Here is a 57671-nt window from a genome sequence, read left to right as displayed (position 1 = left end):
CCTCGACTGGGCGGGCGTCACGCCATTAGAAAAAGCCTACCAATATGAGCCGCTGGCAAGCCTCGCCAGCGACGACCTAGCCCGTGAGCATATGCTAGGCGTACAAGGTGCACTTTGGAGTGAGCTGATCACCAATCAGGACAGGCTCGATTACATGGTATTTCCAAGGCTTACCGCCATTGCGGAAGCGGCTTGGAGCCACAGTGAGCGCCGTGACTGGCTCGATTATCTGGCCAGACTCAAAGCGCAATTACCGCGTTTAGACAAGCTCGGTATTCAATACCGTTCCCCTTGGGCATCGAACAAGTAGGCCGAATTCGCCCACCTGGCAGCGCCTCCTGCGCTGCCAGCTCTTTGCGCTCGCATCCCATCTGTTTATAATGCCCAGCCATTGTTGTCAGTCTGAGAGTGTTTCCGGCATGCTACGCCAAGAAATTAATACCCTACTCACCCCTATTCATGGTTTTCTGCACTGTCAAACCCCCGACAGTTGGATTGAAGCGGCCATCCAGCCTGACAATCAATCGATTCTTTTGCGCGATCACGCAAACTGCGAATTAAAAGCCAGCCAAACCGCGATGTGGCTGATCCGTAAATATGCGGTTGACGCGGCGAGTGGCGAGCAACTGCTAGCATGGGCCAAACCCTATGAGGACTTTGTCTATCGCGGCGTTCGCGATGGGATCTTCCACGCGCGCAAAAACGGTCTCAGTGCACCTTTAACCCCTAAAGTGGGTTTTGCCCACGGCCAGGCCTTGATTGATAAAATGGTCCGATTAATCAAAGAAGAGTTTCATCATTTTGAGCAAGTGATTGAAATCATGGACGCACGCGGCATTCGTTATCAACCGTTAGAAGCAGGCCGCTACGCCAAAGGATTAATGCGCGCGGCACGTACTCACGAACCGGCAACCTTGGTCGATAAACTGATCATTGGCGCCTACATTGAAGCACGTTCCTGCGAGCGCTTTGCTAAAGTCGCCCCGCACCTCGACGATGAACTGCAAAAGTTCTACATCTCGCTACTGCGCTCGGAAGCACGCCATTATCAAGATTACCTGACGCTTGCAGAAACCATCGCCGGCAAAGACATTCGCGACCGCATCCAAACCATCGGCGAGCGCGAAGCCGAGTTGATCCAAGCGCCCGACAGCCAATTCCGCTTTCATAGCGGCGTTCCTGCCTAACTTCTCTTTACAGGGACAGGCACTTTTAATTTCCATAATTTCTTGCGAGGACAGGCACCGCTACGCATATCCCTAATCGGTTTCCTTTCCAATGATTTCCTGTGGCGACAGACACCTTTACGCATGTCCCTACTGAGTTTCCTTTCCAAGGACTTTCCAAGGACAGGCACTTTTAGTTATCGCCGGAGACAAACATCCTTTGGTGACTGTCCTGGTAGCTTCCCGTTGTTTATTGCTCTATAGCCCGCCTGTCCCCGTTATTTTATTTATTGGGACAGACGCTTTTAGTAACTAACTAATCTCACAGTTACAGTATTTCTTGCACTGTCACGAAAACCCGATCTAGAAAAGATGAAGGCTGTTCATTTATACAGTAATCTCTACTCGTACCTAGATGCTAAGAGGGACCGACGATGACCAAAGCTCGCGCATCGCAAATAAATTTGGCTGCCACACCCTATTATCATTGCGTCTCACGCTGTGTACGCCGCTCGTATTTGTGCGGCTATGATGCTCAGTCGCAAAAAAGTTATGAGCATCGTCGCGCATGGATAGAAACGCGTTTACTCGCATTAGCCAAAGCGTTCTGTATCGATATTTGTGCTTATGCCATTATGAGCAATCACTATCACGTTGTTTTGCATATCAACGCAAACGCGGCTCAGTCTTTGACCAGCATCGAGGTTATTGAGCGCTGGCTAGCCTTTCATCAAGCGCCTGCGCTTATCCAACGTTTTCATCAGGGTGAATCGCTCTCTCACTCAGAGCGAAAAGCGTGTTTTCGCATCATTGAGAGCTGGCGCGAACGTTTAATGTCTGTCAGCTGGTTTATGAAGCTGCTCAATCAATATATTTCGACGCAAGCGAACCGGGAGGATAAATGCTCAGGGCACTTTTGGGAGGGACGCTTTAAAAGCCAAGCTTTATTAGATGAAAAAGCTCTCGCTGCGGCGATGGCCTATGTCGATTTGAACCCAGTGCGAGCAGGTATTACCAAACAGCCTGCGCATGCCAATTACACATCGATTAAAAAGCGCGTTGAATCACTCAAGCAAAATAAAGCGACACCAGCCGGCTTACTTCCCTTCGTTGGCAACCCAAGAAAGTCGATGCCCGACGGTATTCCTTTTCGCCTTATGGATTATTTAGCTCTGGTAGAATGGACGTGCTATCAGGGTCAGAACGCCAATTCACTCCCGAGACCACACCTACTCACACAGCTGAACATCTCGCGTGAAACCTGGTTAAGTACATGCTCTCACTTAGAAGGCGGGAATATCGTAGGTTCACTATCGAGTGTTCAGGGGGTATTGCCGACACTCGGTCTACAGCGCATGACCGGCATCATGCTCTAGAGTCGGTCCGGCTTGTCGTTAAGTGCATCCCAATAACGTAAACACCAAATAAGCTCGCTAAGGCCTCATCCAATCCAATAAGCCAGCATCATTATCAGTACAAACAACACACCCATCGCTTTTAAGAGCGGCTTTAGCCCTTTTGCTCCACCTTCCGGGGATTGATTACAGCATCCCATATTATCTCCTGACCGTTTTTCCAGAAGAATAAGCCTTCCAGTAACAGGAAGGTAAAGAGACATTCAGGTTTGATTTTAGATCTTGTTGGGACAGGCACATTAGTAATGCTGATAATTGTCCCAGATAGCACGGTTCAATCGATACCAGACATATCAGACGTACCGTGTCTGTCCCAACAAAAGACAGTCGTGTTTCAGAGTGATTTTTTGTACGCTTAAACAATTAATTAATCTCAACCTAGGCCAAGAACATGGAACTTCCACCTTCTGCGCAAGCGCTCCTTGAGGCTATCCAGCACAACATGCCCATTGCCGACATCAGCCGAGAACAACACCAGCTAATAAACGGTTCACCAGAGTCGTTTATTGCCGCGCTACCGATTGGTCTATCACTATCAAAGACATTCGACGAACGCCAAGAGGAGCTTTTTGTCGATTACTTTTCACAAATGGCCAATGACCTACGTATTTACTCGCGTAGTAATGACGTCTCTGAAACCATCAATATCGCGAATGAAATCCTCACTAACGCGCTTGAGCTAGACGATGCTCAAATTAACTTGGTGCTTACCAGAGAAATCATCAGATGCATGAAACACCATAAGCTGCATGTCGACGATGCGATCATTATGAAAGTGCGTGAGCGCAGTCAGCAGCCGATCACTGAGCAACAAGAACAATTGGCACAAGACCCTGAAAAGGTTACCGAGCATCTCATCGCCGATCTCAATAAATTCGGCGTAGACACTGGGCTTGCTTTTTGTCAGTTTGTGGGCGGTGAGCTTATCTTTTTCACCGAACAGGAAGTTCAAGGGCTTCTCACGATGATAAGCCATCAACCTTGGTCAATTGATGCGCTTTTGCTTTTGAGCCTCAATGCCGATCCTAAGATCGCCAACACCGCAGCGAGTGTACTCAGTAGCCTTCCAGCAAAAAGATGGGAGTCCCTTGGTCAGCGTCAATACCTAACCCTGATCCAGCGCTTTGGTCACGATAGCGTAAAAAATCACCTACCAGCGTGGCAAAAATCAGCCATGCAATACGGCAAACAAACCGAAAAACATCAGGTGACTGAGCTTTGTCTGTCCTATCCAGACGGCAACCACGCCATACTATTTAATGGGCTACTCATCAACCCAACAACTAAACATGCGCATGTTTTCGGGGGCGTCTTTCGCTTAGGTTTCGGTTTAGTGGATAGCTACTTTGATGCCAATCCCGTCGACACCGTGCAATATAAAAAAATGACCGCAGAAATGGACAGCACAGTTGAAGCTATTCAATGCGACCCTGGTATCTTGCGACACATACTTTGTTGGGCCCTAGACGAACAGCATGAGGCCTTCGAGCCTGACACGCTACATATGCTTGCGCTTTTCCCGTCACAATGGACCGAGCCGCAACCGTTCTCATTAGATAACCTTGCCTCCACGTGCAATTTCCCAGGTGAACATCCGGATGTGATAGCACGAGGACATCTATCCAGCAAACTGTTAGTCAATATCCCATTGATAGAGACATGGACGATCGCTGAATCGATCGACCCAGCCCTGGAGACCATACGCAAAGTCCGGAACCGCTATTATCTCGAACACCCTGAACCCTATATCAAAGCACTCGCGTTGAGTGGGCTGATCACGCATTACAGCAAACAAGAAATCACACCGTTCTCACCGAGCAACCTATTTATATTTGCCGCAGCGTATGCGTTGCAAGCACCTGATCGCATGAGAAAAACCTTTCCGCTTTTCGACCAGCTCACAGAGCTGAGTATACAACAGCAAGCGGAGTATCACCCGATGGCGCACGGCCCGCAGGAAATAGAACGTCCCCAAGGCATCGTACTGCACATTGAGCTCGATAATAGCCGTCCCAAAATATGGCGCCGTTTTACCATTTCAAACGCCTTACCTTTTATCGCGCTACACGATTGCATTCAGGCTATTATGGGTTGGGAACACCAACACCTTGCCATGTTCATCACACCCTTTGGTCATATTGACCTTGACGATGAATCCGATACCCAAGCGGCGTATTTACCCATTGGGGCAGTACTGCGAGAGCCCGGAGACACCATCGCATATGTGTATGATTTTGGCGATGACTGGCGCCACACCATCACCCTTGAGAAACTGAATACCCGCAATTGCACGCAGCCTAAAGTCACGGCAGGTAATGGCGCCTGCCCACCCGAAGACTGCGGCGGTATAGACAGATACAAAGACCTACTCAAACTCTCAAGACGCGCTCCACTCAACGACGATGAGCGAGAGATCCTGGACCTCTTTAACATGCAGGACTGGGACGCAAAACACTTTGATAAGAACGAAGTGAATCAGAGATTAAAAGAAGAAGTACCACCTATTTTCGACTAGGTAGATCGTGGGACAGGGTAGATCGTGGGACAGACACTTTAGATACTTTAGTGTCTGTCCCAATAAGCTCTCGCCAATTAGCGACTAAAGTGCCTGTCCCTCCAATGGTCCCTCCAATGCTCCTCATACCCACTAATACACTGTACTCAGAAATCTTGACTCTGTATCCTAGTGGCTATAAACATCTATCAAGGACAATGACGATGTGGTATCTCATTTATTCGCAAGACGTCGAGAACAGCCTACCGCTACGCAAGCAAGCGCGTGACGCACACCTTGAGCGCTTACACCAACTGGAAAAAGAAAACCGCTTGATGATTGCAGGACCAAACCCTGCCATTGATAGCGACGAGCCGGGCGACGCTGGGTTTACGGGGTCAACCGTTATTGCTTGGTTTGAGTCATTATCAGCCGCCCAAGCCTGGGCTGACAAAGACCCTTATGTGGCCGCTGGCGTCTATGCAGATGTCACCGTTAAACCTTTCAAAAAAGTGCTTCCGCAGGATCCAGCCTAATGCGATATGTAAAAATACTGACGATGGCCTGCCTGGGGCTAGTACTCAGTGCATGTAGCAGCACCCAGCATGATCAGGCCGCAGAGGCAGCAAGCCAACGTGCCGACATGATTGCACAGTTACTGCCGATGGATATTGAAGGCTACTCACTGGTTCGCGCTCGTGCGCAGGACGCCATCATCGAGCTGACGCTTCTAGAGAAGAATGCCAAAAAAGCACCGGGGCAGCTCTTTTCCGGCCTAAAGCGTCGTTATTGCGAGGATAACGATATCCGCAGTATGTTAGACAGTGGTATCAGCTATACCATTTTGGTTCGAGATACCCGTGGTCGACAAATCCTCAATAACGCCATTACTTCACCAAGCTGTGCTAGCTAATTAAGTGCCAAGGCTGCTCCCACTCCACCGGTAAGGTTGGCCACAATTCGCCTTGGCTCGGGGGCAGCACATAGCTGTAGTGCTTGGCTGGCTGATCATCAGCAAAACGACACGTAAATTGCAGCCCATAAGCGTGTAAGTAGCCACGATCGGCAGGCTCACCGCCATAGTAATCATCACCGATGAGCGGTGATCCAATGCTTTTCATCGCTACGCGAATTTGGTGGGTTTTGCCTGTGTAAGGGCGACAGAGAAAAAGCCGTTTCCCCTCACCACCAGCAATAGAGGTAAAACGCGTTCTCGCCGGGTTATCTTTGCTGGCTAACAATTTCCAGCTACCTCGCCGCCCTTTGGCCATATCCCCAACGATCAGTCCCTGCTTCTTACGCGGCTTTTTCGCACTTAATGCCAAATATAATTTTTCTATCTCGCGCGAAGCAAACAGCCCTGAGAGGACAGACGCCGCATGAGAAGAGGTTGCCAGCAGCAGCAAGCCCGATGTCATCTTGTCTAACCGATGCACAAGGTAGACTTTCTCAACCCCAATATGCGACGCCACCGCCGTTAGAAGTGCCGCGTGATCGGCTTCTTTTTGCACGCTAACGCCGTGGTACTTATTGATCACCACAAAGTGTTGGTTTTGGTCGACAATTGAAAACATAACGAGGCGATTTACCGGTTGGCCATTGAGGACAGGCATCATAACGACTTCCCCCTCAGCCCGCTAGAGCAATCATAAAAGTGCCTGTCCCCGGTAGCTACTCGGTAGCTACCCTAGCTTAAAGTGCCTGTCCCCGGTAACTCCTCGTTAGTTACTCGTTAGTTTTGTCCTCGTTAGTTTACTCCGGTAGCTGATACCCGGTAGCTGAGATAGCTGTTAGTTTAAAGTGTCTGTCCCCACAATCTCTCAAGCTCAGCATACAGTAACAGCGACTTGCATTGAGGTTGTTCAACACCCGCGCTATTGCTTGGGCTATTTCTCTATTTAAATACTCCCTAAGGCCGCAAATGCCATTGTGCTAATTGCTCCCACGACCATGACGTAAGGAAATTGCGTGCGGATATGATCAACGTGATCATTGCCTGTTGCCATCGACGCAACAATGCCGGTATCACTGATTGGTGACGTCATATCGCCAAAAATCGCCCCAGATATCGATGCGCCAATCATTAAGTGCGGATCAATGCCTGTCGCTGCACCAATCTGAATACCAATCGGGATCATGATTGCAAACGTGCCCCACGAGGTCCCGGTCGCCAGTGACATAATCGCGGCAATTACAAAGACAAAAGCGGCTGATAATCCTGCAGGCAAAATGCCATTAATCACCTGAGTGATGTACTGTCCCGTATGTAAGTCTGCCGATAAATCCCCCATTAAAAATGCCAGCGACATAATTGCCCCCAGAGGCATCATATTCGCGTATCCGGCCAACAGGTGGCGGAAAAAGGCATCTAACGACAAGACACGCGTGCCGATAAAGAAAGCCATCGCGACCGCAGTCCCTGCCATCACCGCCCAAAAAACAGCGGTCGAGCCCGATCCAGAGGCAATATCGCCATTACCGGTGATAAACAGGCCCACCGGTACCATTAAAATGGTGCTCAGTAACGGCAAAACAAAATAGCTCACTTTGCCTAGCGGCTCATCATCGCGCTGATGATCGCCAGCAATAGGAAAGGCGCCCTCACGCAGTACTTGCCCAGCTGCCGCACGTTGGTCAGCTTTCGCCATTGGCCCCCAACTCGCCCCAGTGAGCACATAAAAAAGCACCGCCAGCAAGGAGAGCCATGCCATTAAGTTGTAAGGGATGGCGTGCAATAGAATGGTGAAGGGCTCGCCTTCAACATAGCCTTTGCTGACTTGTACGCCGATAATTGCCATCATCGCAGCACCCCAACCATTGATCATCACGCTGGAGCAAGTCGCGACGCAGGATGACTGGATCACATAGGCGAGCTTCTCTCGAGAAACGCGATAGTGATCGGCTAAATCACGACTCACCGTCCCCGCTGACATAATGGAAATTGAGCTTTCAATAAAAATCAGCATGGTGGTGACCATCGAGAGCAACTGCACCGCAATCGGATTTTTCACCAATTGAGCACGCTCGGTGAGCGCATGAATCACGGCCCGCGTGCCGCCTGTGACTTGGATAAGACGAATTAACCCACCCACCATAAAACAGAACAAAATGGTGCGCGTGTTCCCCGCGCTGGCAAAAACACCAATATAACTATCCAGTGCCTTCGCCACGCCTGCGAATGGATTGAAATTGGCAATCACGGTATAACCCACCATCGCCCCTGCCAGCAGCGACAGAATCACCTGGCGCGTGACCACAGCAAGCACAATAGTCACCAGTGGCGTCACCACCGTCCAGACCCCATAATCGGTCATGACGCCTCCTGATCGAGTGCGTGCAGAAGATCCTCAATTAAATCACGACTGTCTTCAATGCCGACTGAAAGCCGGAAGGTGGTATCGAAAATCCCCATCGCCTCACGTTCCTCTTCACTCATGGAGCCGTGAGACATGGAGGCTGAATGGTTGATCATACTCTCCACACCACCGAGCGATTCCGCCAAGATGAAGTAGCGTAAGCGGCTTAAAAATCGCTCGCTTTCCACCCGCGTACCTTTTAGCTGAATCGTAACCACTGCTCCCCCTGAACGCATTTGCGTTTGACAAAGTGCATGTTGCGGGTGTGACGGTAAGCCCGGATAGAAAACCGCTTCAATGGCAGGGTGGTTTTCCAGCGCGGTCGCGACGTTTAGCGCATTATCGCATTGGCGCTGCATACGCAGATCGAGCGTTTTTAATCCGCGTAACGCGAGATAGGCATCAAAGGGAGAAGCAATCGCGCCGACCGTGGTTTTGGCAAAATCGATTTTTTTCGCCAATGCTTCATCAGCGGTGACCAGCGCGCCGCCAATCATATCAGAGTGCCCGCCAATATATTTGCTGGTCGACAACATCACAATATCCGCCCCTAAACGCAGCGGTGTTTGGTTCCACGCAGTCGCAAAGGTGTTATCCACACAGGTTAATAACGCATGCTCACGGGCAAACTGGCAAATCGCGGTAATATCGACAAGTTCCAACAACGGGTTGGTTGGGGTTTCAATCCAGATCATCGCCGTGTTCGGCTTGACTGCGGCTGCTACGGCATTGAGATCGTTGAGATCAACATAATCGACACTGAGACCATTATTGGCGGCGCGGAGTTTGTCGAACAAGCGATGCGTCCCCCCATACACACCGCGCATCGCAATAATATGCGCGCCTGCCGGCAGTAGCTCTAAGGCCAAGGCCGTCGCGGCCATCCCTGAGGCCGTTGCGGTCGCATAACAACCTTGCTCGAGCGCCGCCAACGCACTCTCGTAAGCCGATCGGGTTGGATTTGCAACCCGCGAGTAACCAAAGTCGGCCTGATGGCTAAGGTCGGATTGAATGAAACTACTGGCCGTGTAAATCGGCGGGAAAGCCGCGTTATGACCCTTGTCCGTTTGATCACCACCATGGACAGCAAGGGTAGAAAAGTGAGGGGTTTTCATCGATAGGCTCATTGTCAGTATAAAGAATTAGAAAAGTGACGAATATCAGTCATTGTCGCAACTAGAAACTAATATTGCATACAATTCTAATTCGAACAGAAATTTAAACAGAATGATATTCCAATATATTCTATAAAATAACTCAGCGAGCGTTTGGATGATTATTTCATCGTACCTCCGATAAAGAGGTACGATGGAAATGCCATTGAGGACAGGCATCATAACGACTTAAAGTGCCTGTCCTCGGTAGCTACCCGGTAGCTAAACCTGCTTCACACTCTCGCGCACCACTAACGTTGGCTCTAGCTGCACGGTTTGGCTGTCACTTTGAGGGTCATCCAATTTGTAAAGTAGAGTTTCAACGGCCGCTTGGCCGAGACGGTACTTGGGCTGGTGAATAGTGGTTAAGGAAGGAGAGACAAATTTTGCTAGGTGAATATCATCATACCCCATGATAGAAAGATCCTCGGGTACCCGAATACCAAGTGCATTGGCAGCATTGATCGCACCCATCGCCATCATGTCGTTGCCTGCAAAAATCGCGCTCGGTAGGGAGCCGCTCGCGGCGATCGCCTGCAAACCTTGATAGCCGCCTTCACACTCAAAGTCCGCTTCTACCATCCAGTCGGCGTTCTCAGTAAGTCCAGCATCGCGCAGCGCATCTTTAAAGCCTTGAAAACGGCGCTGTGCTTGTTGTTTAAGCAAAGGACCACTGATACAACCAATCTGGCGGTGGCCACAGTCAATCAAGTGCTGGGTCGCTAAATAGCCGCCTTGATAAGAATTGTCTTGAATTTTATCGCAGGCAAAATCAATCGGCCCCCAATCCATCACCACCACAGGAATATCCGGATAACGATCAAAGCCTTCAATATGCTCACCCTCCAAGGTCGAGCACATCAAAATCAAGCCATCGACCCGCTTTTGCAACAGCGTATCAATTGACGCACGCATACGCTCATCATCGCCTTCCGTGTTGCATAAAATCAAACTGTAGCCATTGTGGTAACAGCTGCGCTCGACGCCTTTTACTACTTCGCCAAAAAACGGATTGGTGGAAGTGGTCACCAGCATGCCAAACGTTTTAGTACGATTCACTTTTAGGCTGCGCGCCAGTGCCGACGGAGCGTAATAGTTGAGCTCTTTCGCGGCTTGGTTTACCTTCTCAGCAACTGTCTCACTCACATAACGAGTGTTGTTAATGACATGACTGACCGTCGATGTCGACACGCCCGCCCGTTTGGCAATATCTTTCATGGTCGCCATTTATCGCGCTCCGCTGACTAAGGTGAAATAACGATTAAGCATCTTGATGGGCCAAAAACGCTTCAACTTCTGAACGAGAAGGAATCGAAGTTTGTGCGCCACGCTTTGTCACGGATAATGCCGCCGCGGCATGCGCAAAGCGAATCGCCTGATAAAGTGTCTGTCCCTCTATGAGTCCTGTCACCAATGCCCCATTAAAGGTATCGCCAGCGGCAGTGGTATCAACGGCATCGACACGGAACCCAGGAATAAGCTGGCCCGCTTGTTCGCCTTTTTCACTCAGCCATACGCCTTGTTTACCGAGGGTGATCAGTACAATCCCTACCCCTTTTTCATGGAGCACGTCCGAAGCCGCTTGCGCACTGGCAGTATCAGTTACCGCGATACCGGTCAGGCTTTGGGCTTCCGTTTCATTTGGGGTAATAATATCGACTGCGGCAAGAAGCGCGTCGCTCAGCGGTGCGGCTGGGGCGGGATTAAGCACCACGTGAGTCTTTGCCGCTTTGGCATGAAACGCCGCCTTTTCAATGCCACACATCGGCGTTTCTAACTGCATCAGTAAATAGTCAGCCTCGGCTATCTTGGCAAGATCGGCGGTGATGGTCTCTGCTGTCAAAGCCGCATTGGCTTCTGCGGAGAGCGCAATACTGTTCTCGCCCTGATCTGTCACTTGGATCATCGCAATCCCAGTCGGCGTATCAGGCTGTACCTTTATCGCACTGACATCCATCCCTTCTTGCGCGTATGATTGACGAATATTTTGTCCATATGCGTCATTACCTACACTGGCAATAAAGGCAACATCAGCACCGCAACGCACCGCTGCCACCGCTTGATTCGCCCCTTTGCCGCCAGCTATCACCGCATAGTCTCGACCGTGTAATGTCTCTCCGGGACGAGGAAAACTAGAGACGCGTAAAACATGATCAGCATTGACGCTGCCAAGAACAACCAATCGGCTCATTACTATTCCTTACCGTTTTTAAATCAAAAAAGCACCACCCAGTGCGAACCCGATGGTGCTCACTATACGTTTCCCTGACGGCTTATTCAGCGATCGTTTCTTGGCTGATCACTTTAAGCGGCACAGGAATGTAGCTGTCTACCGACTCGCCTTTTAGCACCTTATCCGCGGTTTCAACACCAAGCTCACCAATCATACCCGGTTGCTGGGCGATGGTTGCTGCCAGATGACCACGTTCAACGGCCGCAATACCATCTTTGGTGCCATCAAAACCGACAATGGTGACATCTTTGCCTGATGCCTGCACCGCACGCAACGCGCCAAATGCCATTTCATCGTTCTGGGCGAATACCGCTTCCACATCTGGGTGTGCGGCAAGCAGGTTTTCCATCACATTCAGACCTTTGGTACGGTCAAAATCCGCAGGCTGACTGGCGAGTAGCTCAACGTCGGTACCCTCGATGGCGTCCATAAAGCCTTCACCACGCTCGCGTGCGGCTGACGTGCCAGCAATACCCTCAAGTTGGATCACTTTGGCACGCTCACCGACTTTGCCGATGATGTATTCCGCCGCCATTTTACTGCCTTGAGCGTTATCAGAAGCAATATGACTCACCACTTCCCCACGACTCGCGCCACGGTCTAGGGTGATAACCGGGATGTCCGAGCGATTTGCAATACGAATGGCGTTCGAGACCGCGTCGGAGTCAGTCGGATTGATCAAAATGGCTTTAACGCCTCGGATGGTTAAATCCTCCACATTCGACAGCTCTTTACTGGCGTCGTTTTGCGAATCAAGCACCAAGAGTTCATAGCCAAGATCTTGCGCTTTCTGCTCCGCCCCCTCTTTCATGGTGACAAAAAATGGGTTGTTTAAAGTTGAGACCACGATTGCCATTCTATCTTCCGCTTGCGCACTGATGCTAAGCGTTGACGACAGTAGCGCAGTGGTAATCAAGGTAGTCAGTTTTTTCATGCGTTCAGTCCTTTTGTGTTTGTAGGGTATTGTTTTTACTTGCTAATTAAACAGAAATAAAAGTGTCTGTCCTGCTAACTTAAAAGTTCCTAGTGCCTAGGATCCTAGGACCTAGGCACTGCTTCCTGCTCTTCCCCGTACTCCGTAAGCGAAGCGCTCCGTATTCCCATTCCCGAATGCCAACTTAAAGTGCCTGTCCCAATAAGCTTGTCCCAATAAGCTCTGTCTCAAACAGCTATTTGTTTTTGTTATCCACCAGCACGGCAAGCAGAATCACCACCGCTTTGGCAATCATTTGGTAGTAAGACGACACGTCCAGCAGGTTAAGGGCGTTATTCAAAAAGCCGATAATCAGCGCACCAATCAATGTGCCCATGATCTTGCCTTTACCGCCCATCAAGCTGGTGCCGCCCAGCACCACCGCGGCAATCGCATCAAGCTCATAGCCAGTACCGGCAGTCGGTTGTCCGGAGGACAGACGCGAGGTGACGATGATCCCTGCCAGCGCCGCGAGCATGCCACACAGGCTATACACGCCCACCTTGATTCGATCGACATTAATGCCCGATAACCGCGCCGCAGATTCATTGCCACCAAGTGCGTAAATATAACGGCCAAAACGGGTGTGATTAAGCAGATACCACGCGCCGATAAACACGATTGCCATCAGCCACACGGGGACGGGAATGCCCAACAGGTAGCCGGTACCAAACCAGGCAAACGCGTCCGCGGTTTCAGTAAAGCCCGTTGAGATGGGGCGACCATCGGTATACACCATGGTCACGCCACGATAGAGAGTCATCGCCACCAGGGTGGCAATAAACGCCTGTACCTTGCCTTTGGCCACCACGACGCCTGTCATGGCACCAATTGCCGCGCCGGCAAACAAAGCGGTTGGCACAGCCACCAGCACCGGTACTTCGACCGCAATCAAACTCGCAGCAAACGCGCCGCACAGCGCCAATACCGAGCCAACACTCAAGTCGATACCCGCGGTTAAAATCACCAATGTCATCCCCACGGCGATAATGGCGTTTACCGAGGTTTGACGCAGGATGTTAAGCAGGTTGTCGACCATGAAAAAGTTGCTGTTTAAAAATGACATCACCACGATCAGCACCAACAGGGCAATGAGTGATTTTTGCTCAATCAACCACGCTTTGCTGAACAGGGGTTTACGTCCATCTTCTGACGGCTGGGACTTATTCATTGCATTCTCACTCATGCTGCATCCTCATTGGCATTTTTGCCTACCGCACAGGCAAGCAGAGTTTCTTGGTTAGCGTCTTTGGCATCAAACTCACCGCATACGCGGCCTTCGTGCATCACTAAAATGCGGTCGCTCATGCCAAGCACTTCGGGCATTTCTGACGACACCAAGATGATGCTCATGCCCTCGGCTTTAAATTGGTTAATTAGCTGATAAATCTCTTTTTTGGCACCGACATCGACCCCCCGAGTCGGCTCATCCAAGATCAGCACTTTCGGTTTGGTCATCAGCCCTTTGGCGATCGCCACTTTCTGCTGATTCCCGCCCGATAAGTTACCAATGATTTGCTCGCGGGTGGGGGTTTTGATGTTAAAAAGCCGGATAAAATCATCTACTGCCATCACTTCATCGCGCGGCTGAATTTTTCCCCAATGGGTGAGCTTATCGAGTGCACTGAGTGACATGTTGTCTTTCACCGATAACCCCAGCACCAAGCCCTCGCCTTTGCGATCTTCAGAGATGTAAGCAATGCCGTTGGCCAGCGCATCTTGCGGACTTACTGGGTTAATCACCTTGCCATCAAGCCGAATCACGCCAGCTTCACGCGGCATGGCGCCATAGATAATTTTCATTAACTCCGTGCGCCCGGCGCCCATCAGGCCCGATACACCCAGGATTTCACTACGATGTAGCTGAAAACTCACCGCTTCCACCCCGTGGCCGCTGACATTTTCCACCTCAAGGCTTATCCCATCAGGAGTGACGTCGCTTCGCGGATATTGTTCGGCGAGTTTGCGGCCCACCATCATTTCAATCAGGCCGTCTTCATCGGTATCACTAACGGGACACTCACCAATAAACTTGCCGTCGCGTAACACGGTGATCCGATCGCAGACCTCAAAAATTTCTTTTAAACGGTGAGAGATATAAACAATGCCGCGGCCTTGCGCTCGCAGCTCGTTGATCACCGCAAACAGCGAGGCGGTTTCGGTGTCGGTCAAGGCATCGGTCGGCTCATCCATAATGATCACCTGCGACTCAAACGACAGCGCTTTGGCAATTTCCACCATTTGCTGCTCACCCAAGCTCAGGCTGCCAAGTGGCGTGGTGCCACGTGCTTTCACATTTAAACGCGCCAACAGCTTATCGGCTTCTTCAGCCATCTTGGTCCAGTCAATCTTGCCAAACCGGTTAGTAAACTCGCGGCCTAAGAAGATGTTTTCGGCAATGGTCAGCTCTGGGATCAAATTGAGCTCTTGGTGAATAATACTGATCCCCGCTTGCTGCGAATCATGTGGGCCTTTAAACGAAACCGGCTCGCCTTGATAGTTCACGTCGCCACTGTCGGCGTGATAAATCCCAGTGAGTACCTTCATCAAAGTGGACTTGCCCGCGCCATTTTCACCGAGTAGCGCCATTACCTCGCCGGGATAGACATTTAAGCTCGCCTCATCGAGGGCGCGCACCCCGGGAAAGGTTTTTACGACTTGGCGGAGTTGTAAGATAGGTTGCGTCATTGTGGTTACTCGCTTAGGCCGACCTAAAAGGTGACACCGGCTTGAAAAATCACATTGGCATAAGGCGTGCACTCTCCGGTGCGCACCACCGCTTTGCTCTGCACCGTGCGTGCTTTAAACGCCTCGTGGCTGATCGTGGTCACGCTGATCGGTTGCTGCCGCGTAGCACCCTCTTGCTCCAATCGCGCAAGCAACGCTTGGTGTAGCGCGGGGCTCACCGTAGCAAGCTCTTCTGCAATCACCACCGACTCAATGCAGGTGTGAGTTAACACCGCCTCGACTGTCTGCATAAAGCTTGGCACCCCTTGGGTTAGCGCCAAATCGATGCGCGACACCGAGTTGGGGATCGGTAACCCCGCATCACACACCGTCAATTCATCGGTGTGTCCGATTTGGGTTACGAGCTGTGCAAGCTCTGGATGGAGCAAACCATGCTTATTCATTCATCACCTTCTCACTCACGATGGACTTAATCAGCGCTCACTGTGCGCTGGCACGTTTTCTTGTGATCAACGTTTTCTCTCAGGAAAACACCATCGAAACGTTTCGATATGAGTAAATAATGCAGATGAAAGAAAAATTTCACCATCTGCAAACATCACAGATGTGAGAAGGATCGACTATTGATATTGGAATCATTAGTAAAGAGAGGGGAAGATCACATTAGGGGGGAGAGACTAGAGAGATCCTAGGGTCCTAGGGCCTAGGATCCTAGGCCCTGCTTTCCGCTCTTCTCCGTATTCTGTAAGCGAAGCGCTCCGTATTCCCATTCACGAATACAGATTACTGAATACAGAAAGAGCAAGAGCGCCGATGCTAGCACGAGGCTGCTTTCCCTTATACTCTAAACGAAGCGAGCTGTATTCCTATGCCCGAATATCGATGACGCAATACAGAGTACAGAAAAAGCAAGTCCCCGATGCGAGCGCGATCTGCTCTATCTAGTCTCTTGTCTCTAGAAGCGAAGCCTCTCGGCTCTCTTCCTTCTCCGGTTGCTCACTTAAACCCGGCACCGCTTGGCAAAACGTGCACTCTTCATTATCCACCGAGGCACCGCCCGCTTCCACATAACGAATCCGGTGACTGCCTTTGTCCCGATTGGCAGATACGGCAAACCGCCGTTGCTCACGCTCAGGTATCGTCTTTTCTGTGTCATGATCGGCCATAATGGTCTCCTTAAAATACCGGGAACCGCTCTGCTGGATGTTAACGGAGTAGCTCTAACTAGACTAACCAAAAGTGCCTGTCCCGATAACCTTTCCTGTCCCGATAACCTTTGTAGATAAAGTTCCTAGGGCCTAGGATCTAGGAACTAGGCCCTGCTTTCCACTCTTCTCAGTATTCTGTAAGCGAAGTGCTCCGTATTCCCATTCACGAATACAGATTACTGAATACAGAGTACAGAAAAGGCTAGAACCTCAATGCGAGTACGAGGCTGCTCGTATCGCATTCTCAAACTAATGCCTACGCAGCTTTAACCATTGTCTAAATAGCCACTGAGATAGATGGTTTTTTTTCGAAGGTCTTTGCCGCTGTTCGTGCATCCAACCAATAGTCTGCTCTGGTGTGAGGTAATAGCCTGTATCGGGGCTAACGTAAAAAGGATAGTAGATTAAGGTTGCTGCCACTAGTTCAGGCAATGTACGTTGCATACCTCGACGTTCATGAGGATAAATGTCTTCAGTTAACCCCCACCCCGAATAAAATGGCTGGCCATAGCAGGTCACAGGCACGCCACGTAGCAAGGCTTCAAATCCAGTCAATGATGTTAAGGTATGCACCTCATCAACATGGTCCAGCAAATAAGCCATATCAACGTTACCAATGACTTCATTGGCAAACTGCTCGGCGGTTTGCTCATCTTGTCCTTGCAACCGCAACCCCGCCTGCACATCTGGATGAGGTTTGTATACGATAAAAGCATGTGGATTATTCTCTCGCACCGCTTGGAGCAGAGAGAGATTACTCTTTAATGCAGGTGATCCAAAGCGAATAGATGCGTCAGATTCAACTTGCCCAGGCACCAATATCACTCGTTGCCCCTGTGGAGGTTGCCAAGCGCTATCGCCAATATTGTATTTACTGAGTTTGAGTTCAACCAAGCGACTCATTATTGCCTTGGCACGCTGTAGATCACATTCAGAAAAACGCGTTTCGATTAAAACGCGCTCTAAACGTGATGGGCGAGAAGCGTCATAGTAAATACCCAAATCATCAACCACCCAAGACACAGGTCGAATCAAATCAGCCCCCAAACCAACCGAGCGAATAAACCCATCTTCCACACGTAAATCTGCCGATTTTGCATTCCCCCAGCGTAAAATCCGTTGAGACGCAGGTAGAGGTTTATAGGCTTTATCAATCAAGGGGATGTGCTTTTTATGTTGGCACACAAACTCTAGTTTTGCACCTTTCAAAAAGTCAACGAGTACAGGCTTTTTCCATCGAGGCATATCAATGGCTGTGATATCACCAACAATACGTTGCGACTGCTGACGCTGAAATGCTAACCAAGCCATTAAATTTTCTACTTGACAGGACCGTTGCCACTCTGGGTGCCAATAGCGGGGGTATGAAATCAATGCAGCATAGACAAGCTGTTCAATGGTCACGGGCTTCCTTCGATCCGGAGCGGGCAAATCATCAATGGTAACGCCCCACCCTGCATAAAAAGGCATACCAAACGTATGAACTACTTTCTCCCATAAAAGAGCTTCGAAGCCCATTTGAGAAGTCACACAAAAGACCGCACTTGCGTTTTCAAGCAGTTTGGGTGGATGAATATCGTCGGCTAATAGCGCGATTCGATCTGAGTGAGCCTTGAATAAATCAGCAGCCGCTTGCCCCGTTAAGTAGCCAGATTTTTTACCTGCAAATACATCCGGGTGAGTTTTTATCACAACCTGATGATTCGGATACAAGGTTAGCGCGCTATCCAACATTCTGCGAAAGCAGCTCTCATCGGCGAGACCATCGCGCACAGAGGCATCTCCCTTGGTCTGGTCAACAACCAATACGAACGGCTTATCAATAGCAGGAATCGTTTTCTCAATACTATGGTTATACTTGGATACTCGGAGTGTCTGCCATTGTTTTAATAGCTCTTGCGCCCTTCGCTTCTGCGCTTCAGATAATGGCTGTGTTATCAACTGCTCTAACCGAGAAGGTCGCGCAGCATCATAATAGATGCCCACATCATCTATCACGATAGAAAGCGGCGGTGATTGATGCCCCAGCAGTAGCGATCGTAAAAATCCATCTTCTAAGCGAACAACAGGCAGCTGTCTGCGCTCAGCAAAACGCTTTGCTTTTAAAGACGAAGGTTTATTCCCCCATGCGACAACCGCTGCACGAGAAGAGAGGTTTAGAGAAACATAGCGCCTCATGGGCGACAAGTATCGAATAGGCTGCCCAATGAGTTCCGATAGATGCGCAATGCTTGATAACGCTGGAGAAATGGTTAAAAACTGAGAAAAGTTCATTCTTTATCTACCACATTCCTAGCAAGTAGCGATTTGTAATAATTTTGATCCTTTAATAACATGGCAATCGCGTTGTACCAACGCTCATGATCCATCGGAACTACCAGCCCATTTACCTGGTCAATGACTTGGTCTCGATAAGCTGGATGCTCGGCATAAACGCCCACTGCGCCCGCTTGGGTAATATCGTAAAACTTCGTACATGATCGTGCGGCATTGAATTGGCTATCTAGCAAGGGAGCTAAACCGATATGACGCCCGCCCCTTGCCAATAAAGCGCGATAATTCGGCCAAGACATCGGATGTAACACATGCACTCGTGGCAGGTGTCGAAATAAAAGATTGGTTTCACCGTCACCAATAATTTCAATACTTAAATGAGGGAAATCACACAATAGCCGTTCAAATAGCGGCTTTAACCATAAAAACTCCTGCTTATGGCTTGCCGATCCGTGGTAAAAAATAGTCTGAGTAATGGTTTGAGCCTGCCATGTACTTGGTGGACACACCACTGGCTGCCAACTCGCATATTTTTTCGCTAGATAGTGATTCGCAACCCATAACTGCGCACCGATATCACGTAAAAAACGCTGATGTTTCAAGGCATAATTCCAGAGCTTCCAACGATAGCGAATCGTTAATCCGGATGTCGCTTGCCAATCCAGTAAATCGTCATCGATAAACAACACAATTGACGCTATTTTTTGACGATTATTTTTAATCCACGTCCGCCATGTTTTATTCATATAGCGAACAAATAGAAGATTCAATTTTTCATCTGGCTCGCTCTCATCAGTTTCGTGACTAGTGAGACATTGATTAGGGGGCTCAGCTAATAAAACACATTGCCAATCTGCATGCATCGCCGACAGCTTAGGTCTTACAAAAAAATCAAATGAAGGATTTTCACGCTCTTGAATCACTACCCACTGGGAGGATGACGAATCTGTCGACATCATAGTTGGCTCCAATCGATGAGCTCTTGAGGAAACGGGTTGAGAGCAAAATTTGCCAATCTTGCATCTAACCGAGGGTGATAGAAAGGATCCTGATAGCCTTTTATCGACCAACGCTGGTGCATGAACTCAACTTCTTGGGCTGCACGCCGCTTTTTCTCCGGCGTGCTATCTTTACCACGACTCAAAGACTCATGATGATACAATCGAGCAAATGGCGTATACATAACACGCAAGCCACTTTCACGCGCACGCAAACACAGGTCCACATCATTAAACGCCACCGTCAATTGCTCGTTCAGCCCACCTAAAGACTGATAAAGCGATTTCCGCATCGCTAAACACGCCGCCGTGACTGCACTGACTTCTTGAACCAAGGTACCCTCGCAGCGCTTTTCCACCATGTCTAGCGAATGAAACGCTAAGCGATGCGTCGCCACTTGCTGCGGTCCAACCACACAGCCAGCATGCTGGATAAGCCCATTCGAAAACAGAAGCTGAGCACCCACAACACCAACAGCAGGCAAAGTCAGACAACCCACCATTGCCTCAATCCAGTTTTTCTCGATAACCTGCGTATCATTATTGAGCAAAATAACAACTTCACCACGTGCATGTTCAACAGCAAAATTATTAATCGCTGAAAAATTAAATGCTTCATCGTAATGCACTACATTCACTTTCGGGTGTTTTACGATATCCTGCAGCCAAGTTAGCGTCTCAGGTTCTTGGCTTTGATTATCGACCAGTAATATTTCGTACTCAGCGTATTCGGTTAATGCCAATACACTATCGACACATTGCTGAGTAATAGCCACATTGTCCCGAAACGGGATAATCATCGATACCACGGGCTGCCAGACACTGGTATAGTTAAGTTTCGCAACACAGTGATCCGATGCGATACGTTCAGCACTTATTCCACAGCGATACAAATGATCGGTCAGTACAGTATTGAGTTCAGAGAGTTGATGCGTATAAGTTTGGAGCCATAAAGGTAAGCGTACATGATGAAAGGCATCAACCAGATGGTTTTCTGACAACGCTAACAATAGCGTGTAAGGAATATAGGCGCGATTCATCAACTTTTTTTCTGACCACAATGCTTTAAATCGCGCTAACACGGAGCGATCAACAAATAATACATCACCGCAATAATGCGCCGCACGCTGCCGTTCAAGACACCAATCTGGCTTCAAGTCAATGTGACTTGGCACAGATTCGACGGGCGATGTCACCCCACCATGAATATGATCCGAATAAATCAATTTAAGGCGATTCTGATTAATACTGGCTTGATAGAAACAAGCAACCGCATAAGGCAATAACCTTGCCCCGACCGGTACAATTAAACACCATGTCCAACGCGGCTCATCGCACAGCACATCAATGGTCGCAACTCGCGCGCTGATATGTCCAGGTGTTGCAAAAGGAATTCGCGAATCAATCCATATCTCAGCATCTTGGCCCTTACAAGATTCTAACGTCGCCACAAAGCCTTCTTGCGTCATATCATCTGACGCAAAAATCCACACCACAACCTGATTTCTAATCTTATCGCTCAGCTTTGCTTTCAACGCAGAAACTTGACTGGCGGTTTGCACGTAATGTTCACGCCACCAATTTGTTAGTGGCACCGCTGGTGATCGAGCTTTGCATAACTGTAAGCGCTGATACGTCGCAGGCAAACCCAAACGACGCCACCAACTAAGCACTTGTCGAACCCACCCTGTTCTATCAGGCACATCATGGCGACGAAGTGATAATAATAAGGAAAGAGTTTGATAGGCTAAAGACCAAATAGACCGTGCCGACCTCACCATTCTATGATTGAGTACCACTCTAGATCGACTGCTCAAATCACAATCGCGGATACGAATTGCACGTGCGCCCGTAGGTAAATCGATCCACTGCTTTACAACACCTTGCAAACTGGCACCCACCGGTACGTACTGTTTCTGGCCACTACTATCGATAAATTCAACAACAAGCCCTTGGTATTGCCAAGGGTATTCAATACAAAGCGCTAACCAATAGTGTCTTGATTGCGCTAAAGGGCCTTTAAGTAGTAGGTCGCTCTCATCGTCATCAGAAGTGTCTCCCTTCTGCGTCAGTTGCGGCTCTTTCTCCATATTATTCATTCAGTATCCATCGAGCACGTGTATGATAATTTTCACTGACTATCAAAAATCTGTATATTACCGCCTAATATCTTTTGTTTGAATACTGTGCCCATGACTTCTACATCAATTCGCTCAAATTCTGAGGCGCCATCATCTTGTGCTCGATATTTAAACGCTTATCGACCCAAGAAGTTTGTGGCGCTAAACCTTGCTTTAGGTGATCATGGATCCGTGAACGCCAAGATAAAAAAGCGCTATTGGGAAATTCGTCAAAGCACAAAAAAAGCAATTAATCTACAGCACCACACGCCCAAGGTTGGTTGGTATCAGTTGACGATCACTTACCACACCGATTCGGACTCACAGATTGGTAACACCGTCCTTGTAGAGCTTGGGCCTGATCACGCCCCGATTCCGCTAGGATGTGAAACACCGGGGAAGCTAGAGTTAGTTTTTCATAGTCCAACCCCCCTTCATTATCTGACTCTGGTATGGCCAGCACTCCAAGCACATATCCAGGCGACGATTAATATCAAACGTGTCTCGCAACCGCGAGCGATGATGCACATGCTCAGAACGATTTCGCGACGCGATCGGCAGAATGGTGGCAACTGGCAACAGATTTATCGTATTACAAGAGCAAGACAAAAGCGGGCAGGCTGGTCATTTGCGCGAGAACGTTTGATTCAAACCTATCATCCAATGTTCATTGGCAAAACGCTTTTCCAGGCGCCCTATACGTTTTGGCAACAGCACTTTCAGCCCAGCTTACCTGAGCCCCAAAGCGTAAAAGATATCGCGATCGTCATGTGGATGGATATTGCAGATAGTCTTTCGGTGAACGAAAAGTCAGCAATCACTTTCAGTATTCAAAGCCTTTTAGAGCAAACGCATCAGCAATGGCAGCTTAACTTGCTCACCCAGACACCTCCAGCTTGGCTAACTGATCACCTGGATGCTCTCAATGATGAGCGTATTCAAATCATATCTTCCCATTGCGCGCCCTACTCAACGAAAGCGTGGCATGGCTTTGTGACGCCGGGGGATCAGTGGGCCCCAAACGCATTGACGTTTTTTGCGCAATGCATCGAGCAAAACCCAAATGCCCGTTTAGTTTACAGCGATCATGATCAAATAACGGACAAGCAACAACGCGACGCGCCGGCCTTCAAACCCCAATGGAGCCCTGACCTTCTGAAAAGTTACAACTATATAGGGCGCGCCGTATTATTTAGCGGCAATATAACGACATCAGCTTATATAAACATGCCTCAACATGTGCGTTGTCTCAACGCTGGGATAAGCGCACCTGCTACTGAAAAATCTTGTATTCATATTCCACACATACTTTTCCACCAGCACAGCCCCCATCAAGAAGACATTTCGTTTAACGAGCGACAGCAGGTTCTGCAGGCGCTCAAACAGCTGACTCAACACCATACCCATGGTATTAAGCGCGTCACATTCGATAAAATGCATCAGGTATATCACTGCCATTATCGATTACCGACGCCCTATCCGCGCGTCTCGATTGTCATTCCCACCCGGAATGGATTGGCGATTACACGTCAATGTGTTGAAAGCATTTTACGTCTGACCAGTTATCCTCATTACCAGATTATCATTGTGAATAATCAAAGTGACTGCCCCGACACCTTGGCATGGTTTCAGCGAATTGGTCAGCAAAGTAATATAGAGATATTAGAATACAATCAGCCATTTAACTTCTCAGCGATTAACAACTTTGCCGTCTCACACAGTGACGGCGATCTCGTGTGTTTACTCAACAACGATACGGAAGTGATTCATTCCAACTGGCTTACCGAAATGGTGCGTCAAGCGAGTCGTCCCGAAATTGGCTGTGTGGGCGCTAAGCTGTTGTTTTTTGATGATACCATCCAACACGCAGGGGTTATTTTAGGAATATGGGGGCTCGCAGGCCACGCACACAAACATTACTCTGTGTACAGTCGTGGCTACCAAAGGCGCTTAGCGTGCAGTCAGAACTACTCAGCGGTTACCGCAGCTTGTCTGTTGGTCAAGCGAGCCATTTATGATGCTGTCGGCGGTCTGGATGAAAAGCTCACCGTTGCGTTTAACGACGTTGACTTTTGCCTCAAGGTGCAACAAGCAGGCTACACCAACCTATGGACCCCCCGCGCGACCTTGTACCATTACGAGTCTAAAAGCCGCGGAAAAGAAGATACACCGGCGAAGAAAGCGCGAGAACAACAAGAGATCACACTCATGAAACAACGCTGGCAAACTGTGATTCAAAATGATCCTCACTACAGCCGACATCTTACGCGTCATCGAGAGGATTTTACTTTGCGCCTAGAAGAAGACCACTTTGAGGAAGAAACTGAAACGTAACTGAATCATTTTTTAAAACGCTGCCATATCGAGGTTTTTTGCGGCTGCTCCATGGCCGCAATTTGCGGTTGAGTTAACCACTGGCCCTCCAACACAGTCATTGATTGCCCGTTGACGCGAAAACCAAACGTAAACGGCTTATTGAATACCGGCACCTCAAATTGAAAACCACAGCGCCGAAGAGGATGATTTTCGGCGCTCACGCCAAGTTTTTGCTCCACCACATTTGGGCGTTCAACCGTTAGTTCAAAGCTATGCCGTTGCTCACCGTCATCGACCCACACGGTCGCTCGGTAAATCGGTTCGTAAAGCAGCCAACCATGAAATTTAAGCATGACATCGCTGGCAGTATCATTCACTAAACCAGGCCTTGGCCCATCCAAATGCCACGCTAAGACGCTTGATACATCGATCTTATGTCGCACCACGTGCAACTGTTGACTAGACTTCATAACTCTCTCAACTACTCAAATACGCTACAACTAACCCCTATCAACGGGGCTCAAAGATAAGTGGGGACTAGCACCGTTCACTCTCGATTGACTTGACCCTACCATCTTGCCGAACCAGTTGTTCGCAAATTAACAACCAGTTTTCGACACCTTCACTGTCGGGCAATGCCTGCTTGACCCACTGTTGGCTATCTTGAGCCCGCCGTCGCAGCGCTTGTCTATCCGCGCAAAGTGCTGCTAAGTGCTCAGTGACTGAAGTATAATCTAAATACTCAGCCCAAATAATCGGCGAGCCTGCAGCCCAGTCCACCATGCCCCCCTGTGCATACGCAATCACTACTCGACCCATACTTAGCGCCTCTAACACCGTTCTCCCAAACGACTCATAAAAATGAGAAAGGCTTAATACAACATCTAATGTGGCAAGTGCATCATCTGGATTATCGATATAACCGGCAAAGTGAAGATTACCGGGTACATTACTCGCTTGCATGGTCACAATATCGTCTGTCTGAGGACCATAAAGATAAAAATCGATGGGAAGCTGCTGCAACATCGCCTGTTCGGCTATTCGCAACATATCCCAGATACCTTTCTTAGCAATATTGCTGCTCAACATCCCCACGTGTAAACGCGAACCGTTGGGAATACTCACGATATTCCCCGTTGGGGCACGCCAAGGGTTTTGCCACACGATCGGCTTACGCACGTCTGTCAACCACTGCGCCACCGCCTGTGAGTTAGCGATCCACGTATCCACCAAGGGATCAAAATGGTATAACCAAGCACCTGGTGATGTTCCCAATGCAGCGCATAAACTGGGATCATGCTCGGGTAATTCTCGGACGTGGACTGCCGTATGTATATGCCGTCGTTTGGCTGCCAATAAAGGCACCTCCATCACTAACGTATTGACGTACACGGCCTTAGCGTGCGCGTACTCAAGCCAATCAACCCAAATATTGACTGACTCCTCAAGCACAGAGCGTTCTTGATGCCACCAAGGGGTAGGAATAAAAGTGACGCGATGACAGAACGGGAGAATTTGCTCAACATAATCGTCAGTGGCCGAAGGCAAAACCACTTCAATCCGATAGCCTTGGCGTTGCCAATCTTTGTGTGTCGCCACTTGTTGCAGAATTTGGACAAAACTACGCTCAGCACCAAATTGATAGTTCGACACCTGATGCCCCACATATACCACAGCAGGATGCTCAGTTTTACGACCGCTTTTTGACGGAGCCACATCCAACTGTCCTTGAATAGACAGGGGGATAGGCGGCGTGTTTGGATCGTGAGTTAATCGGTGCCAAAGCGGATTGACTGCATTCGCATCTGGATGCAAATACAAATAAGCAGAACTTGAAAAATGCGCACAAGGATCGCGACCTTCTTGCCAACCATGAGTAAGATAATGCGCCACCGCATCGCTATTCGCTGCCGCGACATCCGGATAACGCTGTCGATACCACTCTTCATCCACCCACTGACGTTCACGTATATAACGGACAAAGTTATCCTGCTGTAATACCGATGACCCTTTACATAAACGCGGTGGCACCGCAAAGGGACGCGTCTTCATTTTAGCGGGAAGCGGTAACTGGGATTGCATAGTGTGATGCCACGCTAAGGCACTTTGATGATACTCTTTTCGCACCCCATAGAACTGGGTACGCAAGTGAGTTGCGCTTTGTTGTGTTAAGCTCTCGGACAGTACCATTCCCAGAGAGAGCGGCACGCCTGGCATCACTTCCACAATGGCATCAGAGCCATAGATATGCTGCAAGCGATAGTAGTACTCAGTATCCGCATTAACTGCAACATTGTCCCAAAAACCAAGCGCATTAAGCACCTCACGTTTTATTAACAACGACGAGACATTTCGGTACACCCAGCCTTGCTCCATCCGCCAGCGTTGAAACTGCAACTTCTCGTCACAACGAATCCAATGCGATACCGATGCAACAGCGTGACGATTTGATAACAACGCTTGCATTTGGCGCTCAATCTTTTGAGGGTGGGACCAATCATCGGCATCATGTACGGTGAGCCAATCGCCTTTCGCGCACTGCATGCCAAGATTACGCGCTGCATACGCACCCTGATTTTCAGACTGTTGCACCAAGCGAATTCTTGAATCGCGGGCCTGCCATTGCTTCACCACATCGACGCTATTGTCATGTGACGCATCATCAACGACTACTAGCTCTAGAAAAGGCCATGTCTGTGCACATAAGCTTGCTAATGCGCGACCAATAGTCTGTGCCGCGTTATAACAAGGAATCACGACAGATACTCGATAACGCCAAGGCAACAATCGCCGCCAACCGAGTGTTACCCGCGAAGGTTGCGTTATCATCGCCGGACGCGGTACGTCAGACAACGAGGATGCCGATAAGCCGCTAGGTGCAGGCGCACTCGACAACCCTGCATTTACCCAACATCGTTGTAAGGCTTCCCAACTCTGGTTAGCACCTTGAGCCATTCCGAGCGCGAGTTGACGCTCCAATCCGTCCGGCCACGCCATATCAGATAGCAATGCCAATAGCTGATTTTCCTGTTTTCGGTGATACAGTGCAGAAAAACACAGCAGCCAAGGCGCTTGCTCAGGCACCAACAAGCGCGCTGTCACATCGCACAGTATGGGTTTTATATAATCAGCAACTAACGCGTACTCGCCCTCACTGGCATAAAAACGCGCTAAAACAAATCCCGCCAAGCTCCGATGAATATCCGCGTGATCAACTTCCGGCTGAGTAAACAAGGATGTTAACGTCGCTAATGCCTGCTCACGCTGTAAAGGTTGATGCCAAAGCACCGCCTCCCATTCAAACGCGGGTAACGCACAAGGCATACGATTCTCGTTCCTGCCATGGTGCGAAAAGTGCCACCAAGGATCGACCCCCGCGTCAGCAACATCCGGGTACTGGCGTAAATACCACTCGGCATCAAATAGGGCTTTTAATTGTTCCGCGACCACATGATATCCTTAAAAAAATCGGTCTGAATGGCTGCCCGCTACTTTAGCATACCCCTCTCAACACGGGCATATCACAGCACACGCATGCCATCATTTAACATTGCGCAAAAAAAGAACCATGCCACCCAGCATGGTTCTTCACGCTTTATCATTCTGCGCTGTCGCGCAATCAGTGTGAAATCATAAAATCATCAAAGTAGGCACACTCGGTGGTGAAGTTACCCGCCTCATCTTTGGGTGCCCAGGTTTCATCACTCCCGCCATGGAAGGTACTAAATAGCAAATGCTGGATATAACTGTCTGTTCCATCGCTGGCGCGTAATCGTAAATTATCAACCACCATACGTTGCTCGTCATCAATCCAAACTTCTACCACACCATTAGATGCTGAAGCGGGTTGGTTCACCTGTACCACTAACTGCAAGTGGTAATACTGACCGGGGGTAAAGGTAAAGTTGGGGACTCGCCAAGAGTCGCCATAGGTCCCTGGAATATCTTGATGATAGATATAGGTGGATAAGGTGCCGGTAGCACCAAAGCTCAGACGCACACTCCAACCTTCATCAGTCATTTCTCGTCCGCCAGTAATGGCACGTAATGGTCCTAAACCGTGGAGTTTTCCACCTCGTACAAACTGAAAATCTTCACAAAACTCGACATTAAAACTCAATGTATAACGAGAAGCGGGCGGCAGGTCTTGTTTATCTAACACACGACGACTCCCACGCTCATATCCTTCATAGTGCACTTGAATGCCGGTTGAATTATTCGCGCCCCGTGTGTCAGTACGTTCAACCAACTCTTTATCAAACAAGTCCATGGCAAATTCAGACAAACTGCCATCAAACGTTTCTTTAAAAACGGGCACACCAAAACGCTGATAACACTCAGCCAACGACTCAGCGGCCACTAGATCAAATTCAGGGCCACACCGTAGCGCCGTCACCTCATCATCACTCAAGCGGCTTTCAACCCACAAACCACTGTCGAAGCGTTTAAGCTCTAATTGCTCACTATCACTGACAATATCGCGTCTTGAGCGCGTCCAAGTATCGGCACCGTACCCCTCAGGGAAAGACAAAGCAGGCTCAATAAAGTCTAATCGCGACAAATCCACCACGATGGGAGCATCGCTACCATGCATCCGCTGCCAAACTTCATCAACAATCACATTCTCACCTGGCGAAAATGTATGCTCACTCGCATACGAGCGATTCGATGACACATCGGCTTCTACATCAACCTCAAGCGTCGCTAACGTACTGGCATCACTGGTTGGCAACGGACAACGCCCTTGTGCCTCATCAAAATCCGTCGTCGCTCTGCCTTTGATGCGGTAGTGGCTCGCTTGCCAGTTTGCACCGTATTCAACCGACACCGTGCACGTCGAACCGCCATTCGCTTGGATAGCTACACGCCGCCGCACCTCACCAACGAGTTCTACACCCCGCTGATAGATAGATACGGACTTGGTAATCGCATCAAACGTGCCAGACACCTCTGATACCCGATGCATCTGTTTATTTTCCGCAACACCAAAGTCATGACGTAACCATTTTCCACCGATTTGGCCATCACCCTGTGTAACGGTGGGCAAATATAAACGCGTAACCTCTGATAATTCAGGATATTGCTGTTCAAGTTGCGCTTTTTCGGCATACGCTTGCTGAAGCCCAATAGCAAATTGCTGAGCAATATTGTGCGTACGACTATCCCCTCTCTCGATAAAGTCGTTATAAAGCTGTTCGGTCGAGAGACTGTAAGTGTCGCGAATGTCTGACTCCGCCTCGTCGAGCAAGCTCACCAATTGCTCGCGAGTATCAGAGTCCGTGCGCATTGAGTCACAATCGAGTTCAGTGCCTTGAGTACGTTGCCACGCTGCAATGGCTTGCTGCCATATCAAGGTGGTGAAAGGCGACACGACCAGGTCGTTTGCTTGCTGCTCACCAAGGCGTTGCTCGCGGATCACTTGGGGCGTTGCAACAAGCTGATAAGCACGTGTAACTTCGCCATAGTCTGAGTCGAAGGCACCGACAGGGACATTCACCACAACAGGCACAAACTGCCAACATGCTTCCAGCGCGGCTTGATCAACCGAAAAACGCCCCTGCGCTTCCGTCAAGACACTGGGTTCGCTATCGTCGAGAGTATGATTAAAGTTGTAGTCGAGGAAAACGGTCGCACCTTCAAGGTATCCATCGATCGCCATACCCACAATCGCAGACGTTACCGGGTTTGAGGAGCCCGGTCCGGAGGGGGTGTCCTCTGAGGAGGAATCGCTCGAGCCATTACAGGCGAGTAAAAAAAAACTAAAGCTACACACTTGCAATAACCGAAAGAATTCTTTCATAACTGCTGCCTCTTTCAGTGTACTTATAAAAGTATTAGTACACAGAAATGAAGGCAGCAATTATTATTGATATTTTTATTTATTAAAAAAGAACGCGGCGGCTACAGGTAATTATCCTTATTTATCAATCAAAAAACCAAACTATCCAAAATATCTGACATATGTGTATTGGTATTTTTATCACAAAATAAAAATATCATAAGTGTTTGTTTTAAAATACATATCTAACTTTTCATCCAGAGAATAGATCCATAAGCCATTGATTATTGATTTCTTTATCACCAAAAAATATCTCATTGACCTCAGATAATATTGGTCGCTGATCTATCGGATTATCGAGTGCCACTTCACCACTAATCCATACAGAATGAACAGCAACTTGTTCATTTCCCACCACAAAACGGCATTGGTCAAAGACTAATACTTTGGTCAAAGGCTAATACTTTAGTATGAGTAAACAAGCAAAAAGCAAGGGTTCTAACGGAGAACAAACCTCGGAAAAACGGCGTTTAATCGGACCCTCGACTGCATTGATAGAGACGACTAAGGTTTAGGCGCCGGCTCAGAAAAAAACGCCAAGCGATGCTTGGCGCGTACCATCAAGTACTGATTTTAAACAACGACTTAACTCTGCGTCAGACAACGTTTTAGCCAACGCTTCGCGCGCTGTTGGTAACTATCTGACATTGCTTGTTCTCCACGTGACACTGTTAATTGAATCGTGGCAATAGGCACACAGTGACTATCTGCCTGCAACGACAACAGCACGGGCTCATCACTCTTTTCGTCTAACTGGTATCTCACACTAAAACCACACGGCGATTGCTGCCAATAAGGCGACGGATAGTTTTGATCCGGAAACAAGGTCGCCAACACATCCTTTCGCTCACGGGAAAAGTTAAACGCTTCACGCTTGGTGCCCTGACTCACCACTAACTGCAATTCACGATCCGTTTCATCAAGCCAGCCGGCCCATCCAGAAAACCGAACTGTGTTATCTTCAACAATCAGCTGATTATTCACGGGCGAGTCTAAGTGAAAACACAAGCGATCACGCCACTTTTCTGGGAGCTGGCGAGTGACACGCACACATTTAGCTTGCTCACTCAGTGAGGTTTTTGCTAAGTACTTTGCATACGCAGCAGCTCGTTCTGGCGTCCGTGATGGCACGCCTAATGTGTGAGCCTGTGGCCATTGTAGTTCTACCGGAAAATAGCCACTGTCAAAAAACGCCTGAGCAATATCGGCACGAGATGACTCTGGGACAAAGGAGTCCAATGCAAAGTCGGCAAAACCAGCCTGCTCTTTCCATATGGAGACAAGCTCTTGGTGCAGGCCTTGCTCAAATATTTTCTTCGTCACTTTATCAATCGTTGCCGAGGTGTAAAGCTCGTCAACAATCGCTTGTATCTCGGGGCTGCACGCGATTTTTTGCTGTTTAATTCGGTAGTAGCATTGATCGCCCGACAGGGTGACCATGTCGGTTTGCTCAAATAAACGCCGTGCGATAGTGCTTTTACCTGTACCGGGTTTATCCATCAGCAAATACGCATAAGGGCGACATTTTCGTACATGCACCACGTAACGCTGTAATGGATCGCCAGCTTGTTTAACGCTGTGGCCGACTACTTTCCACGCATAGTCTTTGAGCATACTGCCAAGCTTAATCCGTGTAGGAAATAAGCGCTCATCAATTGCACGTTTTACCGGCAAAAATGCATCTTTACTCCCGGGCGCAATGCTAATTTCAAGCACGAGCACGCCCTGGGGATCAAGCTGTTGCATAATTTGATGAATCAATGCCTCTTGATCATCCGCATAATGCAATGCAGATAACAAGGTGATGACATCAAAAGGCCCTTCTGGCAAGGTTTGCCACGATTGACACAGAAATTGACCCTCGGGAAACCGCAATGCAGCTCGTCCAATCGCTTCTTGTGATTGGTCTATCCCTGTAACACGGTTCGCGCCTTCAAACAGCGCGTAACCACAAAAAAAACCTTCATTACACCCGACATCTAAAAATCGCTTTTGGTGTAAATCAGGTAATCGAAGCGCGGCTAGTTTGTCTAATGATTTAGACCCTCCCTTAACACCGGGAAAGGTTTGATACTGCATAGAATTAACACTATGTTGGGGCAACATCCGTTGCACGTTAATGGAACTCTGCAAAAACGCAGTTCGGTCGCGGCACGCATGAGGCAAGACGCCGAAGCGGCTAGGCCCCATGCTCGTTGATTACTCGGCTTCTGCTTCCGGTTCGCCTTGTGCGACCTTAACGGTAGGTTGTTGCGAAATCGGGGTATTATGATCTTTTTTATACACCTGCTCAAAGCAGTAGTTAGTTGCATCAATGTAACCTTCCACGCTACCGCAGTCAAAACGCTCACCTTTAAATTTGTAAGCAAGCACACAACCTGCTTGGGCTTGTTTTAGAAGCGCATCGGTGATTTGAATTTCGCCACCTTTGCCCGGTTCGGTTTGCTTAATCAACTCAAAAATATCTGGCGTTAATATGTAGCGGCCAATAATTGCTAGGTTACTTGGCGCCGTTCCCGGCTCTGGCTTTTCAACCATATCGTCGACACGGAACAAGTCATCTTTAATGGCCTGGCCGGAAATCACACCATATTTATGAGCTTGATCTTCCGGCACTTCTTGCACGGCTACAATGGTACAACGGAACTGATTGTACAAAGCAACCATTTGTGCCAACACGCCTTTTTGCTCATTCACACATAAATCATCCGCCAGCAAAACCGCAAACGGCTCGTCCCCCACTAACGGGCGACCGGTTAAAATAGCATGACCAAGGCCTTTCATTTCACGCTGACGAATATAAGTGAAGTTTGCCGAGTCAATTAATTCACGGATATCATCCAATAGAACTTCTTTGCTCGTGCCTTGAATTTGATGTTCCAACTCATAATTTTTATCAAAGTGATCCATCAACGCCTGTTTGCCACGGCCAGTAACCACACACATGTCACTCATTCCCGCTTGAATCGCTTCATCGACGCCATATTCAATGAGGGGTTTATTGACGACAGGCATCATTTCTTTAGGCATGGATTTCGTCGCCGGTAAAAAACGGGTTCCATAACCGGCGGCAGGAAATAAACATTTCTTAATCATAGTCATTACTTACAGTTAAAAATGAATGGAGGTTTATAAAGCCTCCACGGCTTCCGCAATATGCTTTGCCCACTGAGTGGCTTGCTGATCAGTTTTCGCCTCAACCATCACTCGAATCAATGGCTCAGTGCCTGATTTGCGCAAAAGAACACGGCCTTTAGGTTGATCTGTATGAGTTGCTAAGGCATTTTCCGCATCTGCCACACACTGCTGAACCTGAGCGCTATCTAGCGGTTGTGAGTTAGGCGCATAGCGAATATTTAATAATGTTTGAGGTAGCATCGGCATTTCGGCGGCAAGTGCATCCAGTGGCTGATTTAAAGCCTGTAATGCCGTTAGCACCTGTAAAGCGGCAATAATTGCATCCCCCGTCGTGACTTTATCTCGACAAATGATATGGCCTGAGCTTTCACCGCCTAACATCCAATCTCGGGCGACTAGGTCAGCCATGACAAAGCGATCGCCGACTTTGCTACGCACAAAAGGCACGCCCAACTCAGCCATCGCTAATTCGAGTGCCATGTTCGACATTTGCGTGCCAACCACTCCCCCTTTTAGCGTGCCTTGTGTAAGCTGTTGTTTAGCAATAATAAACAAGATTTGGTCGCCGTCGACCGCAGCGCCATATTGGTCGACCAACATCAAACGGTCGCCATCGCCATCAAGGGCGATACCTAGATCAGCGCTATGTTCAAGTACGGTTTCTTGAAGCAGTGCTAAATCCGTTGCACCACATTTTAAGTTGATATTGACGCCGTTTGGTTGACAACCAACTGCGATAACCTCCGCACCCAGCTCCCGTAACACATTTGGCGCGATGTGATACGCCGCGCCGCGGGCACAATCGACAACAATCTTCATGCCTTCTAGGGTTAACTGTGTCGGGAACATGCCTTTGCAAAATTCAATATATCGCCCTGCTGAATCATGCATACGTGACGCTTTGCCCAGCTGATCTGATACAACACATTCAATGGGCTTCGCCAGCTCAGCTTCTATGGCAAGCTCCACATCATCAGGCAGTTTTTCGCCCTCTGAGGAGAAAAACTTGATGCCATTATCAGAAAACGGATTATGAGACGCACTGATCACGCCGCCCGCTTCTGCTCGGAAGGTTTTCGTCAAATACGCCACCGCAGGCGTTGGCAATGGCCCAGTAATCACAGAGTTGATACCTGTAGCGAAAAGGCCGCTTCTAATGCAGATTCAAGCATATAACCCGAAATCCGTGTATCTTTACCGATGATGACTTTTTTCGTCCTCATGCGGGCTAGTACCCGCCCTGCGGCCCAACCTAGCTTTAATGCAAAGTCTGGTGTGATCGGCGACGTGCCAACTTTACCGCGAATACCATCCGTACCAAAATATTGTCTAGCCATGTTTTACTTGTTTCCTATACCAACTGTTAACGACGCGCGGATTTAGCCACATGCGCCACCATAGGTTTACCGCCTACGGGGTGCAGTACTTTTGGCAAGCTCGAGACCATGCGGCTACCTTTTCCCGCAGCTAATATTACCGCACTGACGTTCATAGGTTTTTCCTTACTATTGTTTTTTAAGTTGCGAAGCAGAGACCGAAATAGATTCAGTAAAAAAGCTTATCTTCTCAATGGAGTTTTTTAAATAACATTGAACCCGGTAATCACCGGGCTCTGACGGAGAAAAGTAGGTGTGAGGCTGCGATGTGTAAAATTGCTTTTCAAGCACTCCCCCACCTTTTTTATGCAAATACCAAGCAAATTGTGTACTCTCTGGAAAGTCACCTTCTAGCGATACAGCTAATCGCTTATCCTTTGTATATAAGAAATTGACATTCGCACATTGCAACGCTAAAAACGCTTGCTCCGCTACAGGCGTGAGTGGTGTCATTTTCCGCGCTTGAACCACGGTTTGATATATTTGCTTCATCGTTTGGTGCGCTTGTTTCGCAGACAAAAAAGAACGAACGAGCTGGCGCCCGAACCGCCCTAACTGACGTCGGTATTTCGCCGATTGCATCAATCTATCAATATCAGCTTCTATGCGGCCAGATTGATAGCCTTGTTCACGCTGACCAACCCCACCAAAGTTGCTATATAACGCTGCTTGCCATCGTTGCTCGTCTACCAATCCAATATAGCCTTTGCTGCCGAGGGCAATAGCGGGTATGGCGCAACTTAGTGCCTCAATCGCGCAGCGCCCGGGCGCAATCACCGCATGGCTGGCGCAGTAGGCTTTTTGCAAGTCTTTGCCCTGCAGCCAACCGCTGAACTCAACCGTATTTTCGCCTTGTAGCTCTGCCAATTGTGCTAAAAATGTCTCGGCTTCTGTACCTTGGCCGACAATCTGCCAATGTATTTTCCCCGGATAATTTTGGGCTGCATAGTCAACCGCTTTTAGAAACAGATCAAGAATAAATTGTTTATCCCTATCTAGGCGGCTCACCAGAGCAATGACTACCTTACCTTTATGAGCGTTAGACGACTGCGTCGCGATGTATTTAAACTGTGTAACATCAGGCACATTGGGTACAACAAAGAACTTCTCTGCCGGTAAATCACTTCGCTCAGTGAATAAGTACTGTTTAATCCCCTCCGATACACATACCACAGCGTCTAACTGGGCTATTGTGTTCGGTAGCTGATCTAAATATTGGCCATGTATGGTCTCAATAACAGGCACGGCTAAACACTGGCCTACCACGACAGCAAGCTGACGAGATGAAAAAGGATGGGCATGAACAATATCAAACGGCGCTTGTTGATGCGCCGCTTTAATCTGCTCAAACACACGCCTAAAGTCCGTTATCGCGAAGTCAGTACTAAACACGCCAACACCCATCTCGGCCATTTGATCGGCAAAGGGGCCCGATTTACAGATCAAACTAACACTATGACCTTCCGTTAATAAGCGCTGTGCAGTGAAGCGCACATTTTCATGAAGACCACCTTGGGGAGCATTAAAAAACACAGAGATCAAAAAATTCATTTGTCTACTGTTCCTTGTGCGATACCTGAATTCAGATAATAAGTGCAACACTCATGGTTAAACTGGCGAGAGGAAGTCAACTGCTGATAGTGGTACGCTTCTCATCGCCAAAATCAAAACGTGATTACCATGAGTTACCAGCAGTTGACCGAAGGACAACGATACCAGATTTCTGTCCTTTTGGCCCGTGGCTGTTCACAAACAGTCATTGCCGAAACCCTTTGTAAGTCAAAATCAACAATATCGAGAGAGCTAAGTAGGAACCGATTGCCAGACGGCCGTTACGAGCCCGCTCAAGCTTAGCAGCTAGCGACAAGTCGATGTATATATGCCGCCAAAATGCGCACCCCTTCGATGACAATCGACTTTGTTAAACTCTGCCTGAACGTTGATTGGAGCTCAGAGCAGATTAGTTATATGAGCACGCGGTTGGGCATGCCTGTCAGCCATGAATGGATTTACCAATATGTGGCAACGGATAAAGCGTCTGGCGGCAAACTGTATAAGTCATTGCGCCAAGGGCACAAACGCTATCGCAAGGGCAAAACAAGCAAGCGCTATGTGTTACCAGACCCCGTCTCTATCGATGAGCGGCCAGCCATTGTTGATACTCGTGAGCGTTTTGGTGACTGGGAAATCGATACTGTTTTGGGCAAACACGGCACAGGCGCGCTTATCACTATTGCGGAACGAACCAGGCGCTTTTACTTGGTAAAACAGGTGAGCAGCAAAAGCGCTGATGCTGTCCGTGATGCTACCTACCATTGAGCTACTTCGACCGTACGCCGCGCATGTGCACTCAATCACAGCAGATAATGGTTCAGAATTTGTCGGACACAAGGCAATAGCCGAGGCATTAGAGACAGACATTTACTTTACTCACCCTTATTCATCCTGGGAGCGAGGTTTAAACGAAAACAGTAACGGGCTGCTCAGGCAGTATATTTCCAAGGGCACTGACCTGCGTGAAATCACTGAAGAAGAGGTGATGCAAGCAGTGGCCCGTTTGAATGCTCGACCAAGAAAATGTCTTGGTTTTAGGCAGCCTAGCGTTATCTTTAACAAGTTATGTCAGGCTGCAGATGAGAGTGTTGCACTTCGCGGTTGAATCCGCGCCATACATAGTATATACACAAAAGACAGTAGTACTATTATAAAGCTATATTAGCCGTTCGAACTCTCAAAACAATACTCTCCAAGAACCCACCATTTTTAAAATGAAAAGATAATTCAAAAACCACCAATCAAAACCATCTGGAAGAATTAAGAAACTTATATTTAAGGCATGCGAAACTTTTTCTTTATAAAATACCACTCTTTAAAGCGTTTTATCTTTTCATCGTCACCTTTACACCAATAGAAACCAGAATATTTTTCAAAATTATCAATATTCACCTCAGAGATGAGCTTCGATGGTGCTCCAGCAACTACCGAAAATGGTTCTACATTAGTCAAAACAACAGAATTAGCACCGATAATTGCACCATCCCCAATTTTAACTCCTCCAATAACTTTGGCCCCTGTAGACAAATATACGTCATTACCAATAACAGGAACACCATTTCTATCCCCACCTACAGTTACCGACGATCCAAAATTACAACGCTGCCCTATTTTTGCGTCAGCATGAATAATGACTCCTATCCCTCCGTAAGCAAAAACAGGATTTTTACCAATCTCAGCTGTATAAGGCACCTCTGAATTATGCAGCAAGTAGTTTAATCTTTTTAGTTTATTCGCGGTAACAAGATCATCATTCAAATAACTTTCCCGAGATTTTTCATAAACTAAATAGGCTTTGGGGACAAAGTCATCCAAGAGATCACCAAATACATCTAGCCACTTTTCGAGCATATCTTACTCCTACAAAAAGCCATGCTATCAAAGAAATACATCAAGAACCCAAACTTACCAAAAATTATCCTAAAGAAATTGATGTATTAAGGGCCAATTTTTTGCTTACTCCAGAAACCACTACAACAGTTGTTTCTATCAACTTCATAAAACGATCGGAATAATTGATGCTTTCCAGGTCAACTTTCATCCCCTCCCCACCTGAGTCACAGTGCACTACAATAGTCTTTCCCGAGTGCGTTAAAACAACATCTAAATTATTTTCACCAAGACTAACCTCAACATCAGGGTGTAAGACAAGCTGAAAACGCCATTCCTGATCCAATGTTGAATTAAAACTGTCGTAAATATAAATCACATTATCTTTAAAAAACAATGACCTATGAACATCACATTCTTTGGAAAGAAAGTGAGATGCTGAGCACTTAACCCCTAATGGTCCTAAATTTTCACATGATGAAAAGCCAGACATATCCCGAGGGCTGTCAAAGTTCTTAAAAAGAACTTGCTCTTGCGACTTTACATATAAGCCACTGTGAGATCTACTTGATATAATATTCCGCCTTAATTTATCTGTAGTGTCATAGTTATAAAGACCTGAATCAACAACAAAGTCACTTCCAGCATACCAAAGAGTTATACTCAAGTCATCAACATGTCGGTGTGAAAACTTTCTTCCACCAGCACGAAATGTAAAATGAATGTTATCATCAGAGAGTAAAAATAAACCTGCTTCAGGATAATACCCAACTCCCCTTGAAAGCTCTGGCTCTACATTCGGGAAAAAAGTGCCAGGCTTGGACTCACTATCCCCAATTAATGGGATTGTACCATCTGGACGAAGAAAGAGAGCACCAACAGCCTTGGCTTTTTCAAGAGTCTCTTCCCACCCATCTAAATCAAATTCTTTTGCATATTCCTTTAAGAACGAAAAAATTGATAGGAATAGCGAATAATTGACGAAGTGATAGGTGGGGCTATTTTCAGTACAGCAACCTTGAGTGTCGAATGTATCATTGAGCATCATGCCAAGTCGCCTGAGCGCGACCTCCAAGTAAGCATCCGACAGCTTTGGGTCAATGTAGCGTATCAGAACGGAGTATTGAGCCAAGGATAAATCCATCATCACGCCATGATTGTTTTTGACATAATGCTCATCATGGGACAACCACTGAGCGTGCCTTTCAGCGTGATACAAAAGGTCGAGCTGCGATAATGGTGCTTCTTCAACATCAATAAGGAGGTGAATGAATGCACAAAGAACAAATAGCCGGTTAGATACCGCATGTTCGTCTCTCCATGCAATATCGAATAAGCCTTGGCCAGAGTCATACTGACTAAGGTACGCTTTAATTAGCTCAACTGACTTTTTGAAATATTCATGCTCACTCTTACCTTCCGACTCAGCAAGGCATGCGTGTGGGGTCACAAGAGAGTTGACCCATAGTTTTTTTGAATTTGCGGCGCCACCAAGCTCTGTACTCCAGGCATTAACATCTCCGATATTGACATAGCCAATATTGGGCATAAAAATATCGTTTACTAAAGCGCGTTCGGCAACTTCTCTAGTGTCCATTTTTGGCCAAGGCCAGCGTGACTTTTCAAGCGGCGTTGAGGAAAAAACCTTCATAAAAGCTCCAGAAAAATTTCGTTAAAATCTTTTGCAAATTTTGATATATCGTAATTTTCTTTTAAAAACTGCGCACCTAGACTAGAGGTTTCAGGCAAATCGAGTCGCTGATTTTGAAACTTAACCACTTTTCTCACTAAATCATCTTGACTTTTTACGATGCAGCCTTGAGGCCAAATATACTCAGCACCTGGCCAATGCTTAACTAGAGAAACTCCACCACCAGAAAATCCATCGGCTATAGCAAGGTGAAAGCTTTCTGGACCAGGAAAGTCCAAATCAGGGTCGCTGACCGAAAGAACGTAGCCTACTTTTTGTCGCGCCAACTCTTTCTTTATATCTACATGGCCTACGAAATCTACAGAACCCTGCAGCCCATGTTCTTCTATGTAGGCTTGACAGTCAGTGAAGTAGGCCATTTCAACTGGATTCTTTGCTACCCATGCAAGGTCCTCAGCCCGCTTCCCGAAGACTTTCAAATTAAATCGACTATCGTACTTTTTCAGTTCATTCAGTATTTCTAGCGCTTTTTTGTAGCCCTTGCGTGAAGGAAGAATACCGATAATACCAAGCGTGAAAAGTCGATTAGAGTGCCAGGTAGTATCGTAGTCATCCACACGCACATAGTTGTGCATCAAACGTGCTTTATGGCGAGGAATGTTGGGATATTTTTCTAGAAGTCGTTCAAAGAAGTAGGTTGATACTGCAACAACAGCATCAACTTTATCAACATCCATATTAGCACCGTGGTCACGTGCCAGCTCCATACGGTGCATTCTTAATACCAGACGTTGATGAGGTTTTTTATGTTTCGCATACCACTCCGCATTACCGAGCAGCCACTCACACCAAATATACTCCGCCCATTCTAGGCATTCACGACTTTGCGCTTCATCATGGATCGCATGCCCCTTCCACTCATCAAATCGGATATCGAAATTCTGACTTAGCTCAGGGGTAGCATCTTTAATAAATTTAAGGTCATGGCCAGCAATAAGCAATCTAGGCTTCGCCAGATTCAAGAATGTTGAAAATGAGCCAGATTTCACTGAAGCCAAAATATCGCTTATACGCTTAGAATAGTTGAACTTCTTAAGCACTGGCCAGTGGTGATTTACAAACCTTGAAAACGCACTGAATGTAGCCTCATCGACGTCGCCCCGATTTTTGAAAATTAGGTTTTCGATTGCCACTCTCAAGCCCACGCTCAGACGGGACGCGATATAGTTAATCCCTAACGGTTCAAGCAGCCACTGTGTTGTCGACCATACTTCAAGGTGATCCGTCAGCTCACGCCGCCCATAGCGCTGAGTACTGGCAGGCGTCATCGAAGGAATCTTGAAATAGACATACGTTGGCGAAGCAAGGTACTCGATCACTTCGGCATGTGCTAGAACGTTTGCGAGGAAGACCGTATCCTCACCCATTCGCAGATGCTCGGCCCAACGAATATCATGCGTTCTAAGAAGCTCAGCGTTGATCAAGCTTGTAGGCACGGTGCTCTGCTTCTGGATGATGAGCTCAGCTCTTTGCGTCTTGGACAGTGCCCCGTGCCATGCATCGATTTGATTCATGCGCTTCCGTTGCTTTCCGTCCTCTGCCAAAAGCTCCGAACGGATCACACAGGCCTGCGTCTGCTCAGCTAGCTGAGTCAGTTCGGTTAAAGCATTCGGCAGAATTTCATCGTCGCAGTCCAGGAAATAAATATACTTGCCACTCGCCTTCTCTATGCCTTTGTTACGGGGCCGGGAGGGAGAGCCACTGTTCTTTTCGAGCTGAATAAAGTGCCAGTGCTCGACATCATCACAAGCCTTCTTGATGAGCTCATCCGTACCATCGTTTGAACAGTCGTCAATGAACAGCACTTCATACTTCTTAGGGTCAAAATTCAGCCGCTCTAGCGACGCCATGCAGCGTCCAACTTTATCGATGGCGTTAAAGCAAGGAATAACAAATGAAACTAGCATGATATCACACCCAGTATACGGTAGAAAGTGAATTATTCGTTTGGCGCTGCATCCAATCTATAAACTGGCTTGCACTCCCCATCACAATGGCATTGGCAGTCGCTGGTGCAGTCTTATGCCGTTGACCAGGTTGCTCTGCTAGCGCCACGAGATGTTCTGTCATGTACTGTAAGTGCAGTGCTCCTTTATTTATCTGTCCGGCATCGGCACTTTGACCAGGGCGCAGCGCTACAAAATGAGAGGTTTCCAATGGCCGGTAGCGATCAGGTATTGCATATTTTTCAGCGTGCAGCATCGAGGTGACCGAAACGCCAAAGCGATTAAATTCCTGGTAGAACTTGGCGACGTCGAGAGGGTCCATGCTGATATCGGCCACTAGAAGCAACCGTGAATCTAAGAACTGCATGCCATACTGCTGGTACCATGAAATCGCTGATAGGGCTTCTTGCCTTTCTTTAACGACATAGGTGAAAGTCAGTGTCGTATCGTTTTCTACGAATGGCAGCCCAACCGCTTGCAAGATATTGCGCCAACGCTGCTTGTAAGTATGCTTTTCCAGCACCTCATGCAAGGCCGTGTGGCGTATGCTGTCGACCTCATCCTGAGTAAGAGACTTCAGCCGCTCCGGGTCGCGGTCGGGAAACACAACTAGGTCTCCAAACATTTGGTCGACACCTTTGGAGTAGTTTGACACAACCAGCGTATTGCTCGACATAAGTTCAAACACTCGCCTGGCAAACATGGTCGATGAAGCTGTCACCGTATTAAAGTTTAGTCCATAGACACTCGACTTATAAACCTCAGGCATTTCATGATGCGGCTTGGCAGGAAGTAGGTATGGATTATATTTTTCGGGCCAAATATGCAGAGGGTCAGAATCGCCATGGTAGCGGTTGTAAATATCCAGCTTAAACCCACCATCAACCAACCGATCCAAAATATTTTTCATTTCTTTGCAGCGCTCAGTATGATTTTCATACCAGCTACCCGCAAAGACGACATGGTCTGTCCGCTTGCCATTTTCTATCGGGTTAAACAACCTTGGGTTCGTGCCAAAAGGCAACGCAAAGGCATTTTTCACGCCGTAGTTATTCTTATAGCTTTCAACACACTCTTCAGCAGTCGTGAACACATAGTCAAAGAGCGATGCGGTCTTTACAAAATCATGAACCCTGTCGTTGTGGTGAGTGGGATCTTCCTTGTTCCAGAAAACGGTAGGAATGCCTGCTTTTTTACAGTATTCAAGGATCGACAGCAGCGTCTTCCTGTTTTCATTAGGAAAGTTAACGCTTGCGTAGACTTTCCCACGCCAAGGCCGCTTGACCGGATCAGGGCCAGCCCATGCCGACTCGCAGAAAAACACGTCTGGCTGATGATCCTGGAACACATCCATCCAGTTATCAGGCTCAACCGGCAACGCTTGAAACTCACCTGAAAAGCTGTTGCTTGTAAACTCATCAGCAATAATTGCCACTTTGTAATCAGAAGCATGTTTCGGCTTCTTAACTTTCTGAGGCGCTGCCACATCTTTATCGGCAAACTTTGTGGCTTTCACTTCTAATTGATCGACCCTGATCTTTGTTTTCTCAGTAGCCTGAAACAGGGTTAAGCCAATCTTGGCATAAGCAACGCTCTTAGCTGTATCGATAAATGTCAGCTGTGCCTTCTTTCCTTTGGTGTCCTGAAGGTACACAAAGCTCCCCCCAAACACCTCTGACTTCGGCAACCCGACTTCATCAGGCGAGATTTTCTTATCTTCTTTATCAAATAGCTCTACAAGTAGGACACCCGCCTTGTCACTACCATTTTCGATTTTGACGTTACTAAGAACCCGGATGACATTATCACCATTTAGGTCAAAGCGATGCCAAGTGACCCCTCTCGTCAAAACAATAGGCGTACTTTCTTTAACTGACTTTTTAGGCGGTGCTGGAACAGGTTTAGGTGCAGATACCGGCTTGGGCGGCTGTGCGGGTGCTCGGTTGGCAACGGGCTCACTCTTTCCGCCCTGCAGCCCTTCCTTTACTTTAAGCGCCCTTAGCATTGGCTCAGTATGTGCCGAGAACAAAAGCTCGCTACGGGGCTTGGGAGCCTGCAACTTCAGTGCCTCCTGCAGACTAGCTACCAAGCTTTCGATATTACCTGATTTAAAGCTGATTACACTTTCATACTTAACTGCGTATTCGGCGAGCGGGGCGACATCTGATACAACCAGCCGCTTACCGTAGGCCAAGGCTTCGATCGCTTTCATCGGTGGCACGAGTTGGCTCACAGTGAGCGATTTGCGTGGGATCACTACCGCATCTAATAATGCGTAATAGTCTGGCACCATGTCATGCGGCACGCGGCCCATTTGAATCAGCCAAGACTTCTCATTGTGTGATTTTTCAGCCGTTGTACTCGGCGTTACAGCTTGATCATCCCCGACTAAGAGCAACTTAATGCTTTCGCCTTGGTCGACAAGTTGCTGACACGCGGCAATTAAGGTTTCTAACCCCTCATAAGCACCCATACTGCCGACATAGCCAATGACTTTATCATGCGTTTTAATCCCGAGTGCTGCTTTCAGGGCAGCACTTGGTTCGCGCAGGGTAGGAAGTGTATTAACGCCATTGGGCACAATCGAGAGGTTTTCCGCTGCAACACCGCGAGCAATCAGCTCATCGACCATAGGTTGATTAAGGGTAAAAACCTTGGCGGCTTGCTTAGCAACAAACGTATTTCGTTCACCCTCTTTTTTGCCTAGTTCACTGCTGGCATAACCGGGCTCGCGCGCGTCTTTTGAAAGCTCCCAAAAGCCACGCACCTCATTGTAAAACGGCAAGCCAAGTTGCATGGCGGCTACCCATGCAGGCAAGCCAATGCGGTAGTCGCTAGCTGCCAATACCGATGCAGGGCGATAAATTTGAAAAAGCTCGACAAAACGCTCCACACTGGCCTTAAGATGGGCTTGCTCATTGTCTGGCGCCGCATTGAGCCAAGGGCTATGGAAATAGCGTACACCGTCTACTGTGACTTGGTAATCACAATCAACGCTGTCGTTTAATTCCCAAGGACGGCCTGGGCGGACAAAGCAAAATGTTTCGATTTCATTTTGGTTCAGTGTTTCTGCCACGGTCTGTGTTCGAATGGCGTAGCCATTGCTGGCATAGCTTTGCCCGTGACTTACCATGTAAGCGAGGCGCTGTTTAATCGGATAATAAGGCGTTTTTTTTTGGCTCGCCAGTTCAATGGCGCGCTGAATCAAGTTATCCATTTTTTTCTCTTTTATCACAAAAAAGGCAGACGCTGGTCTGCCTTGATAAAATGGGTTTGCTGTTTGTCTTAAGCGGTGGCGACAGGCTCTGCATTTGCCTGCACTTGCAGTGTGGCGGTTGGTAGCGCATTGGTTAGTCCAACGGCATCAATCACTCGCGGCTGCCCGAGCAAGAATTCTGCTTGAGCCATGAACGGATGATGCTTAACTAACACTGCATGGATATCAGCTTTTTCAGCTTGATCTAGGCCAACCAGCTCAACATTATCGAGCTGTAGCGATTTAGGCAGTGAAATGATGTTAGGCTCAATCACTTGCACTTTACAACCAAGCTGCGCCACCTGTTGGACAATGCCCATGGCAGGACTTTCACGCAGATCGTCAATATCTGGCTTAAACGCAATCCCCATGCAAGCAACCACAAAGTCAGAGCGGCTTTTTTCTGGGTGCTGCTGATGGAGTTCATCAAGTTGTGCCTTAATTTTACTAAGCACCCAGTCCGGTTTACCATCATTGACGTGGCGAGCGGTACCGATAAGCTTTGCCTCTTCTGGGCACGAGTCCACAATAAACCAAGGATCAACGGCTATGCAGTGGCCGCCTACGCCTGCGCCGGGTTGCAGAATATTCACGCGAGGATGGCGGTTCGCTAATTGAATTAATTCCCAAACGTTAATGTCGAGCTTATCGCTAATGATCGACAGTTCATTGGCAAACGCAATGTTCACATCGCGGAAGGCATTCTCAGTTAATTTCGCCATTTCGGCGGTGCGTGCAGTCGTCGTCACACACTCACCTTCGACAATAATGTTATACAAGTTAACCGCCGCTTCAGAGCACTTAGCCGTCATGCCGCCAATGACGCGGTCATTTTCTACCAACTCACGAACCACTTGGCCAGGAAGTACACGTTCTGGGCAATGGGCAATACGGATATCTGACGCTTCACCGTGTGTTTGCGGGAACGAAAGATCAGGGCGTGCCTCAGCAAGCCACTGCGCCATTTTCTCAGTCGCGCCCGCTGGGCTCGTTGACTCCAACACCACCAGATTACCTTTTTCTAAAACCGGCGCAATTGCTTTACTCGCGGCTTCGATATAACTGAGATCGGCTTGGTGCGAGCCATGAATAGGATCGGATAAAAATGGCGTTGGAACGGCAATTAAAAAGGCATCAGCCGGCTTTGGTGAGGTTGTTGCTTGCAGGTAACCCGCTTTCACTGCACCTTGGATCACCACATCCAGTTCTGGTTCCACAATGTGAATTTCACCGCGATTAATGGTATCTACTGCATGTTGGTTGACATCCACACCGATAACGTTTGTTTTGCGCGAAGCAAAAACACCGGCGGTGGGTAAACCAATGTAACCTAGCCCGATTACTGAAATTGTTTCAAAGTTCATTTTTAACCTTATTATTAATGGTTGTTCCAAGCATTTAAAAAGTCGGCAATGCGCGCACATGCCTGTCCGTCGCCGTATGGATTATGCGCCCGACTCATTTCGCGGTAAGCACTTTCATTACTTAGCAAACGCGACAGTTGTTCGGTAATGACGTTAACGTCTGTGCCCACGAGTTTGACAGTGCCTGCAGCAACCGCTTCTGGTCGCTCTGTGGTATCGCGCATGACTAACACTGGCTTACCGAGAGATGGCGCCTCTTCTTGGATGCCCCCAGAGTCGGTAAGGATGATATCCGCTTGATTCATCAAATAAACAAACGGCAAGTACTCTTGCGGCTCAATCAAGTGAATATTGTCGTGGTGCGCTAGTAAGCGTTTTACTGGCTCTTGTACATTTGGATTTAAATGTACCGGATAAACAATTTGCACTTCTGGATGCGCTTCCGCAGTTTGCGATAATGCTTGACAAATCCGCTCAAACCCGCCGCCGAAACTTTCACGTCGGTGCCCGGTTACCAGGATCATTTTTTTCATTGGGTCGAGAAAAGCAAACTGCTGTGCTAACTGGGCCGATAACTCTGGCTCTTTCTCAAATTTATTCACCACTTGCAATAGCGCATCAATCACAGTATTGCCGGTAACTGTAATTTGATTATCTGCGATACCTTCATTTAATAAATTATCTTGTGAGCTATTGGTTGGTGCGAAGTGAAGATTAGCGATTGCTCCGGTAAGCTTTCTATTCCCTTCTTCTGGCCAAGGGGAATAAATATTTCCAGTACGCAGACCGGCTTCTACGTGTCCAACCGGGATTTGTTGATAATAAGCGGCCAGCGACGCGGAAAAGGTGGTAGCGGTATCTCCATGCACCAAAACAATATCCGGCTTAAACTCACTAAGTATCGGCTTTAATCCAGAAAGGATCCCGCTGGTAACATCGGTAAGGTCCTGACCTGGCTTCATTAAGTTCAAATCATAATCTGGTTTTAGCTGGAACAAGTCTAACACTTGATCTAACATTTCTCTGTGTTGAGCCGTTACACACACCCTCGCATCGAAACGTTCGTCATCATTTAATCCAAGGGCTAAAGGGGCCATCTTTATTGCTTCAGGCCGCGTACCAAATACCGTTAATACTTTCACTCTTATTCCTTATTTATTAATCATTAATTTTTACACTAAACATCCTTGCCAAATTGGCAGCCTAACCATGGCTTATCATGGTTGATACTCTAATAATTGTGCCGACGGTTGACGTCCTTCTACCTGGCCGTTTTCAATAAAGTGAACCAATGGATTCACACCACTTTCTGCGACATCGGGATACGTCTTTAAATACCATTCAGTATTAAATTGAGGGCTGGGGTTTCGTCCCTCCTGCGCACCAAACCGCAAGTAATGTTCGATCGGGTCTAAGTCAGATTGTGATGCAACATCAGGGTTCTGTTGCAAATACCATTCTTTATCAAATAAATCTGTCAATTCAATAAGACGTGCTTGCTCAGCTAGTGCCTCGGCCCGCTTTCTTTTGGGGCTATGACGTAAATTGCGTACCGGCTCCGTCACTTTCCACAACGGCGATGAGTGATAACGATTAATTTGTTTTTCTAGTGATTGCTTTTCGGCAACCGCTTTGGCCAAATCCAGCTTCAATAAGCGATGGCGTTTGGTGATATTGGTGACCTTTACGTTATGCGCCTTGACCTGTTGCTGCAGCTTTTGCTCTTGGTCAAATGCATTTTCCAAACGCGCTTGCACCTTACTTAACTCACACGCAAGATTATCCATCTCTACGGCTTGAGCGTCTTTTTCTGCGTTAACTTTTGCGATCGTTTTCTCATAGTTGTTTTTCTGCTGTTCAGTATCCTGCAGCGCTTGAGCAAGCTGTTTTTCGAGGCGCGCTATTTGTTCTTTGTGTTGGCGATGCTGCTGACTTATTTGTTTTTGTGACGCCGTCAGTTGGTTTTCTAGATCCGTTTTCTCTGCTAACACTGTCTGTCGTGCTTTTACCTCGGTCAGTAGCGCCTTCCTTTGTTGCTGCTGATCTTGATAAACGCGCTCAAGGCTTGCTTGGACTCGCTGCAATTCATTCTCTAATTGAAGCGTCGCGGCCTCTTTCTCTTCTAGCTTCCGCGACCATGTCTGATCGGAGGCTTTATTTGCTTTTTCAGCTTCGGCAAGTTGCTTTTGTAACGATTCAAGTTGTCCAGTTAACTTAGTCTGCTTTGTATTGCTCTCTTCAAGGGTATACTGCAACTGCGAAACATCTTGTTCACGCTTTTCCATTTGTTTATTCGCATACCGCAATTGTTCGACGGCTTGTTGGCTTTGCTGGGCCAAGCTCGTCATATCGAACGGCAGAGTGGGATAGTTATCACTCATCGGCAAAGTAACACTAAATAAGAGTTGTTCCAGTTGAGCAAACTCAGGGTGCTGCGAGATATAATAAGCCGCGAATATGTCGTATTCATCTTGTTGTGTACGCGGCGCCATACTCATTGCTTCGGGCCATTCGATGCCAAGAGACGTTAGCCAGCCTTGCCAGGCCTCAACATAAAACGTGGCATGGGTATGGCTAATGAGGTTCACCTTGTGCTGATGATTGGGTAACCATGCAAGCAGCGCTTTAGTGAAGCGCCTCCACTCTGCCAGTGTTTCCTCAATTGCCTTATCGTCTGCGCCATTACGCAGCGCATCGGCCAGGGTCGACTTTGCATCCCAAACATGCAGGATCACCTCATCAAACGACACTAGGTCCTGTTCGATATCCGCTAATGTACACGAGTTGGCAATAATCAGCGCCTTGCCGCCGCTAGGGTGATCACTGGTACTACTTTGCACAATTGGAAACGGACTCGTTTGCTGACTGAGCCACGCCTGCCATTGGGCACTCTTTATGGTGCTAGCAATGACTTTCATTTTTCTCTCCATTTCACCTAACCACTGGTTCAAAATTACGATTTATTCATCGATATGTTCAGCGCTTGCTTCTTTGACCGCTTCGTTAACACGCTTGGTCTTTAGCATGTTCTGCGTAGCGCTAGATAATGGGGCCGTATGCAAGCCAATCAGACGCATGATGTTTTTATTAATTTTTTTAACATCGTAGCGGTGTAGCGCCAATTGGTGACTCATGGCACCATGCTGGATAATCCATTCGGGATGGTCGATATACATTTTCATCGCATTAAATAACGCGTGTGGGTCGTGCGGCGGAATTAATAAGCCACTTTTATGGTGCACAACCGTTTCTTTACACCCTGGGCTACAGGTGGTGATCACTGCCCGCCCCATTGCCATTGCCTCTTGGGTGCTTCTAGGTACCCCCTCTCGGTAATAAGACGGCAAAACAAACACCGATGATTTTTTAAGCGGGATCCGCACATCGTCTACTTTACCGGTATAGTGAATAACACCGTCATGGACTTTTTGCTTTAACAGCGCAGGCGATACGGCATCACGGCCTTGATCGGGCGCACCAACCACCCAACACTCGGCACGATAGCCTGCTTCTTTTAACGCTTGCGCGGCTTGCAGGTAGTACCAAATACCTTTCTCGTTAAGTAAACGGCCAATAAATACAAAACGCACCGGTGCGGTGACCGACGGTTGAAATTGGTAATGACGTAGGTTTAAACCAATGCCGTTGATTAAATGCACTTGGCCGGTGTTAATATTGTTTTTATCAATTAGATCGCACTTGTCGTCTGGGTTCAGCAGAAAAAGGTGATGGCTAAATCGCAGTGCACAGCGATAGAGAAACACCTGTATTTTTTGCAAGATTTTTTGCTTTTTACTGAATCCAGTTGGCGGTAATGTAAAGGGCCGCCCCAGCCCTTCAATTTTTGTTACACGCAAAGGCACACCGGCTAATTTTGCCGCGACGGTGCCGTAAATAACCGGTTTGGCGAAATAGCAAAACGAGACGTCAATATGATTTTGCTTAAACAGTTTATACAGTTGATGAATCGTTTTTATGTCTTGGTACGGGTTAATGCCCAAACGGCTTAAAGAGTAGCGAATGGGTGTGGCACCCAGCTCTAAAATACGTAGCTGTTGAGTAAAGGTTATTTCGCTAACAAAGGCATACACAGTATGGCCCGCGGCTACCATGTCTTTGATTAGTTCGCCACGAAACCCGACTAAACTCTCCGCCAGTGTTCCTACAATAGCAATGGTTTTCTTTGTCATTTCACCCCTGCGAGTTGGCGAACCGTTTTCGCGACCAACGCGGTTATTTTATGGTGAAAGCGTTGACCTGATTGTTTTTGGTTTGCCAATACATTAACGGCATCGAAAGCGGTGGTGTAATACCCAGAATGTGGATTTATGTATAAGGGATACCAAATGTACGCCGCATAAATCAGTTCATCGATCGTGCGTTGTACGCCACGGCGCGCCACCAAACACTGATCGTCTGTTAAGCCCCACCCCGCATAAAAGGGGATGCCGTGACAAACCACTCGCTTGTCTCGAATAAGTGCTTCAAATCCCGCTAAGGAGCACATCACATGCACGGCATCCACATGCGGATAAAGGTGCTCAATGCCCACATACGCCTCGATTTGATCACACCACTGTTGCGCCTTTTTTTCGTTTTCACCCGCTTTGCGCGCGCCGGCAATCACATCCGGATGCGGCTTGTAAATAATGTAGGCATCGGGATGTTGCTGGCGAACCTTCTTTAGCAGCGCGATATTAGTGCACACATGGGGCGAACCATGTTGTAGTGACGCATCCGATTCCACCTGGCCCACCACCAAGCAAATGGGTTTGTCGGTCACAGGTCGACACCATGTTGTTTGACCGGTGTTATATTTAGTGAGCGATTGCGCCACTAATTGCTGCTTGAGGGCGTGCCCTTGTCGACGCTCCTGTTCGGTGAACGTGTGCGTCGTAAGGTAATGCTCGAGATCAGAGGGCTGCGTGGCATCAAAGTAGATGCCTTTTTTATCGACAATCCATGATATGGGTTTAGCAAATAACGCCCCCAGCCCTACCGAGCGAATAAAGCCATCTTCAACACGCAGCATCGGGCGCTCTGCATCAAGGCGCTCTCGGCTCCCCCAAATCAGCTGGGTTTCATGGCGTTCTATACCAGACGTTACCGTATCATGGTGCAGAAAACGCAACCGGCTACCTTGAAAAAATGCCCGGAAACAAGGACGCCAGTAAGGGTTCACATCGAAGGCAACCAAGTGTCTTGGCGTTCGCTGTCGGCCCTTCATTTGTGACACCAACCAAGAAACCGCGGCCAATGGTGTGATGATTTGCCCAGTTTCAGGGTGATAGATCTCGGTTTCTGGATGCAGCCACGTCGCCAATAATAACGGCTGTATTTGCGCGGCTGACCAATGTTTCACATACCTGTGTGTGCTTGCCGGATGATTCAGGGTTGCAAGCAATGTTTGCGCACTTCCTGCCAAAGCAACAAAAGGCACACCATACATGGCACTTTCAACCATTAGTTCACCCCGAGCACTCAGTACGCATTTCGCGTTGGCTACCCAGTGAATGGGGCGATTCTCAGTATCCAGTTGCTGCCACAAAAACTGGGGGTGGTTTTGCCGTGCTTTCGCAAAACTTTGGACTATATGCCTCGGTAGGCGGCGCTGTATACGCAATTGCTGATCAACCAATACATACCAGACGTAGGCATTATGCTGTCGCGCATATTGTGCCGCTTTATCGACCGAGTCTTGGTTGAAGTCTTGTGCGGTAATCACCATTAGCACATAAGAGCGTGGCTCGCTTTTAGGTTGATCTGCATAGGCATGATCAAGACCCAGCACGCTAAGCTGGTGTTGCTTGACACCCTCCAACCACTGTTGATGGATATGAGTCCATTCCTGGTCCTGCACCGCCTTGATGTTGTTTAGCGCCAGACGAAACAATGAGTACTGAGACTTCACACTAGTGTGACCCAAACGCTGCTTAAAGGGTGCAGCGGGCAGCGGCCAGTTTAATTGCTCCTTATCAACACTCTCCATGATCGGCCATTAGTCTCGGTGATCACGGATAATGCTGCGACCAAGATGGACAACCGCAAAAAAGAAAACGCTCATCAAACTCCATACTACCCAGTTGTGAAAACGACGAGGCTCCGTGGAATATTCTGGCAAACTCGGGTATTGCAGCACGGACACTTGCTTGAGTTTGCGCGCCGTTTCAACGCGTGTGGTCTCAAGTGCGGTGAGTGCATTCGAATACAATTCAAGCGCAAATTTGGCTTGCATTTCTAAGGTTTTGTATTCCGCCGTTACACGGTTAAGGGCATTATCCTTGTTTTGCGTCAACAACCGCTTTTCTTGCTTAACTTGTGACTCTAGCGCATTGATCTCACTTTTTAACCGTTGCATTTCTGGGGAGCGCGCGGTTTGGAAACTACTCAGCGCTTGCCGCTTTGATTGTGTGACGGCCAGTTGCCCCTTTAACTCTGCTATGATTTTTAAGGTTTCTTCGACCGTTGCTTTTGGGGAAATCAGGTTGTGCTGGTTTTGGTAAGCGAGTAACTTTTCACGTGCTTGATGTAAACGCTCCGACATGGTGTTTACTTGTTTTTCAATAAAGTTTAGCTGCTCTTGCGCGAGGCGACGCCCCATCGCATTCATATGCTTTTCACCTTCCTTCAATAAGGTTTCGGCAATTTGCTGCGCCATCTCGGGGGTGTACGCTTCGACACGAATACGCAATACGTTGGTGTAGTCATCAAACTCAATCTTTATACGTTTGCGCAAGTATTGATGAAAAAGCTCTAGCGGTACATCAGCGTTAGATAAACGGGCAATAAAGTCAATGTCTTCTTGTGCGTAATGGTTGCGAAGATCGAGATCTTTTTGCAACTTAGTCGTCATATCAACCGATTCTAGATGCTCTTTCAACAACAACAAATCACCTGCGCCGGATGTGCCCGAAAGCAGTGATGACACGCTCAGTCCTGTGGGAATGATTTCAGGACTTTTTAAAACCACATTGGCTTGCGAAACATAGCGATCAGTGGCTAAAACACCGTAATAAATACCTGCAGCAAGAATAATGCCTAGGCACAAAAACCACTGTAAATGCTTACGAAAAACTACTTTCATTTTTTAATACTCTTATGATAATCGTGTATCGCATCTTCTAGATCGTCATACCAAATTGCTTTGCCCTTATGTATCCATAGCCCTGCTTGGCAAAGATCTCTTAAGATACCTTCGCTATGCGATACCATAATAATACTGGCTTGCCCAATGCGGTCTTTAAAAGCTTTGGTGGCTTTGTCACGAAAGCTTTTATCACCCACCGCGGTTGCTTCATCTGACAAGTAAACATCAAACTCAAACGCAAGCGATAAGCCGAAGGATAAGCGACTCCTCATCCCGCTTGAGTAGGTGCGAATGGGCTTATCAAACGCGGCACCAATTTCGGAAAAGTCTTGAACAAATTGAATAATGCGTTCAATTTTGCTTTCATCACCGTGAATACGCGCGACAAACTTCACATTCTGCCGCCCGGTCATATTGCGTTGAAAGCCGCCACTTAAGCCTATTGGCCATGACACGCTGCACTTTCGCTCGATGGTGCCTTGGTCGGGCATATCCATACCGGAAAGTAATCGCAACAAAGTGGATTTACCCGCGCCGTTTTTTCCTACCACACCCACGCTCACGCCCTGGGGAATAGTAAAGTTCACATCTTTTAATACCCAATTGCTACCAAACGGACCGTGGTAGCGCTTGGACATGTTTTTAACTTCTATCATGCTGACATTAATCTTGATTTAAACCGCACATGCAGCATGAGTCCCAATAGGCTCGCCACCAGCGCGCATTGCACGGGGTAGAGCAAGCTGACGCCACTGAGCATGTAATAACCATGGAAATACGCGTGGCGCAGTAATTCCAATACATGTACCAGCGGGTTATACATCAGTACATCACGTATTGAATATGGAAAAGCTTTGAGAGGAAAAATGGCGCCAGACAACATATATAGCGAATACATTAGCAACTTTACGATTTTTTCAATTTCTTCGGTAATGGTGGCCACCACCGACAGCACTAGGCCAAAGCTCAGTCCTAGCCACCACGCCAATACCCACATGGCTATCACGACCAGTGGTTCATCGGGGCCGCGATAGCCACCGAAAAACATCAATGACACAATAATTAGCGTTAAAACGACGCTGCGAATGGTGAATTCAAGAAAGGCACGCACGATCACAGGATCAATCGGATGCACTTGACGATAGGCAAATAGCGAACTATTCGCTCGTATCGCCCCCATGGTGCGCATCATGGCATCGCGAAAAACCATAAAGCTGATAATGCCGATGATTAGCCAGGGGATAAATTCCGCTCCTTGAATATATTTCACCCGCCCCATCAGTTGCCGCACCCCAATGAAGACCATGAGGTGTAGGATGGGCTCGAGCAAAATCCAGCTCCATCCGAACCGATCGGCGCTCATGCGTGCCATAGCTTCGCGCATAAAAAGGGCATGCCAAACGTGTTTACAGACTTTTAATGGGTGCCGTGGTTGATAGCTCATTACAAGTCCATGATCACTTTGGCGGATACTGCAACTTGATAAAGGATTTGAGTCAGTGTCGATGCCAACTGTAAGTTTTTGGTGCCTGCTTTTGGTAAGACCAGAATTTGATCGCCCGCTTTAACGGGGGCGTCTTTGGCTGAGATAACCTCACCATTTTGACGCACGATTAAAATGTTGTCGTCGTTAGCATGCTGACTAAAGCCGCCTGACGCTTCAATGTAGTCAAGCGCCGTTTTACCCGGTGTGAAAACGATAGATTGCGGTACAAACACTTCACCGGTGATCAGCACGGTGCTGCTGCGCTCTGGTAAGTGAATCACATCCCCGTCTTGTAAACGAATATCGGTCAATTTGCCTTGGTTGGTCACCACCATGGTGCCTTCGGGTTCGACTTGCGAGGCTTTTTGCACAAACTGACTAATTAGTTCGGCCTCTCGCACACGGATTGCCGATTCCTCTGCGGTTGAAGACGATGCACCTAAGTAAGTAGCTTCAAGACGTCTTAGACTTTCATCAAGGGCTTTTTTCTGACGCTCGGCAACACTCACGCGCGTCAGTGAAATCTGTTGGTAGTTGGTCTCTTGAGGGTCAACAGGCACACTGGTCAAGAGTTCGGCGAGTGTCGTGTTTTTAGGCAACACAAAATTTGACTGCCCCGTAAACGCGCCTTCCAGTTTGACGACAATTTGTTGATCTTTACTATCGCCAACAAACACGAGTTCATCGCCATCTGCAATCTCTGCCGTTGTAAAATCTTGCAAAGAAAGATAGTGCGCAATCCATTCTTTGTTGCGCGTGCCGCGCTGTAGTACGTGAGTGACAGCGGGATCCAACTGTGTTAGTGCCAGGATCTCTTCACCCAGCGTCTTTGCACCTTTCAGTTCAAAACGGAACGTGCGGCCAATGTCGCCTTTTACGACGACAGTCGGCTTTCGCTTTGTGACTAATAATGTATCGCCTTGCTGCAATTGTGGGTGAGCCAACTCCCCTTTTAGCATGTACTGGTACAGATCTAATTGGCTGATTACCTTGCCATCGCGTAATAGTGAGACTTCACGATAGCTACCAAGCTGATCATCAATGCCACCCGCTTGGTCAAGGAACATTAGCGCTGAGTCGCTAGGTACCCCTGCATAACGCCCTGGGTTTTCAACAAAACCCGCCACAAAAACCGAAATAGGCTGTACGCCTTGTAGGTTGGTGTAAACCCGTACTTTATCGGAGTAGGTTTTGCGAATCGCTCCCGACACAACGGCGTTCAAGCGGCTATTTGGCGTGCCTTTTACATTTACAGGGCCAATAGAGGGGATAAAAATATTGCCTTGTGCATCAACCGGTAACGTGCGCTCCATTTCAAACGCGCCCCAAGTTTTAATGGTAATTTGGTCGCCCGGCAAAATACGGTAGTTAGGATTGAGCCCATCAGACCGCAAACCACGAAATCCCCCTTGGAACAGCGAGTACCCAAAGGGCTGTATGTCGTCGTCTTTTTGAGTCGTTTGTTGGTTTTGCACCGGACCATAGTTGGATGACTGCCAATTGGCTTTTACCGTATCATCAGCCGAACTGGTTGATACAGAGGTGCTTTGTGCTTGCTTTGCAGCAGCCATTAACTCACTGCGTGATGCGCTTTGCGCTACTGTACTCACTGATAAAGTAAGTAGAAGAGTAATTATAAGTCTTTTCATTCGTGCTAAATCTCTGAAAGTGGGAGCGGAGCCATGGCCTAACAGGCCTTAACGTCATTGCGATTTTAACGACGGCGCTAATTGCGAAAAGCTCGAACGACTCCCCATCCTTTTGGATACTCACAGAGGTTGTATTGAGGAGGTTGCGTTGACTGGGTCGACGACGAGACGCTGAGTAATGCAAAGCATGTCGTTCCCGTGGCTGAGAAATAACGCTGTTGCACAACCACTGTTTGCTCGCCTGCTTCAAGCGGTAACGTTAAGGTCTCTCCGCTACTCGTGTGGCTGCCAACGTCGATCTCTTTGTCTTGAATATACTGAATAGCGTGATTAGGTTGACCCGGAATAACACTGTGGCGATTAGCCTCAGACACCGGGTAAGAAGAGCAACCCGCGAGTAAAAAGAGCCCACAAGGTAAAACATGTTTTAACAGAACATTCATAGCTAAAACCTTTCTTATCAACACTTTGTAATGTATTGATATTCTTTATCATTTGTATTCGTGTTGTGATTAAAGCACTGAGGTTAAAAGTTAGTCTGCTTTTCCCAACAACCCTTAAAATGCATAAAAATGCAACTTGGAATAAGTAAAATAGACACGCTACCGCCCGTTGATGTTAGCGCTTGATCACACTGCGCAGACAAAAATCAGCTTATTCACACGGTTAAACGCACAACATTTACACAACAATCTTGTAACTTTATCGTAATGGTCTACTTTGTTGGTGCTAATGTTGAATTTTGCAGGCTGGTATACTACGCAAACTGAATAGATCATCAATATTGATTCAAGGCTTTTGTCGTCATAACTCAGTCGATTGCTGTTTTTTTGGACAAAGCATGAGTTTTGCATGAAAAATACTTAAACGATGCAAAAAAGTAAGACAACGGAAAAACAGGCAGATACGAAATTACTGTGATATAAGTAGAAAAATTGGTTACAGAATGGTGTGTTGATTATTTGGGAGGGAGATCCTAGGGCCTAGGATCCTAGGTCCTAGGTCCTAGGGAAGATGATGGGGAATACGGAATACGGAAT

41 protein-coding genes and 3 pseudogenes (1 of these 44 running past the window's edge) are annotated in these 57671 nt (G+C 47.8%); 8 read left to right on the top strand and 36 right to left on the bottom strand.

All coding sequences use genetic code 11. The features are described from left to right. From BGL48_RS08150 to gspS2, 6 genes are all read left to right on the top strand, one after another. Positions 1 to 310: the end of a beta-N-acetylhexosaminidase gene (locus tag BGL48_RS08150; protein ID WP_069362201.1), read on the top strand. The gene continues 1655 nt to the left of window position 1, outside the view; 310 of the gene's 1965 nt are visible here — the last part of the coding sequence; its start codon lies beyond the left edge, outside the window; its stop codon occupies positions 308 to 310. A 109-nt stretch (positions 311 to 419) separates the two neighbouring features. Further along, positions 420 to 1187 (top strand): tRNA isopentenyl-2-thiomethyl-A-37 hydroxylase MiaE, encoded by a 768-nt coding sequence (miaE, locus tag BGL48_RS08145; RefSeq protein ID WP_069362200.1) that lies wholly within the window; start codon positions 420 to 422, stop codon positions 1185 to 1187. Positions 1188 to 1600: 413 nt separating this feature from the next. After that, positions 1601 to 2542, top strand: a complete 942-nt coding sequence (locus BGL48_RS08140; protein ID WP_069362199.1) for a transposase — start codon at positions 1601 to 1603, stop codon at positions 2540 to 2542. Between the two features lie 430 nt (positions 2543 to 2972). Then, a complete protein-coding gene (locus BGL48_RS08135) occupies positions 2973 to 5096 on the top strand; it encodes a plasmid pRiA4b ORF-3 family protein (protein WP_069362198.1) in 2124 nt (707 codons plus the stop codon). A gap of 203 nt (positions 5097 to 5299) precedes the next feature. Then, positions 5300 to 5611: a YciI family protein gene (locus tag BGL48_RS08130; protein ID WP_069362197.1), complete on the top strand. Its 312-nt coding sequence runs from the start codon at positions 5300 to 5302 to the stop codon at positions 5609 to 5611. Next, positions 5611 to 5988, top strand: coding sequence for a type II secretion system pilot lipoprotein GspS-beta (gene gspS2 / locus BGL48_RS08125; protein ID WP_069362196.1), 378 nt, complete (start codon positions 5611 to 5613; stop codon positions 5986 to 5988). The genes BGL48_RS08130 and gspS2 overlap by 1 nt, the downstream gene beginning before the upstream one ends. Here the strand turns inward: gspS2 and BGL48_RS08120 are convergent. The 13 genes from BGL48_RS08120 to BGL48_RS08060 all read right to left on the bottom strand — a co-directional run bounded on the left by BGL48_RS08120 (position 5981) and on the right by BGL48_RS08060 (position 22058). After that, on the bottom strand, positions 5981 to 6649 hold the full coding sequence (locus tag BGL48_RS08120) for a TIGR01621 family pseudouridine synthase (protein WP_069362258.1): 669 nt from the start codon (positions 6647 to 6649) through the stop codon (positions 5981 to 5983). The two genes, gspS2 and BGL48_RS08120, sit on opposite strands and share 8 nt — an antisense overlap. Positions 6650 to 6973: 324 nt before the next feature. Further along, positions 6974 to 8389, bottom strand: a complete 1416-nt coding sequence (locus BGL48_RS08115; protein WP_069362195.1) for a Na+/H+ antiporter NhaC family protein — start codon at positions 8387 to 8389, stop codon at positions 6974 to 6976. Next, positions 8386 to 9546, bottom strand: a complete 1161-nt coding sequence (locus BGL48_RS08110; protein ID WP_069362194.1) for a trans-sulfuration enzyme family protein — start codon at positions 9544 to 9546, stop codon at positions 8386 to 8388. Before BGL48_RS08110 ends, BGL48_RS08115 begins: the two co-directional genes overlap by 4 nt. Before the next feature lie 261 nt (positions 9547 to 9807). Further along, positions 9808 to 10812: a substrate-binding domain-containing protein gene (locus tag BGL48_RS08105; protein ID WP_069362193.1), complete on the bottom strand. Its 1005-nt coding sequence runs from the start codon at positions 10810 to 10812 to the stop codon at positions 9808 to 9810. A gap of 34 nt (positions 10813 to 10846) precedes the next feature. After that, entirely contained in the window at positions 10847 to 11776 is a 930-nt protein-coding gene (gene rbsK, locus BGL48_RS08100) for a ribokinase (RefSeq protein WP_069362192.1), read from the bottom strand. An 82-nt stretch (positions 11777 to 11858) separates the two neighbouring features. Beyond that, positions 11859 to 12752 (bottom strand): ribose ABC transporter substrate-binding protein RbsB, encoded by an 894-nt coding sequence (gene rbsB / locus BGL48_RS08095; RefSeq protein WP_069362191.1) that lies wholly within the window; start codon positions 12750 to 12752, stop codon positions 11859 to 11861. 235 nt (positions 12753 to 12987) lie between these two features. Beyond that, entirely contained in the window at positions 12988 to 13977 is a 990-nt protein-coding gene (rbsC, locus tag BGL48_RS08090; RefSeq protein WP_069362190.1) for a ribose ABC transporter permease, read from the bottom strand. Further along, on the bottom strand, positions 13974 to 15479 hold the full coding sequence (rbsA, locus tag BGL48_RS08085; protein WP_069362189.1) for a ribose ABC transporter ATP-binding protein RbsA: 1506 nt from the start codon (positions 15477 to 15479) through the stop codon (positions 13974 to 13976). Before rbsA ends, rbsC begins: the two co-directional genes overlap by 4 nt. Before the next feature lie 23 nt (positions 15480 to 15502). Continuing rightward, entirely contained in the window at positions 15503 to 15922 is a 420-nt protein-coding gene (gene rbsD, locus BGL48_RS08080; RefSeq protein WP_069362188.1) for a D-ribose pyranase, read from the bottom strand. A gap of 498 nt (positions 15923 to 16420) precedes the next feature. Beyond that, positions 16421 to 16645, bottom strand: a complete 225-nt coding sequence (locus BGL48_RS08075; protein ID WP_069362187.1) for a hypothetical protein — start codon at positions 16643 to 16645, stop codon at positions 16421 to 16423. A 291-nt stretch (positions 16646 to 16936) separates the two neighbouring features. Then, positions 16937 to 18961, bottom strand: coding sequence for a capsular polysaccharide biosynthesis protein (locus tag BGL48_RS08070; protein ID WP_069362186.1), 2025 nt, complete (start codon positions 18959 to 18961; stop codon positions 16937 to 16939). After that, positions 18958 to 19920, bottom strand: a complete 963-nt coding sequence (locus BGL48_RS08065; protein WP_069362185.1) for a glycosyltransferase family 1 protein — start codon at positions 19918 to 19920, stop codon at positions 18958 to 18960. The genes BGL48_RS08070 and BGL48_RS08065 overlap by 4 nt, the downstream gene beginning before the upstream one ends. Then, a complete protein-coding gene (locus BGL48_RS08060; protein WP_069362184.1) occupies positions 19917 to 22058 on the bottom strand; it encodes a glycosyltransferase family 2 protein in 2142 nt (713 codons plus the stop codon). The genes BGL48_RS08065 and BGL48_RS08060 overlap by 4 nt, the downstream gene beginning before the upstream one ends. 213 nt (positions 22059 to 22271) lie before the next feature. Here BGL48_RS08060 and BGL48_RS08055 point away from each other — a divergent pair, with 213 nt between their 5' ends. Then, positions 22272 to 24413, top strand: coding sequence for a glycosyltransferase family 2 protein (locus BGL48_RS08055; protein ID WP_176719648.1), 2142 nt, complete (start codon positions 22272 to 22274; stop codon positions 24411 to 24413). Between the two features lie 5 nt (positions 24414 to 24418). Here the strand turns inward: BGL48_RS08055 and BGL48_RS08050 are convergent, their stop codons facing one another. The 9 genes and pseudogenes from BGL48_RS08050 to BGL48_RS08020 all read right to left on the bottom strand — a co-directional run bounded on the left by BGL48_RS08050 (position 24419) and on the right by BGL48_RS08020 (position 36299). Next, positions 24419 to 24865, bottom strand: a complete 447-nt coding sequence (locus BGL48_RS08050; protein WP_069362182.1) for a hypothetical protein — start codon at positions 24863 to 24865, stop codon at positions 24419 to 24421. A gap of 67 nt (positions 24866 to 24932) precedes the next feature. After that, positions 24933 to 27845, bottom strand: coding sequence for a glycosyltransferase (locus BGL48_RS08045; RefSeq protein ID WP_069362181.1), 2913 nt, complete (start codon positions 27843 to 27845; stop codon positions 24933 to 24935). A 169-nt stretch (positions 27846 to 28014) separates the two neighbouring features. After that, a complete protein-coding gene (locus tag BGL48_RS08040) occupies positions 28015 to 30195 on the bottom strand; it encodes a polysaccharide lyase (protein ID WP_069362180.1) in 2181 nt (726 codons plus the stop codon). 232 nt (positions 30196 to 30427) lie between these two features. Next, positions 30428 to 30628 (bottom strand): hypothetical protein, encoded by a 201-nt coding sequence (locus BGL48_RS16130; protein WP_141698076.1) that lies wholly within the window; start codon positions 30626 to 30628, stop codon positions 30428 to 30430. 191 nt (positions 30629 to 30819) lie between these two features. Further along, complete coding sequence (locus BGL48_RS08035) at positions 30820 to 32313, bottom strand: methyltransferase domain-containing protein (protein WP_069362179.1); 1494 nt, start codon at positions 32311 to 32313, stop codon at positions 30820 to 30822. A 120-nt stretch (positions 32314 to 32433) separates the two neighbouring features. Beyond that, a complete protein-coding gene (galU, locus tag BGL48_RS08030) occupies positions 32434 to 33330 on the bottom strand; it encodes a UTP--glucose-1-phosphate uridylyltransferase GalU (RefSeq protein WP_069362178.1) in 897 nt (298 codons plus the stop codon). Positions 33331 to 33363: 33 nt separating this feature from the next. Beyond that, positions 33364 to 34709, bottom strand: a pseudogene (gene glmM, locus BGL48_RS08025) (phosphoglucosamine mutase). 32 nt (positions 34710 to 34741) lie between these two features. Further along, positions 34742 to 34864: pseudogene (locus BGL48_RS15990) on the bottom strand (NTP transferase domain-containing protein); the annotation flags it as partial. 13 nt (positions 34865 to 34877) lie between these two features. Next, complete coding sequence (locus BGL48_RS08020) at positions 34878 to 36299, bottom strand: glycosyltransferase family 4 protein (RefSeq protein WP_069362177.1); 1422 nt, start codon at positions 36297 to 36299, stop codon at positions 34878 to 34880. Positions 36300 to 36428: 129 nt separating this feature from the next. Between BGL48_RS08020 and BGL48_RS08015 the strand changes: the two are divergent. Next, a pseudogene (locus tag BGL48_RS08015) lies at positions 36429 to 37407 on the top strand (IS30 family transposase). 170 nt (positions 37408 to 37577) lie between these two features. Here BGL48_RS08015 and BGL48_RS08010 read toward each other — a convergent pair. The 14 genes from BGL48_RS08010 to BGL48_RS16125 form a co-directional block, all read right to left on the bottom strand. After that, a complete protein-coding gene (locus BGL48_RS08010) occupies positions 37578 to 38153 on the bottom strand; it encodes a serine acetyltransferase (protein ID WP_069362176.1) in 576 nt (191 codons plus the stop codon). Positions 38154 to 38217: 64 nt separating this feature from the next. After that, positions 38218 to 39783, bottom strand: coding sequence for a heparinase II/III domain-containing protein (locus BGL48_RS08005; RefSeq protein WP_069362175.1), 1566 nt, complete (start codon positions 39781 to 39783; stop codon positions 38218 to 38220). After that, complete coding sequence (locus BGL48_RS08000; RefSeq protein WP_069362174.1) at positions 39780 to 41750, bottom strand: glycosyltransferase; 1971 nt, start codon at positions 41748 to 41750, stop codon at positions 39780 to 39782. The genes BGL48_RS08005 and BGL48_RS08000 overlap by 4 nt, the downstream gene beginning before the upstream one ends. A 4-nt stretch (positions 41751 to 41754) precedes the next feature. Continuing rightward, entirely contained in the window at positions 41755 to 45024 is a 3270-nt protein-coding gene (locus BGL48_RS07995) for a glycosyltransferase (RefSeq protein WP_141698075.1), read from the bottom strand. A gap of 50 nt (positions 45025 to 45074) precedes the next feature. Then, positions 45075 to 46409: a UDP-N-acetyl-D-mannosamine dehydrogenase gene (gene wecC / locus BGL48_RS07990; protein ID WP_069362172.1), complete on the bottom strand. Its 1335-nt coding sequence runs from the start codon at positions 46407 to 46409 to the stop codon at positions 45075 to 45077. A gap of 14 nt (positions 46410 to 46423) precedes the next feature. Beyond that, the gene (gene wecB / locus BGL48_RS07985) at positions 46424 to 47557 is read right to left on the bottom strand and encodes a non-hydrolyzing UDP-N-acetylglucosamine 2-epimerase (RefSeq protein ID WP_069362171.1); all 1134 of its coding nucleotides are present in this window, start codon (positions 47555 to 47557) and stop codon (positions 46424 to 46426) included. A 69-nt stretch (positions 47558 to 47626) separates the two neighbouring features. Then, positions 47627 to 49327: a hypothetical protein gene (locus tag BGL48_RS07980; protein WP_069362170.1), complete on the bottom strand. Its 1701-nt coding sequence runs from the start codon at positions 49325 to 49327 to the stop codon at positions 47627 to 47629. 42 nt (positions 49328 to 49369) lie between these two features. Continuing rightward, on the bottom strand, positions 49370 to 50599 hold the full coding sequence (locus BGL48_RS07975) for a glycosyltransferase family 4 protein (protein WP_069362169.1): 1230 nt from the start codon (positions 50597 to 50599) through the stop codon (positions 49370 to 49372). Next, positions 50596 to 52398 (bottom strand): hypothetical protein, encoded by a 1803-nt coding sequence (locus BGL48_RS15985; protein WP_083238488.1) that lies wholly within the window; start codon positions 52396 to 52398, stop codon positions 50596 to 50598. Before BGL48_RS15985 ends, BGL48_RS07975 begins: the two co-directional genes overlap by 4 nt. A 9-nt stretch (positions 52399 to 52407) precedes the next feature. Continuing rightward, positions 52408 to 53493 (bottom strand): chain-length determining protein, encoded by a 1086-nt coding sequence (locus tag BGL48_RS07965; RefSeq protein WP_069362168.1) that lies wholly within the window; start codon positions 53491 to 53493, stop codon positions 52408 to 52410. Beyond that, positions 53490 to 54134: an ABC transporter ATP-binding protein gene (locus BGL48_RS07960; protein WP_218089800.1), complete on the bottom strand. Its 645-nt coding sequence runs from the start codon at positions 54132 to 54134 to the stop codon at positions 53490 to 53492. The genes BGL48_RS07965 and BGL48_RS07960 overlap by 4 nt, the downstream gene beginning before the upstream one ends. Before the next feature lie 14 nt (positions 54135 to 54148). Continuing rightward, positions 54149 to 54940 carry an ABC transporter permease gene (locus tag BGL48_RS07955; protein ID WP_069362166.1) on the bottom strand — a complete coding sequence of 264 codons (792 nt, stop codon included), beginning with the start codon at positions 54938 to 54940 and terminating at the stop codon, positions 54149 to 54151. Beyond that, a complete protein-coding gene (locus BGL48_RS07950) occupies positions 54940 to 56553 on the bottom strand; it encodes a polysaccharide biosynthesis/export family protein (protein WP_218089799.1) in 1614 nt (537 codons plus the stop codon). The genes BGL48_RS07955 and BGL48_RS07950 overlap by 1 nt, the downstream gene beginning before the upstream one ends. 155 nt (positions 56554 to 56708) lie before the next feature. Next, a complete protein-coding gene (locus BGL48_RS16125; protein WP_141698074.1) occupies positions 56709 to 57074 on the bottom strand; it encodes a hypothetical protein in 366 nt (121 codons plus the stop codon). Positions 57075 to 57671: the final 597 nt, after the last annotated feature.

The sequence above is a fragment of the Salinivibrio sp. SS3 genome, from assembly GCF_001722105.1.
Classification (GTDB): Bacteria; Pseudomonadota; Gammaproteobacteria; order Enterobacterales; family Vibrionaceae; genus Salinivibrio; species Salinivibrio kushneri.
This window is presented reverse-complemented; position numbering and strand designations above follow the sequence as displayed.

Coding starts and splice junctions, on each gene's coding strand:
- BGL48_RS08065 (WP_069362185.1), bottom strand. CDS start 19,920: ATGATGTCGACAGATTCGTCATCCTCCCAGTGGGTAGTGATTCAAGAG.
- BGL48_RS08110 (WP_069362194.1), bottom strand. CDS start 9,546: ATGAAAACCCCTCACTTTTCTACCCTTGCTGTCCATGGTGGTGATCAA.
- BGL48_RS08115 (WP_069362195.1), bottom strand. CDS start 8,389: ATGACCGATTATGGGGTCTGGACGGTGGTGACGCCACTGGTGACTATT.
- miaE (WP_069362200.1), top strand. CDS start 420: ATGCTACGCCAAGAAATTAATACCCTACTCACCCCTATTCATGGTTTT.
- BGL48_RS07975 (WP_069362169.1), bottom strand. CDS start 50,599: ATGACAAAGAAAACCATTGCTATTGTAGGAACACTGGCGGAGAGTTTA.
- BGL48_RS08035 (WP_069362179.1), bottom strand. CDS start 32,313: ATGCAGTATCAAACCTTTCCCGGTGTTAAGGGAGGGTCTAAATCATTA.
- BGL48_RS08070 (WP_069362186.1), bottom strand. CDS start 18,961: ATGAACTTTTCTCAGTTTTTAACCATTTCTCCAGCGTTATCAAGCATT.
- BGL48_RS08135 (WP_069362198.1), top strand. CDS start 2,973: ATGGAACTTCCACCTTCTGCGCAAGCGCTCCTTGAGGCTATCCAGCAC.
- BGL48_RS08130 (WP_069362197.1), top strand. CDS start 5,300: ATGTGGTATCTCATTTATTCGCAAGACGTCGAGAACAGCCTACCGCTA.
- gspS2 (WP_069362196.1), top strand. CDS start 5,611: ATGCGATATGTAAAAATACTGACGATGGCCTGCCTGGGGCTAGTACTC.
- BGL48_RS08020 (WP_069362177.1), bottom strand. CDS start 36,299: ATGAATTTTTTGATCTCTGTGTTTTTTAATGCTCCCCAAGGTGGTCTT.
- BGL48_RS07980 (WP_069362170.1), bottom strand. CDS start 49,327: ATGAAAGTCATTGCTAGCACCATAAAGAGTGCCCAATGGCAGGCGTGG.
- BGL48_RS08005 (WP_069362175.1), bottom strand. CDS start 39,783: ATGAAGGTTTTTTCCTCAACGCCGCTTGAAAAGTCACGCTGGCCTTGG.
- BGL48_RS08050 (WP_069362182.1), bottom strand. CDS start 24,865: ATGAAGTCTAGTCAACAGTTGCACGTGGTGCGACATAAGATCGATGTA.
- BGL48_RS15985 (WP_083238488.1), bottom strand. CDS start 52,398: ATGGAGAGTGTTGATAAGGAGCAATTAAACTGGCCGCTGCCCGCTGCA.
- BGL48_RS08010 (WP_069362176.1), bottom strand. CDS start 38,153: ATGCTCGAAAAGTGGCTAGATGTATTTGGTGATCTCTTGGATGACTTT.
- BGL48_RS08120 (WP_069362258.1), bottom strand. CDS start 6,649: ATGTTTTCAATTGTCGACCAAAACCAACACTTTGTGGTGATCAATAAG.
- rbsB (WP_069362191.1), bottom strand. CDS start 12,752: ATGAAAAAACTGACTACCTTGATTACCACTGCGCTACTGTCGTCAACG.
- BGL48_RS07960 (WP_218089800.1), bottom strand. CDS start 54,134: ATGTCCAAGCGCTACCACGGTCCGTTTGGTAGCAATTGGGTATTAAAA.
- galU (WP_069362178.1), bottom strand. CDS start 33,330: ATGATTAAGAAATGTTTATTTCCTGCCGCCGGTTATGGAACCCGTTTT.
- BGL48_RS08075 (WP_069362187.1), bottom strand. CDS start 16,645: ATGGCCGATCATGACACAGAAAAGACGATACCTGAGCGTGAGCAACGG.
- BGL48_RS08060 (WP_069362184.1), bottom strand. CDS start 22,058: ATGAATAATATGGAGAAAGAGCCGCAACTGACGCAGAAGGGAGACACT.
- BGL48_RS08000 (WP_069362174.1), bottom strand. CDS start 41,750: ATGCTAGTTTCATTTGTTATTCCTTGCTTTAACGCCATCGATAAAGTT.
- BGL48_RS08140 (WP_069362199.1), top strand. CDS start 1,601: ATGACCAAAGCTCGCGCATCGCAAATAAATTTGGCTGCCACACCCTAT.
- BGL48_RS07965 (WP_069362168.1), bottom strand. CDS start 53,493: ATGAAAGTAGTTTTTCGTAAGCATTTACAGTGGTTTTTGTGCCTAGGC.
- BGL48_RS07955 (WP_069362166.1), bottom strand. CDS start 54,940: ATGAGCTATCAACCACGGCACCCATTAAAAGTCTGTAAACACGTTTGG.
- rbsD (WP_069362188.1), bottom strand. CDS start 15,922: ATGAATAAGCATGGTTTGCTCCATCCAGAGCTTGCACAGCTCGTAACC.
- rbsK (WP_069362192.1), bottom strand. CDS start 11,776: ATGAGCCGATTGGTTGTTCTTGGCAGCGTCAATGCTGATCATGTTTTA.
- wecC (WP_069362172.1), bottom strand. CDS start 46,409: ATGAACTTTGAAACAATTTCAGTAATCGGGCTAGGTTACATTGGTTTA.
- BGL48_RS07950 (WP_218089799.1), bottom strand. CDS start 56,553: ATGGCTGCTGCAAAGCAAGCACAAAGCACCTCTGTATCAACCAGTTCG.
- rbsC (WP_069362190.1), bottom strand. CDS start 13,977: ATGAGTGAGAATGCAATGAATAAGTCCCAGCCGTCAGAAGATGGACGT.
- BGL48_RS16125 (WP_141698074.1), bottom strand. CDS start 57,074: ATGAATGTTCTGTTAAAACATGTTTTACCTTGTGGGCTCTTTTTACTC.
- BGL48_RS08040 (WP_069362180.1), bottom strand. CDS start 30,195: ATGAAAGAATTCTTTCGGTTATTGCAAGTGTGTAGCTTTAGTTTTTTT.
- rbsA (WP_069362189.1), bottom strand. CDS start 15,479: ATGACGCAACCTATCTTACAACTCCGCCAAGTCGTAAAAACCTTTCCC.
- BGL48_RS08105 (WP_069362193.1), bottom strand. CDS start 10,812: ATGGCGACCATGAAAGATATTGCCAAACGGGCGGGCGTGTCGACATCG.